The sequence below is a fragment of the Mesorhizobium sp. M0011 genome, assembly GCF_040324155.1.
Lineage (GTDB): Bacteria > Pseudomonadota > Alphaproteobacteria > Rhizobiales > Rhizobiaceae > Mesorhizobium.
Window position 1 is genome coordinate 1 of record NZ_JAMYVQ010000013.1, and the last position, 54,123, is coordinate 54,123.

The 54,123-nt window shown below is 62.8% G+C and carries 61 protein-coding genes, 1 pseudogene and 1 riboswitch (1 of these 63 only partly in view); of the genes and pseudogenes, 31 read left to right on the plus strand and 31 right to left on the minus strand.

Translation table 11 applies throughout. From position 1 onward, the window contains the following. Nucleotides 1-260 precede the first annotated feature (260 nt). Entirely contained in the window at nt 261-734 is a 474-nt protein-coding gene (locus NKK51_RS15930; protein WP_023814131.1) for a cupin domain-containing protein, read from the minus strand. 111 nt (nt 735-845) lie between these two features. Between NKK51_RS15930 and NKK51_RS15935 the strand changes: the two genes are divergently transcribed. Then, on the plus strand, nt 846-1,844 hold the full coding sequence (locus NKK51_RS15935; RefSeq protein WP_352553844.1) for a LysR family transcriptional regulator: 999 nt from the start codon (nt 846-848) through the stop codon (nt 1,842-1,844). Here NKK51_RS15935 and NKK51_RS15940 read toward each other — a convergent pair. Next, a complete protein-coding gene (locus NKK51_RS15940; RefSeq protein WP_352553846.1) occupies nt 1,829-2,587 on the minus strand; it encodes an SDR family NAD(P)-dependent oxidoreductase in 759 nt (252 codons plus the stop codon). The two genes, NKK51_RS15935 and NKK51_RS15940, sit on opposite strands and share 16 nt — an antisense overlap. A 122-nt stretch (nt 2,588-2,709) precedes the next feature. Beyond that, nucleotides 2,710-3,348 (minus strand): choline-binding transcriptional repressor BetI, encoded by a 639-nt coding sequence (betI, locus tag NKK51_RS15945; RefSeq protein WP_352553848.1) that lies wholly within the window; start codon nt 3,346-3,348, stop codon nt 2,710-2,712. A gap of 83 nt (nt 3,349-3,431) precedes the next feature. On the opposite strand from betI, the gene choX reads away from it, so the two are divergent. Beyond that, the gene (choX, locus tag NKK51_RS15950) at nt 3,432-4,370 is read left to right on the plus strand and encodes a choline ABC transporter substrate-binding protein (RefSeq protein WP_352553850.1); all 939 of its coding nucleotides are present in this window, start codon (nt 3,432-3,434) and stop codon (nt 4,368-4,370) included. Beyond that, nucleotides 4,367-5,209 (plus strand): alpha/beta fold hydrolase, encoded by an 843-nt coding sequence (locus NKK51_RS15955; protein ID WP_352553852.1) that lies wholly within the window; start codon nt 4,367-4,369, stop codon nt 5,207-5,209. The genes choX and NKK51_RS15955 overlap by 4 nt, the downstream gene beginning before the upstream one ends. Nucleotides 5,210-5,291: 82 nt before the next feature. On the opposite strand, the gene NKK51_RS15960 is transcribed toward NKK51_RS15955, so the two are convergent. After that, nucleotides 5,292-6,077, minus strand: a complete 786-nt coding sequence (locus NKK51_RS15960; RefSeq protein ID WP_352553854.1) for an NIPSNAP family protein — start codon at nt 6,075-6,077, stop codon at nt 5,292-5,294. 96 nt (nt 6,078-6,173) lie between these two features. Between NKK51_RS15960 and NKK51_RS15965 the strand changes: the two genes are divergently transcribed. Then, entirely contained in the window at nt 6,174-6,848 is a 675-nt protein-coding gene (locus NKK51_RS15965) for a TetR/AcrR family transcriptional regulator (RefSeq protein WP_352553856.1), read from the plus strand. A 259-nt stretch (nt 6,849-7,107) separates the two neighbouring features. Here the strand turns inward: NKK51_RS15965 and NKK51_RS15970 are convergent, their stop codons facing one another. Beyond that, nucleotides 7,108-7,701 carry a hypothetical protein gene (locus tag NKK51_RS15970; protein ID WP_352553858.1) on the minus strand — a complete coding sequence of 198 codons (594 nt, stop codon included), beginning with the start codon at nt 7,699-7,701 and terminating at the stop codon, nt 7,108-7,110. A gap of 109 nt (nt 7,702-7,810) precedes the next feature. Here NKK51_RS15970 and NKK51_RS15975 point away from each other — a divergent pair, with 109 nt between their 5' ends. Continuing rightward, on the plus strand, nt 7,811-8,941 hold the full coding sequence (locus NKK51_RS15975; RefSeq protein WP_352553998.1) for a metallophosphoesterase: 1,131 nt from the start codon (nt 7,811-7,813) through the stop codon (nt 8,939-8,941). 57 nt (nt 8,942-8,998) lie between these two features. Here NKK51_RS15975 and NKK51_RS15980 read toward each other — a convergent pair whose 3' ends face one another. Then, nucleotides 8,999-9,178 carry a CsbD family protein gene (locus NKK51_RS15980; protein ID WP_023814141.1) on the minus strand — a complete coding sequence of 60 codons (180 nt, stop codon included), beginning with the start codon at nt 9,176-9,178 and terminating at the stop codon, nt 8,999-9,001. A 195-nt stretch (nt 9,179-9,373) separates the two neighbouring features. Between NKK51_RS15980 and NKK51_RS15985 the strand changes: the two genes are divergently transcribed. The 7 genes from NKK51_RS15985 to NKK51_RS16015 all read left to right on the plus strand — a co-directional run bounded on the left by NKK51_RS15985 (nt 9,374) and on the right by NKK51_RS16015 (nt 12,900). Beyond that, entirely contained in the window at nt 9,374-10,027 is a 654-nt protein-coding gene (locus NKK51_RS15985; RefSeq protein WP_352553860.1) for a glutathione S-transferase family protein, read from the plus strand. Nucleotides 10,028-10,452: 425 nt separating this feature from the next. After that, complete coding sequence (locus NKK51_RS15990) at nt 10,453-10,662, plus strand: cold-shock protein (RefSeq protein ID WP_010915421.1); 210 nt, start codon at nt 10,453-10,455, stop codon at nt 10,660-10,662. A 365-nt stretch (nt 10,663-11,027) separates the two neighbouring features. After that, nucleotides 11,028-11,255, plus strand: coding sequence for a hypothetical protein (locus tag NKK51_RS15995; RefSeq protein WP_013532399.1), 228 nt, complete (start codon nt 11,028-11,030; stop codon nt 11,253-11,255). Then, complete coding sequence (locus NKK51_RS16000; RefSeq protein WP_013532398.1) at nt 11,255-11,662, plus strand: hypothetical protein; 408 nt, start codon at nt 11,255-11,257, stop codon at nt 11,660-11,662. Before NKK51_RS15995 ends, NKK51_RS16000 begins: the two co-directional genes overlap by 1 nt. A 1-nt stretch (nt 11,663) precedes the next feature. Next, nucleotides 11,664-11,831 (plus strand): hypothetical protein, encoded by a 168-nt coding sequence (locus tag NKK51_RS16005; protein WP_352553862.1) that lies wholly within the window; start codon nt 11,664-11,666, stop codon nt 11,829-11,831. A gap of 4 nt (nt 11,832-11,835) precedes the next feature. After that, a complete protein-coding gene (locus NKK51_RS16010; protein ID WP_352553863.1) occupies nt 11,836-12,207 on the plus strand; it encodes a YkgJ family cysteine cluster protein in 372 nt (123 codons plus the stop codon). Between the two features lie 81 nt (nt 12,208-12,288). Then, nucleotides 12,289-12,900, plus strand: coding sequence for a LysE family translocator (locus NKK51_RS16015; RefSeq protein ID WP_013532395.1), 612 nt, complete (start codon nt 12,289-12,291; stop codon nt 12,898-12,900). Between the two features lie 99 nt (nt 12,901-12,999). Here the strand turns inward: NKK51_RS16015 and NKK51_RS16020 are convergent, their stop codons facing one another. Together NKK51_RS16020 and NKK51_RS16025 are read right to left on the minus strand one after the other, a co-directional pair. Continuing rightward, nucleotides 13,000-13,386 carry a nuclear transport factor 2 family protein gene (locus NKK51_RS16020; protein WP_128306034.1) on the minus strand — a complete coding sequence of 129 codons (387 nt, stop codon included), beginning with the start codon at nt 13,384-13,386 and terminating at the stop codon, nt 13,000-13,002. 16 nt (nt 13,387-13,402) lie between these two features. Then, the gene (locus NKK51_RS16025; protein ID WP_352553999.1) at nt 13,403-13,810 is read right to left on the minus strand and encodes an OsmC family peroxiredoxin; all 408 of its coding nucleotides are present in this window, start codon (nt 13,808-13,810) and stop codon (nt 13,403-13,405) included. A 157-nt stretch (nt 13,811-13,967) separates the two neighbouring features. Between NKK51_RS16025 and NKK51_RS16030 the strand changes: the two genes are divergently transcribed. Next, nucleotides 13,968-14,576 (plus strand): TetR/AcrR family transcriptional regulator, encoded by a 609-nt coding sequence (locus NKK51_RS16030; protein WP_023814150.1) that lies wholly within the window; start codon nt 13,968-13,970, stop codon nt 14,574-14,576. 82 nt (nt 14,577-14,658) lie between these two features. On the opposite strand, the gene groL is transcribed toward NKK51_RS16030, so the two are convergent. The 3 genes from groL to NKK51_RS16045 form a co-directional block, all read right to left on the minus strand. Further along, nucleotides 14,659-16,314 (minus strand): chaperonin GroEL, encoded by a 1,656-nt coding sequence (gene groL / locus NKK51_RS16035; RefSeq protein ID WP_352553866.1) that lies wholly within the window; start codon nt 16,312-16,314, stop codon nt 14,659-14,661. A 62-nt stretch (nt 16,315-16,376) separates the two neighbouring features. Beyond that, nucleotides 16,377-16,673, minus strand: coding sequence for a co-chaperone GroES (groES, locus tag NKK51_RS16040; protein ID WP_006203049.1), 297 nt, complete (start codon nt 16,671-16,673; stop codon nt 16,377-16,379). 232 nt (nt 16,674-16,905) lie between these two features. Then, the gene (locus tag NKK51_RS16045) at nt 16,906-17,700 is read right to left on the minus strand and encodes a class I SAM-dependent methyltransferase (RefSeq protein WP_128304812.1); all 795 of its coding nucleotides are present in this window, start codon (nt 17,698-17,700) and stop codon (nt 16,906-16,908) included. Between the two features lie 72 nt (nt 17,701-17,772). On the opposite strand from NKK51_RS16045, the gene NKK51_RS16050 reads away from it, so the two are divergent. Next, nucleotides 17,773-18,624: an ATP-grasp domain-containing protein gene (locus NKK51_RS16050; protein ID WP_128304811.1), complete on the plus strand. Its 852-nt coding sequence runs from the start codon at nt 17,773-17,775 to the stop codon at nt 18,622-18,624. A 67-nt stretch (nt 18,625-18,691) separates the two neighbouring features. Here the strand turns inward: NKK51_RS16050 and NKK51_RS16055 are convergent, their stop codons facing one another. Then, the gene (locus NKK51_RS16055) at nt 18,692-19,318 is read right to left on the minus strand and encodes a TetR/AcrR family transcriptional regulator (protein WP_352553869.1); all 627 of its coding nucleotides are present in this window, start codon (nt 19,316-19,318) and stop codon (nt 18,692-18,694) included. Between the two features lie 123 nt (nt 19,319-19,441). Here NKK51_RS16055 and NKK51_RS16060 point away from each other — a divergent pair, with 123 nt between their 5' ends. The 3 genes from NKK51_RS16060 to NKK51_RS16070 are packed head-to-tail and all read left to right on the plus strand — an operon-like array spanning nt 19,442 to nt 23,058. Further along, nucleotides 19,442-20,629, plus strand: coding sequence for an MFS transporter (locus NKK51_RS16060; protein ID WP_352553871.1), 1,188 nt, complete (start codon nt 19,442-19,444; stop codon nt 20,627-20,629). 12 nt (nt 20,630-20,641) lie between these two features. Continuing rightward, nucleotides 20,642-21,919, plus strand: coding sequence for a D-arabinono-1,4-lactone oxidase (locus NKK51_RS16065; protein ID WP_352553873.1), 1,278 nt, complete (start codon nt 20,642-20,644; stop codon nt 21,917-21,919). Continuing rightward, entirely contained in the window at nt 21,919-23,058 is a 1,140-nt protein-coding gene (locus NKK51_RS16070) for a DSD1 family PLP-dependent enzyme (RefSeq protein WP_352553875.1), read from the plus strand. The genes NKK51_RS16065 and NKK51_RS16070 overlap by 1 nt, the downstream gene beginning before the upstream one ends. Before the next feature lie 4 nt (nt 23,059-23,062). Here the strand turns inward: NKK51_RS16070 and NKK51_RS16075 are convergent, their stop codons facing one another. Next, the gene (locus NKK51_RS16075) at nt 23,063-23,896 is read right to left on the minus strand and encodes an AraC family transcriptional regulator (protein ID WP_352553877.1); all 834 of its coding nucleotides are present in this window, start codon (nt 23,894-23,896) and stop codon (nt 23,063-23,065) included. Between the two features lie 295 nt (nt 23,897-24,191). Further along, nucleotides 24,192-24,398, plus strand: a riboswitch (cobalamin riboswitch). Nucleotides 24,399-24,560: 162 nt separating this feature from the next. Between NKK51_RS16075 and NKK51_RS16080 the strand changes: the two genes are divergently transcribed. From NKK51_RS16080 to NKK51_RS16090, 3 genes and pseudogenes are all read left to right on the plus strand, one after another. Next, nucleotides 24,561-25,349 carry an ABC transporter ATP-binding protein gene (locus NKK51_RS16080; RefSeq protein ID WP_352553879.1) on the plus strand — a complete coding sequence of 263 codons (789 nt, stop codon included), beginning with the start codon at nt 24,561-24,563 and terminating at the stop codon, nt 25,347-25,349. A gap of 45 nt (nt 25,350-25,394) precedes the next feature. Beyond that, entirely contained in the window at nt 25,395-26,342 is a 948-nt protein-coding gene (locus NKK51_RS16085; protein WP_352553880.1) for an ABC transporter substrate-binding protein, read from the plus strand. A gap of 135 nt (nt 26,343-26,477) precedes the next feature. Further along, nucleotides 26,478-27,463 (plus strand): annotated as a pseudogene (locus NKK51_RS16090) (FecCD family ABC transporter permease). A 24-nt stretch (nt 27,464-27,487) separates the two neighbouring features. Here the strand turns inward: NKK51_RS16090 and NKK51_RS16095 are convergent. The 4 genes from NKK51_RS16095 to NKK51_RS16110 form a co-directional block, all read right to left on the minus strand. After that, on the minus strand, nt 27,488-28,336 hold the full coding sequence (locus NKK51_RS16095) for a metal ABC transporter permease (protein WP_502902467.1): 849 nt from the start codon (nt 28,334-28,336) through the stop codon (nt 27,488-27,490). Further along, nucleotides 28,336-29,196: a metal ABC transporter permease gene (locus NKK51_RS16100; protein ID WP_352553882.1), complete on the minus strand. Its 861-nt coding sequence runs from the start codon at nt 29,194-29,196 to the stop codon at nt 28,336-28,338. Before NKK51_RS16100 ends, NKK51_RS16095 begins: the two co-directional genes overlap by 1 nt. Continuing rightward, complete coding sequence (locus NKK51_RS16105) at nt 29,193-30,053, minus strand: manganese/iron ABC transporter ATP-binding protein (protein WP_023813519.1); 861 nt, start codon at nt 30,051-30,053, stop codon at nt 29,193-29,195. The genes NKK51_RS16100 and NKK51_RS16105 overlap by 4 nt, the downstream gene beginning before the upstream one ends. Before the next feature lie 77 nt (nt 30,054-30,130). After that, nucleotides 30,131-31,045, minus strand: a complete 915-nt coding sequence (locus NKK51_RS16110; protein ID WP_502902468.1) for a metal ABC transporter substrate-binding protein — start codon at nt 31,043-31,045, stop codon at nt 30,131-30,133. A gap of 177 nt (nt 31,046-31,222) precedes the next feature. Between NKK51_RS16110 and NKK51_RS16115 the strand changes: the two genes are divergently transcribed. Next, entirely contained in the window at nt 31,223-31,651 is a 429-nt protein-coding gene (locus NKK51_RS16115; protein WP_023813521.1) for a Fur family transcriptional regulator, read from the plus strand. 64 nt (nt 31,652-31,715) lie between these two features. Here the strand turns inward: NKK51_RS16115 and NKK51_RS16120 are convergent, their stop codons facing one another. From NKK51_RS16120 to NKK51_RS16145, 6 genes are read right to left on the minus strand one after another with little or no spacing between them, the layout of a single operon-like run. Then, entirely contained in the window at nt 31,716-32,651 is a 936-nt protein-coding gene (locus NKK51_RS16120) for a phosphatidate cytidylyltransferase (protein WP_027163212.1), read from the minus strand. Then, complete coding sequence (locus NKK51_RS16125) at nt 32,651-33,313, minus strand: lysophospholipid acyltransferase family protein (protein ID WP_352553883.1); 663 nt, start codon at nt 33,311-33,313, stop codon at nt 32,651-32,653. The genes NKK51_RS16120 and NKK51_RS16125 overlap by 1 nt, the downstream gene beginning before the upstream one ends. Next, complete coding sequence (locus NKK51_RS16130) at nt 33,310-33,753, minus strand: hypothetical protein (protein ID WP_352553885.1); 444 nt, start codon at nt 33,751-33,753, stop codon at nt 33,310-33,312. The genes NKK51_RS16125 and NKK51_RS16130 overlap by 4 nt, the downstream gene beginning before the upstream one ends. Continuing rightward, nucleotides 33,750-35,075, minus strand: coding sequence for a phosphatase PAP2/dual specificity phosphatase family protein (locus NKK51_RS16135; RefSeq protein WP_352553887.1), 1,326 nt, complete (start codon nt 35,073-35,075; stop codon nt 33,750-33,752). The genes NKK51_RS16130 and NKK51_RS16135 overlap by 4 nt, the downstream gene beginning before the upstream one ends. A 5-nt stretch (nt 35,076-35,080) precedes the next feature. Further along, nucleotides 35,081-36,865 carry a bifunctional alpha/beta hydrolase/class I SAM-dependent methyltransferase gene (locus tag NKK51_RS16140; protein WP_502902469.1) on the minus strand — a complete coding sequence of 595 codons (1,785 nt, stop codon included), beginning with the start codon at nt 36,863-36,865 and terminating at the stop codon, nt 35,081-35,083. Nucleotides 36,866-36,916: 51 nt separating this feature from the next. After that, complete coding sequence (locus tag NKK51_RS16145) at nt 36,917-37,525, minus strand: CDP-alcohol phosphatidyltransferase family protein (RefSeq protein WP_352553891.1); 609 nt, start codon at nt 37,523-37,525, stop codon at nt 36,917-36,919. Between the two features lie 214 nt (nt 37,526-37,739). Between NKK51_RS16145 and NKK51_RS16150 the strand changes: the two genes are divergently transcribed. The 3 genes from NKK51_RS16150 (at nt 37,740) to NKK51_RS16160 (ending at nt 41,229) form a co-directional block, all read left to right on the plus strand. Next, complete coding sequence (locus NKK51_RS16150) at nt 37,740-38,219, plus strand: MarR family winged helix-turn-helix transcriptional regulator (RefSeq protein ID WP_352553893.1); 480 nt, start codon at nt 37,740-37,742, stop codon at nt 38,217-38,219. Further along, on the plus strand, nt 38,216-39,397 hold the full coding sequence (locus NKK51_RS16155; protein WP_352553895.1) for an HlyD family secretion protein: 1,182 nt from the start codon (nt 38,216-38,218) through the stop codon (nt 39,395-39,397). Before NKK51_RS16150 ends, NKK51_RS16155 begins: the two co-directional genes overlap by 4 nt. 299 nt (nt 39,398-39,696) lie before the next feature. Further along, complete coding sequence (locus NKK51_RS16160; protein ID WP_023813528.1) at nt 39,697-41,229, plus strand: DHA2 family efflux MFS transporter permease subunit; 1,533 nt, start codon at nt 39,697-39,699, stop codon at nt 41,227-41,229. 9 nt (nt 41,230-41,238) lie between these two features. Here NKK51_RS16160 and NKK51_RS16165 read toward each other — a convergent pair whose 3' ends face one another. Beyond that, nucleotides 41,239-41,748 (minus strand): CAP domain-containing protein, encoded by a 510-nt coding sequence (locus NKK51_RS16165; protein WP_127289038.1) that lies wholly within the window; start codon nt 41,746-41,748, stop codon nt 41,239-41,241. A 58-nt stretch (nt 41,749-41,806) separates the two neighbouring features. After that, a complete protein-coding gene (locus NKK51_RS16170) occupies nt 41,807-42,163 on the minus strand; it encodes a winged helix-turn-helix transcriptional regulator (protein ID WP_352442472.1) in 357 nt (118 codons plus the stop codon). A 106-nt stretch (nt 42,164-42,269) separates the two neighbouring features. Between NKK51_RS16170 and NKK51_RS16175 the strand changes: the two genes are divergently transcribed. Continuing rightward, the gene (locus NKK51_RS16175; protein ID WP_352442471.1) at nt 42,270-42,986 is read left to right on the plus strand and encodes a glutathione S-transferase family protein; all 717 of its coding nucleotides are present in this window, start codon (nt 42,270-42,272) and stop codon (nt 42,984-42,986) included. Nucleotides 42,987-43,120: 134 nt separating this feature from the next. Here NKK51_RS16175 and NKK51_RS16180 read toward each other — a convergent pair whose 3' ends face one another. Beyond that, nucleotides 43,121-44,344 carry a TadE/TadG family type IV pilus assembly protein gene (locus NKK51_RS16180; RefSeq protein WP_352553897.1) on the minus strand — a complete coding sequence of 408 codons (1,224 nt, stop codon included), beginning with the start codon at nt 44,342-44,344 and terminating at the stop codon, nt 43,121-43,123. Between the two features lie 300 nt (nt 44,345-44,644). Here NKK51_RS16180 and NKK51_RS16185 point away from each other — a divergent pair, with 300 nt between their 5' ends. Continuing rightward, on the plus strand, nt 44,645-45,469 hold the full coding sequence (locus tag NKK51_RS16185) for a DUF2189 domain-containing protein (protein ID WP_023813533.1): 825 nt from the start codon (nt 44,645-44,647) through the stop codon (nt 45,467-45,469). A 48-nt stretch (nt 45,470-45,517) separates the two neighbouring features. Here the strand turns inward: NKK51_RS16185 and NKK51_RS16190 are convergent, their stop codons facing one another. Continuing rightward, on the minus strand, nt 45,518-46,267 hold the full coding sequence (locus tag NKK51_RS16190; protein ID WP_023813534.1) for a CTP synthase C-terminal region-related (seleno)protein: 750 nt from the start codon (nt 46,265-46,267) through the stop codon (nt 45,518-45,520). 81 nt (nt 46,268-46,348) lie between these two features. Between NKK51_RS16190 and NKK51_RS16195 the strand changes: the two genes are divergently transcribed. Next, entirely contained in the window at nt 46,349-47,218 is an 870-nt protein-coding gene (locus tag NKK51_RS16195) for a LysR family transcriptional regulator (protein WP_352553899.1), read from the plus strand. A 39-nt stretch (nt 47,219-47,257) separates the two neighbouring features. Here NKK51_RS16195 and NKK51_RS16200 read toward each other — a convergent pair whose 3' ends face one another. Further along, nucleotides 47,258-47,890, minus strand: a complete 633-nt coding sequence (locus NKK51_RS16200) for a LysE family translocator (protein WP_128304791.1) — start codon at nt 47,888-47,890, stop codon at nt 47,258-47,260. Nucleotides 47,891-48,021: 131 nt separating this feature from the next. Continuing rightward, nucleotides 48,022-50,007 (minus strand): TadE/TadG family type IV pilus assembly protein, encoded by a 1,986-nt coding sequence (locus NKK51_RS16205; RefSeq protein WP_352553901.1) that lies wholly within the window; start codon nt 50,005-50,007, stop codon nt 48,022-48,024. Between the two features lie 229 nt (nt 50,008-50,236). On the opposite strand from NKK51_RS16205, the gene NKK51_RS16210 reads away from it, so the two are divergent. Together NKK51_RS16210 and NKK51_RS16215 are read left to right on the plus strand one after the other, a co-directional pair. After that, entirely contained in the window at nt 50,237-51,097 is an 861-nt protein-coding gene (locus NKK51_RS16210; RefSeq protein ID WP_352553903.1) for a TIGR01459 family HAD-type hydrolase, read from the plus strand. Between the two features lie 6 nt (nt 51,098-51,103). Beyond that, nucleotides 51,104-52,084: a bifunctional riboflavin kinase/FAD synthetase gene (locus tag NKK51_RS16215; RefSeq protein ID WP_128304789.1), complete on the plus strand. Its 981-nt coding sequence runs from the start codon at nt 51,104-51,106 to the stop codon at nt 52,082-52,084. A gap of 18 nt (nt 52,085-52,102) precedes the next feature. On the opposite strand, the gene NKK51_RS16220 is transcribed toward NKK51_RS16215, so the two are convergent. Next, a complete protein-coding gene (locus NKK51_RS16220) occupies nt 52,103-52,657 on the minus strand; it encodes an HdeD family acid-resistance protein (RefSeq protein ID WP_127322683.1) in 555 nt (184 codons plus the stop codon). Between the two features lie 194 nt (nt 52,658-52,851). On the opposite strand from NKK51_RS16220, the gene NKK51_RS16225 reads away from it, so the two are divergent. Then, entirely contained in the window at nt 52,852-53,658 is an 807-nt protein-coding gene (locus NKK51_RS16225) for a MipA/OmpV family protein (protein ID WP_127408602.1), read from the plus strand. Here NKK51_RS16225 and NKK51_RS16230 read toward each other — a convergent pair. Next, nucleotides 53,648-53,905: a hypothetical protein gene (locus NKK51_RS16230; RefSeq protein ID WP_127257956.1), complete on the minus strand. Its 258-nt coding sequence runs from the start codon at nt 53,903-53,905 to the stop codon at nt 53,648-53,650. The genes NKK51_RS16225 and NKK51_RS16230 overlap by 11 nt on opposite strands. 43 nt (nt 53,906-53,948) lie before the next feature. Between NKK51_RS16230 and ileS the strand changes: the two genes are divergently transcribed. Then, a protein-coding gene (gene ileS / locus NKK51_RS16235) for an isoleucine--tRNA ligase (RefSeq protein WP_352553905.1) crosses the window boundary here: on the plus strand, nt 53,949-54,123 show its 5' end (the start). It continues 2,789 nt past the right edge of the window; the window shows 175 of its 2,964 coding nt (coding positions 1-175); the start codon lies at nt 53,949-53,951; its stop codon lies beyond the right edge, outside the window.

Below are 54,123 nucleotides of genomic sequence, written 5' to 3' on the forward strand. Positions count from 1 at the left end.
CAGAGCCTCCACAAAACTGAACTGACCGCTCGGCTTCGTCGTCATCGCAAGATCCCTGTTTCAAAAACAGGGAATCACATCCACACAATTTTGCAACAGGCCCCTTGTGGGAGAAGGTGGATCGGCGCGCAGCGCCGAGACGGTTGAGGGGTGGGTGACGGAGTGCCGTTGGCGCCAAGCTGGAACACCCCTCATCCGACCTCTTCGCGGCCACCTTCTCCCACAAGGGGAGAAGGGAAAGAATGCGCGGTTTCGGCCTCTCACCCTAGCGGCGGACCGACAATGTCGATGCCGTTTTCTGCGCAGAGCTGCACCAGTGCCGCGATGATTTCCGGTGTTGGTTGCATCTGCGGCGGCACCTCCGGCTGTTCGGCGGGACGGCTCGCCTGACGCAGCATCGTCTCGAAATCCGAACCGCGCGTGATGGTGAGCGTACGCGCGCCTTCGCGCGATTCGACCCGGTAGGTGTGCGGCAGGCCTTTCGGCGCAATGACGGTTTCGCCGGCTTCAGCAATGCGTTCGTGGCCGTCGATCTGAAAGCGCAGTCTCCCGTCCAGGATGTGAAACACTTCGTCCTCCCTGCGATGCACATGCAGGGGCGGGGAGTCGCCATAGGGCATGCGATGCTCGACGACGCAGGTGCCGTCCTCTCCTGCCGCCGACGAGACGTGGATCGCGACAAGCGTGTTGTTGAACCAGAAGAGTTCCTTGCCTGTGATCGTGCCGGGGGTCATTGTCATGGCCGTCTGATCCTCCTGTTGCCTGTGCCTGCTGGGCCGATGACGATCTAGCCAGGGATATGCCGACAACGGAAATCGAATGATCGTATGGGGCGAATTGATGCGATGAATTTGAACGCGCTCGACCTCAATCTCATCAGGGTGTTCGACGCCCTTCTGCGGGAGAGAAGCGTTACGCGTGCCGGCGAGCAGATCGGCCTCAGCCAGCCTGCCGTCAGCGCTGCGCTCAATCGCTTGCGGCATCTCCTCAACGACCAGCTGTTCGTGCGACGGGGCAATGACATGATGCCGACGCCACGCGCCGAGAGCATGGCCGAGCCGTTAAGCGTGGCGCTTCGTGAAATCGAACGCGTCTTCCACTCGGCCAAGGCGTTCGATCCGGTGGAACTGGAGCGAACCTTCACGTTCATGGGTGCGGATTTCTTTTCCATGATGCTGATGCCAACTTTAGCGGCGCGCATCGCGGGTGCCGCGCCGCGCGCGTCGCTAAGGTTTCTCGACAGCGCGCGCGGCGACGTCTCGCGGCTGCTCCAGGACGATGAAATCGACGTAGCGCTCGAGCGTCCGCTGGAGGTCTCCGACTGGGTCTCAAGCACGCCTCTGTTCCATTCACCATTCGCCATCATCGCCGCGAGCGACAACGCTGCGATCAGGCAGGCGGGGATCATGGAAGGCGAGCTTCTACCGATCGACCTCTTCTGCGAACTGCCCCATATTCTTCGTTCTATCGATGGCTCGATGTCGGGGTCCACCGACGAGGCGCTCCGCAAGATCGGACGAACGCGCCGTGTAAGCCTGACCCTGCCGCACTTTCAGGCTGTCGCATTGGCAGTGGCAAACGGAAACCACCTCGCGGCAGTTCCCAGGCAGTTCGCGGTTTGGGCGGCCAAGACCCTGCCGCTCGTCATCTTTGAACCGCCACTTCCCATTGCTGTTCCGGAAATCAGGATGTACTGGCACGCGCGCCACGACGACGAGCCACCCCATCGCTGGGTTCGCGATCAGGTCCTGGAGGCGGTAGGCGCACTCGGATTCGTAGAAAGCGGCGCCGCGGAAAATGCCGGCGCCTGGTCTGGCGACCGGACGGATCACCCCGCGGTATAGCCACCGTCGACGGAGAAGATGCCACCGCTGGTCCAGGCGGCCTCTTCGCTGGCCAGATAAACCGCGATACCGGCCAGATCGTCAGGGCGGCCGATTCTGCCGAGCGGATAGCTGCGCTCGACATAGGCTTTCAGCTCGGCCTTTGCCTCGGCCGGCAAATTGTCGACGGTCTTGCGCCGCATGGCGGTGTCGACCGTGCCGGGCGCGATGGCGTTGACGCGGATGCCGCGCGGGCCGAGTTCGAAGGCCAGCGATTTGGTCAGCGAGTTCAACGCGCCCTTCGACAGGGAATAGAGGCTCGACGGCCGCTTCGGGATCATCTTGTTGGCGAAGTAGGACGAGATGTTGATCACCGATGCGCCGGCAGCCAGATGCGGCAGCAGGCCCTGGGTGAGGAAGAACACCGCCGTCACATTGAGCGCGAAGGATTGCTGGAACTGCGCCTCGCTGACGGTTTCGAACGGCACCAGGAAAGCCACTCCGGCATTGTTGACGAGGATATCAAGCGGCCTGCCGGATTTTTTCACCTGCTCGACGACGGCCGCGATGCCGGCCGATGTGGCAAGATCGGCCGACAGCGTCTCGATAGTGCCGCCGAGTTGCTCGCGGGCAGCGTCGAGCTTCTTGGTGTCGCGGCCGACGATCAGGACGTCCGCACCCTCGCGCAAAAAGGCTTCTGCGATTGCCAGGCCGATACCGTCCGATCCACCGGTGACCAGCGCGCGCTTGTTGTGAAGTCTCATGGGATGCTCCGAGATTTATGCGTCGTCGAGAGCGCCGTACATTGGCGGCCAAGGTCAAGCCGTCAGCCTATCCCACGGTATGAACTTCGACCGTTGCCATCCGGCAGGCCAGCCGAGTTGGTTTAAGCCCCGGCGGTCGCAAGCTTCCCCAAAGTCAACCGACCCGCGACATAATTCTTGACCTGGCGGACCGCCTGTTCCCGCGACACGCTGCCCGGCTGCAGGCCGAGCCGCAGCCAAAGCCCGTCGATCAGCGCGGTGACACCAAGCGCGATGTCGTCGGCATCCGCCGGCGAGGCGAGGCCGCGCAGGCCCGACAACAGGTTCGAGCGCATGCGCGCATGGATCACCCGCTGGATACGGGCCATCTTCTCGTCGCGCGGCACCTCGGCGCAGAGCGACAGCCAGGCATGGCACAGAGGCGGCTGGAACAGATGCTCCTCGAAATTGCCCTCGATCACCGCATCCATGCGCTCCATCGGCGTACGCGCCCGGCGAAGCCGCGCGATCACCGCCTGGCACAGGACGGCATTGGCCTCGCGCATCGCGTGCTCGAACAATTCCTGCTTGTTGCGGAAATAGTGCAGCACGATGCCCTTGGAGGCACCTGCCTGGACGGCCACTTTTTCCAGGGTCGCACCGGCAATGCCTTCGCGCTCCAGCACCGCGAAGGCCGCCTGCCGCAGCTCCTTGCGGCGGATATCACTGAGACGCTTGAGTTTCACGGGATCGGTCCATGCATCGCGAATCCACGTTGACATTTTCGTCCGATCAGATCAACAATTGACCAGTGGGACAATAAAAAGACCGATTGGTCAATTTGATGACAATGAGGAGAACCGAAATGTTCCGCATCCTTGCAAATGGCGTCTGTCTTGCCGCGCTGATATTGGCCTCGAATGCGGCCCAGGCGGCCGATGCCGAGCAGTGCAGGGCCGTGCGCATGGCCGAGCCCGGCTGGAACGACCTTGCCTTCACCACTGCAACAGCCAATGTCCTGCTGCAGGCGCTCGGCTATCAGCCGCAAAGCCAGGTTCTTGGCATCAACGTCATCTACGAGGGCATGAAAAACAACGATCTCGACCTGTTCCTGGGCTACTGGGATCCGGCCATGGTCACCTATTACGAGCCCTACAAGAAGGACGGCTCGGTCGAGAATGTGCGCGTCAATCTCGTAGGCGCCAAATACACATTCGCCGTGCCGACCTATGTCTGGGAGGCCGGCGTCAAGGACATCTCCGACCTGCACAAGTTCGCCGACAAGTTCGGCAAGAAAATGTACGGCATCGAGCCCGGCTCCAACCAGTTGATGATGGACGCCGTCGCCGATCCCGCCTTTGGCCTGGACGGCTGGCAGGTGGTCGAGTCCAGCGAAGCCGGCATGCTGTCGGAGGTCGGCTACGAGATCAAGGAAAAGCAGTTCATCGTCTTTCAGGGCTGGGCGCCGCATCCGATGAACACGATGTACGACTTCAAATATCTGACCGGCGGCGACAAGTTCTTCGGCCCGAATTTCGGTGCCGCGACGGTGACGACGCAGGTGCGCAAGGGCTATCTCGAGCAGTGCCCGAACGTCGCGCAATTCCTCGGGAATCTCATCTTCGACATCGATTTCGAAAATGTCGGCATGGGCTATCTGATCAATGACGGCATGAAGCCGGAGGACGGTGCGCTGAAGGCAATCACGGCCAACAAGAGCCGCCTCGACGCCTGGCTCGCCGGCGTCACCACTTTTGACGGCAAGCCGGGCCTCGCCGCAGTCAAGGAAAAGCTCGGCCTGTGAGAGCGGCCGCGCTCGATGACTTGCCGAAGCAGGCTGTGGTGGCGGAGCAGGGCGCCTGGGCCGGCCGCAAGCAGTTCGTCACTGTCGGCGATCTCGACATCGCCTATGTCGAGATATCGGGCGCCGAGCCGGCACTTCTATTGGTGCACGGCTTCACCGACACCAGCCGCAGTTTTTCGCTTCTGGCGCCATATCTGGCCGGCCGCCGTCTGATCATGCCGGATCTGCGCGGCCACGGCGCCTCGCAGGCTGGCAAGAACTGCGGCATCGCCGATCTTGCCGATGATATCGCCGGGCTGATCCAGAGTTTACAACTCGACCGACCGGTCGTCGTCGGCCATTCGCTGGGCGCCATGGTGGCTGTCGCTTTGGCTGCGGGGCACAAGGAGTTGATCGGCGGGCTGGTGGTCCTGGCCGGCACGTTGAAGCCCGATTTCGCGCCGGGTCATCCGCTGGTGGTGAGCGTCGAGGCCCTGCGAGATCCGATATCGCCGACCGATCCGTTCTATGCCTGGTGGCATGCCTGTCGTCCCGACGTGCCCGCAGCCTTTCTCACCGGCTTGGCGCAAGAGGCCTCGGCGATGCCGATCCCGCGCTGGCGCGCGATTCTCGAGGAAATCCGCCGCGCCGACCTGACCGATGCTGCGCGGGCCGTGCAGGCCCGGACGCTGATCATCGCCGGCGCGTGCGACCCGCTGTTCGGCGAGGCGCACCAGCAGGCGTTGCAATCCGCTCTTGCAGAAGCCGTCTTCGTTCGGGCCGAGAGCTGTGGCCACAACCCGCATTGGGAAGATCCAGGCCTCGTCGCCAAGGCCATCATCGAGGCGTTTGAAGTCTGATGCATGTCGCCCAAAAGTGCCCCCGGTTTTGGGAGAACGACATGCACAAAAAAGGCCTATTCCTAAAGCGCGTCGACGCGCTTTAGGAATAGCGCCCGACCAGCGATTGCGATGTCGGCGACAGCCGCAAGGTCTCCGTTGGTTTGGTCAGGCCGAGCTGCGCGGCCTGCCAAAAATCCTGCCATGCCGGAGAGGCGGCGAGGGCGGCCTTGTGTCGGGCATGCGCCTCGGTGCTGGCAAAACCCATGACGCTGATGAAGACGTTTTCTTCAGCCCGTACCGGCAGGCGCGGAAAACTGTTTTCGGCATGCTCCGAAACGAAAGCGGCGAGCAGGCGCGCGTCGGCCGTCATCAGGCACGCCGTCTCAGTCTCGAAGCGAGTGGCGAAATCAGCCTCTGTGCCGGGCTGCAAGTGATGAATCTCGATGACAACGATGCCGGTCAGCGGTTTGTTTTGAATGGACTTTTCGTCATCGGCCAGGCTTGGCCGCTGCTTGCCCGCGAGGTCGAAGCCGGCGCCCGGCCACGCCGGCTTGAGCAGCAGCACATCGTCGGAATCGATCATCGTTGCGTTGGCCGCATCACTGTGCGCCGCCCAGACCGGCCCGCCATAAAAAGCGGCGAGAGCATTTTTCCGCGCATCCATGCCGTCGAAGCCGCGCATCCAGACGAACATGTCAGGCCGATCGAGGTCCCGGAACTGGCCGATGATGGTCATGCCGGCGTCCTCCTGGCCCTCGATCAGCCTGCTGTCGAAGATGTCGATGAGCGTGTCGCGCCGGCCGGGCTTCAGTGTGTATTGCCGAAGCTCGACGACAGGCGAGGCGAGCGCTGAGGGTTTCGTCGCGACGTTCTGGGGCAGGTTCATCCGGCATTCTCCAAAACAGGGTGATCATCCTGTTTTGTAAAACAGACCGGTTGTCCTGTTTTGTCAACATGCTAAAGTTCGGCAATGTCAGCAGAGATGACCGTCCAGCCAAAACCGCGCCCGGGAAAACGCATCAACGACCCTGAAGGCATGCGCAAGAAAGTGCTCGATGTCGCCGAGGACGCGTTCCAGGCGCGCGGCTATCACGCCTCCAGCATCGGCGATCTGATGGCGGCGGCTGATGTCAGCGGCGGAGCGCTGCATCACCATTTCCCGACCAAGAAGGCGCTGGCGCTGGCTGTGATCGACGAGCGTGTGGCGGCAGCAGTCGAAGAGACATGGATCGCGCCGGTGCTGGCGGCGGCGTCAGTGCGCGAGGGCGTGCGCTCGGTGTTCGAGGCCGTGGCGGCGGAACTGGAGCAGCAGGGGTTCGTGCGCGGCTGCCCGCTCAACAATCTGGCGCACGAACTGTCGCTTGCCGATCCCGATTTCCGCCTTGCCCTTGCCGGTATCTTTGGCGGGTGGCGGCAGGCGATTGCCGACAAGGTGCGTGCCGACCAGCAGGCGGGCAAGGACGAGGGCACGGACCCCGAACGCTTCGCCGCGCTGACGGTCGCCGCCTATTCCGGGGCGATGTCGATGGCCAAGACGGCGCAGGATGCCGGTGTGCTGCGGGATTGCCTGGCGGGGCTGGAGCGCAGCGCGCCGTCGCAGGGCCGCTTGGTTGCCAGGCGACGCAACAGGATACTGCCACGGCCGAGAATTATTTGATGTCGGCGGGACAGCACCCCCCTCTGGCCTGCCGGCCATCTCCCCCGCAAGGAGGGAGATCTGCAGCATCGGCGCTCGCTCGTACCTTCACCGGTGGAGATTGGCGAAAGCCGGTGTGACAGCCAATCTCCCCCCTTGCGGGGGAAATGTCCGGGAGGACAGAGGGGGGTGTGCAGGATCGCGACGCAGCCACTTCTCTCGACCTTGCGGCTTCGCTCTGGCTGACACGAGGGGGAAGCGAAGAAGCCTGGGCTCTTACCTACTCCGCCAGCGGCTTGATCGTCTCGTAGCCGTTGACGGATTCCGAACTGGTGCCTTCATCGTAGCGCCGCGCGAGCGCGGCTTGCAGATCGGGAGCATAGAGGGCGGTGAATGAATCCAGCGTCTCGCCGGCGCCGTTCTTGAAGGTCTCCTTGACCGCCAGGACATTGTATTTGCAATCGCCCAGACGGAATGTCTCCTTGCCCTTGACGACCAGGCTCAGCGTCTTGGTGCCCTTCGGCGGCTTGTTCGGCGACAGCTCGACGAACTCTATCGCGGCCTTTGCCCCCGCCTTCAGCGGGAACAGCTTTCGCAGATCGGAAAACGGGATCATCGCCTGGCGGCCGGTGTCGCTGTCGCGAAACACCTCGATCAGGCCGGCGAACAGATATTGGGTCTGGGGCGATTGCGATTCGTAGGTGTTGGCAACCGACATCATCCCGCCGGCCACGGGCCGAAATTCGCTCTGGATGCCGGGTCTCGCCAGAACGAAACCCTTCCTGGCGGACTTGGCATCGACGCAAGCGGCGGCATGCGCGGTGCTCGCGCACAACATCGCGGCCAGGATCATCCAGATAGGTGCGGCTTTCATTTTTCCTCCTCCTCCGCTTGCGCAGCGAGACATGCCAGACCCGTGGCGTCATGTCGATGATGGCGCAGAGGCGCTGGACGACCGGCTGCTGTCCATGCTGAATCAGCAGATGATGAATCGCCGTTCGACTGGATCGCTTTCCCGACGCAACTTCCTGGTACAGGCTGCAGGATTTGCCGCGGCCGGCGCCTTGCCGCGGCCGGCCTTAGGCCAGACCGGGCAACGCGTCCAGTCGATCGACGCCACCTTCCTGTTCATCGCCGATGTCCATGCCTGCCGCATGGCGAGCGGCTTGAGCCCCAACTGCCTGCAAGAAGGCAAGACCGACGCCGCGCTGCTGCGCAACGTGGCGGTGCTGAATGCGCTTGGCGACAAGGACTGGCCGGCCGAGATCAATGGCGTCGCCACCGGCCTGCGTTCGGCCGGCAAGATAGGCGCGCCGCTCGGCCTTGTCGTCGGCGGCGACATCACCGACGATGGCGGCGGCCAGATCACCCAGCCGAGCGAGGGCACCCAACTGCTCCAGTTCAGCCAGCGCTACAGCCAAGGCGTCGGTCCGGATCGCGTGCACATGCCGGTTTATGTCGGGCTCGGCAACCATGATCTCGACCAGAACGGGCCGCCGCACCATGTCGACTGGTACCGGCGCGAACTGCGCGACTATGTCGAGGTCAACCATCGCGCCGGCGTGTTCTTCAAGCCGCCAGTGCCGGCCACCGACTATGATGTCGACACCGACTGCTACTCCTGGGACTGGGGCGGCCTGCATCTGATCCAGACGCATCGTTTCGCCGGCGATACCAGCCACGGTGCCGAGAGCAGCCTGCCATGGCTGAAGCAGGACCTGGCGACCTATGCGGCGGACGGCCGCCCGGTCGTCCTGTTCCAGCATTATGGCTGGGACACTTTCTCGGTGGAACGCTGGGATGCCGCCAGGAGCCACTTTGATGATGACGGCACCGGTGCGCCGCATTGGTGGAGCGAGGCCGACCGGCAGGCGCTGCTGGCGGCGCTCAAGGGCTACAATGTCGTCGGCATTTTCCATGGCCACCAGCACGAAACGCCGCTGATCTATCGCAGGGACGGGATCGACCTGTTCAAGCCGAAGGCTGCCTATATGGGCGGTTTCGCCCTGGCCAGGGTGACCAGCAACGGCATGGACGTGGTGCTGGGCGAGGCGATCGGCGATAATGGCGAGGTCGTGTTCACCAATGCTTTCAGCAAGGGCTGGAGCACCTGAAAAAGGCGGCCTTCGCGACCGCCTTTCCCTCGATAACAACGCGTTCCTCGATGCGGATCAGAGCGCCTTCCTGACCTTGTCCTTGACGTCGCCATAGGCCTTCTGCACCTTGCCGGCGATCCTGTCGGCCGTGCCTTCGGCCTGGGTCTGCCGGTTGCCGGTTGCCTTGCCGGCGGCTTCCTTGACCGAGCCCTTGACCTGCTTGGCCACGCCCGCGACCTGATCCTTGTTCACCATTTTTGCGCATCTCCCGGGATTTTGAATTCGAAGGAATTCATTGCGGTAGCTAACGAGCCGATGTCGGTTAGGTTCCAGGCGTCGCCCGGACGGCAGATCAGGTCGCGCGGCCGCCGCCTGGGGCAAGGTCGGTGGGCTAGGCTGTGAACACGCGCCGACGATGGGAATTGGGTGGCCAAGCGTGCGGGGAGAAAAATGGCAGAATTTGCGCTCTATATCGGCAACAAGTGTTTCTCCTCATGGTCGCTGCGGCCATGGGTGGCGATGAGGCATCTGGAGATCCCGTTCGAGGAAGGTTTCGTACGGCTGCGCACGCCTGAAACTTTTGCCAATCTGGCAAAAGTGTCGCCGACCGGTCAGGTGCCGGTGCTGAATCACAACGGCAAGATCGTCTGGGAAACCCTTGCCATCCTTGAATATCTCGCCGACCTGTTTCCCGAGAAAAAGCTCTGGCCCGCCGATATCGACGCCCGTGCGCTGGCGCGTTCGGCCGCGGCCGAGATGCATTCCGGCTTTCGCGAGGTTCGCTATGGCTGGCCGATGAATTTGCGTCGGCCGAAGGGCCACAAGCCGCTTGACGCCGAGGGCGAGGCGCAACGCGCCCGCATCGAGGCGCTGTGGCGCGAGTGCCGGGAAAAATACGGCAAGGGCGGCCCGTTCCTGTTCGGCCATTTCACTGCGGCCGACGCCATGTATGCGCCTGTCGTCACCCGTTTCGACACCTATGGCGGCACGCTGGCGCAGGATACGCGCGCCTATGTCGATGCCGTGCTGGCAACGCCGGCGATGCGCCACTGGTATGCCGAGGCGGCCAGGGAGACGTGGCCGGAACCCGGCCCGGACGAATAGGATGCAAAAGAAAACGCCCCTCGCACCTTTTATCGTGCGGGGGGCGTCTTTGCCATCAACTGTTATTCGATTGCTCTCATGAACTGCTGATGACACCGAATAAATGCGCGTCTGCGCAGATGGTTCCTGGATGCCGGAAAACTTTTTTCAAGTTGGCGCAAGCGCGCTGTTTGGGGTCCGATTTGCCGTCATGTCAGGTGTTTTGGCCAGGTGGTTTGGGAGAATTCCGCAGCTGTGGCTTTATGCAAATTTGACAGCGCCCCAAAAGAAGCCTATAAGCAAATCGTCGATATTTGTTTGACTGACTTTTGTTATCCGCGCTTTCGAGCGCGCCTTTGACGAACTTCCCACATCAAAAATCGGGACAAACGACGTTGTGCATCCGCATGGCGTCGAACGAATATTTGCCATGGAAAGGGTTCGTCATGAGCACCGGCACAGTTAAATGGTTCAACGCCACCAAAGGTTTTGGTTTTATTCAGCCTGACGACGGCTCGGCCGACGTTTTTGTCCACATCTCGGCCGTAGAGCGCGCCGGCATGCGCGACATCGTCGAGGGCCAGAAGCTCGGCTACGAGATGGTCCGCGACAACAAGTCGGGCAAGATGTCCGCCGACCAGTTGAAGGCGGCCTGAAAAACGAATTCAGCTCTCCCGGTGACCACGGATGTACTGGCACCGGTGAGTGGCGAATTCGGGCGCATGGCCGCGGAGACCTGAGTTTCCACGGCATACCATGTGCATAAGCAGGGCGTTCCCGTGCACCCCCGGTGCATCCTTTTGGATGTCGTCTGGTTGCGCGACGCTCTCATGGAAGGTCAGGCGGTGCCTGGCCTTTTTCATTTTGCGCGCCTTGCCGCCGAAAGTGCGCTGCGTGCCGGCCTGGACGTGCTAAGGGACGCTCCAGCAATTTGAATTCGCCGCGCGTATTGCTTTGTGCGTGATCCTGACCGAAGACCCGGTCTCGCTCCATCGGCACAGGCTCCTGACAGGAGAAAGATTTGACCACCAGTTCAAAGACAACCGTCGATCAGGCCGTGTCCCTGTTCAGCAAGACGCAAACCCAGTCGATGTCGCTCAACCGCATCAATTCCGAGCGCGACGCCGTCAGCGAGGCACGCGAAGCCAAGACCGCGCGTCTGCGCGAATTGCGCCTGGAGAAGGAGGCCGACGAGATGGCCGCCGCCGCCGCGCTAGCCGCTTTGCCGAAGCGGGCCGGAAGACGCTGATGGCCACCAAACGCGTACCGCCAACACCGATCGCCGCCGACGCAACCATTGCCGACATGGTCGAAGGCCTCGACAAGCCGGTCGAATTCGTCCGGCGTGTGCTGGAGAAGCTCGAACGCTGCAAGCGTGCCCACGGCGATGCCCAGGTGCGCGTCGGCGTGCGCGGCCGCGCCGAATGCCCGAACTACCTGATCGAATATGTCCGCGAAGATGCCAAGACCCATGAGCGGGTGACTTATCAGGACGCCGCCTACAGCGGCAGCACGCATCGCGAGCTGGCGGCCCATCACATCGAGGCGGTGAAAAACTGGTCGCCCGAGGAAATGAACATCACGGCCGTTTCGGCGCTGATCGGCCGCCTGCGCAATCCGCGTGCCCCATCATCGCGCTTCGCCGACGAGGACTGACATGGCCATAAAATTCTCCTCCAAGGATCAGCCGGCAGCCTCGGGTGCCGCGGCAAAACCGGCCAAGCCGGCTGTCGCGCCGAAGGCCGGCGACGCCACCGATGCCGCGACCGATCTGTTCAAGTCGCCGGCGGATTCGCCGAAGGGCAAGACGGCTAAGAAGAAATAGCGCCTTGCCGCAAGACGCCGATCGCAACCCCGCCGCGCCAGGGCTGTCCGCCCTGGTGGCCGCCGCAAGCGTTTTGTCGTCGCAACAGGGCACCTTCGATTGCCAAAGCTGCGGTGCCTGCTGTTCCTATTCGGCCGAGTGGCCGCGCTTTTCCACCGAGGATGACGCACAGCTCGACCGTATCCCGGAAAAATATGTCGCATCAGACCTGTCGGGCATGCGCTGCGAGGGCGTGCGCTGTTCGGCGCTGTCCGGCGAGATCGGCAAGTCGACCGCTTGCGGCATCTACGACGTCCGGCCGGACGTCTGTCGCGCCTGCATGCCCGGCGACGAGGAGTGTCTGATGGCACGCCGAGCGCTCGGATTGCCGGTGTAGCCAATCTCCGATCGCCTCCGCTTGTGCGCCGACCCGCAGCCCGATACGTTCCTGGCCGGGTCGGGTGCCGGAGGAACCATCGTGAGCATCGAATTTCTGTTGACGTCGCTGATCGTCGTGGCTTCGCCCGGCACCGGCGTTCTCTACACGCTGAGCGCCGGCCTTTCGCGCGGCGCGCGGGCCAGCGTCATCGCCGCCTTCGGCTGCACGCTCGGCATCATCCCACACATGGCCGCCGCCATCACCGGCCTTGCGGCGCTGCTGCACACCAGCGCCCTCGCTTTCGAGACGCTGAAATATCTCGGCGTCGCCTACCTGCTCTACATGGCCTGGAACACGCTGAAGGAGAAGGGCGGCCTCAGCGTCGAGCAGGATGTGACGCCGCGTTCGGCCGGCAAGGTGATTGCCACCGGTATCCTCGTCAACGTGCTCAATCCGAAACTGTCGATCTTCTTCTTCGCCTTCCTGCCGCAATTCGTCAGCACCACCGAGCCCAATGCGCTGTCGAAGATGCTGGAACTGAGTTCCGTCTTCATGCTTTTGACCTTCGTGGTTTTCGTCGGCTACGGCATCTTCGCCGCCTCGATCCGCAGCCACGTCGTCTCGCGGCCAATGGTGTTGACCTGGATGCGCCGGACCTTCGCCGGCGCCTTCGTCATGCTCGGCGCGAAGCTGGCGCTGGCCGATCGGTAGCGCCACGGGGAGCGGTTCAGTCTCGCTGATCCGCTCCTCTTTGTTGCGCTATTCCGGGCGAAAAGCCGTTATGCGCTTTCGGGGAATTGCTCGGGCACGCTACCCCTTCACATAGCCCATCGCTTCGACGATCCGCCCGCCGGCCACGCGCATGAGGTTGACGCCGCGCAGCGAATTGCCGTCGGTCATGAAATAGCGCCAGCGGATCGTTGCCCGGTCGCCGGCAACGAAGGTTTCCTCGATATCGAAGCGCGTGCCGGCCTGGGTTGCTATCGCCGCCCAAAGCCCGACGCACGCCGCTTGACCGGCATAACGGGCGCCGTCCGGCGCTGGCACGGTGTTCTCGATCACGCAATCCTCAGCCACCAGCTCGGCGAGTGCCGAAGGATCATGGCGTTGGAATACGTCGTTGTAGCGCCGCATGATCTCGGCCGTCTGCTGGGACAGGTCGTACGCGGCTGCGTCCATGACAAGCTCCTGTGTCATCTTCTTTCTCCTGGCTTCATTGGCCTTTGGTGGCTTCGACGAGTGTTGCCTTGAGGGTGATCTGGGACACGCCGGCAAGGGCCCGCGAGACGAGGCAGCCCGCCTTGGCGGACTGTGCAAGGCGCTCGAATTCATCTTCGGCAAGTCCCGCGACCTCTGCCTCGGTTTCGAGTTCGATGCGGGTGATCGTCGGACCGGCAGCGGTTGCGCCAAGATGCACCTTGGCGACGGTGCTGATGCTTGTCGGAACATGATTGGCGTTGCCCAGTATGGCGCTCAGCGCCATCGAGAAGCAGCCTGCATGCGCTGCGGCGATCAGTTCCTCCGGATTGGTGCCCGGACCGTTCTCGAAACGCGACGGGAAGGAATAGGCGCCTTCGAAGACGCCGCTGCCGAGCCGCAACCGTCCCGAACCTTCCTTCAGCGTCCCCTGTCATTTGGCCGAGGCTTCACGAATTGTCATTGTCGTTCTCCCTTCGCATGGCATTCCTCAGGAATATATAGACTGATCTACATATTATGTAGACCGATTGTCATATTCTGCGCAAGGCCTATAGTGATTCCTGCTGACAGAGGTTGACATGGCCAACGACACCCGCACCCGCATACTCGAGACGACTGGGCTGCTGCTCAGGCAGCGCGGCTATCACGGCACCTCGCTCAACGACATATTGAGCGCCAGCGGCGCACCGCGGGGCTCGCTCTATTTTCATTTTCCCGGCGGCAAGGACCAACTGGTCATCGAGGTGACGCGCGCTAGCGTTGCCGACGTGACGGAGAGGCTGGGCGAAGCGCTGGCTGCCGAAAAGGATCCGGCGGTGGCCGTCCATCATATCTACCAGTCGGTGGGGCGCATGCTGGAAGACAACCAGTTTTCGCTCGGCTGTCCGGTCGCGCCTGTCGTGCTGGACTCGCCCACCGACGTGCCGGAACTGGCGGAGTTGTGCCGCTCGGCCTTCGAACAGTGGATAGGCCTGCTGCGGGACGCCTTCGTCAGGGCAGGGGTGCCCGAGCGCCGCGCGCATGCATTGGCACTGCTGGTCGAATCGTCGCTGGAAGGACTGATGGTGATCGCCCGCGCCACCCGCGACCGCGCCCCGGTACAGGCCGTGGCCGATGAGGTGGCGGCGCTGATCGAAGCCGCGGTGCTTGCCGGCGAGGTAAAGCAACGCGCGGATGCCGCCGTCTGAGAGGCCACAACGACCGCTGCGCAAAACAAAAAGGGCGGCATCTCTGCCGCCCTTTCCGTATCTGAAGGCTGATAGGGCTGGATTAGAAATCCATACCGCCCATACCGCCCATACCGCCGCCCATGCCGCCAGGCATGCCGCCGCCGCCAGCCGACTCCTTCTTCGGAGCCTCCGCGATCATGGCTTCGGTGGTGACCAGCAGGCCGGCGACCGAGGCCGCGTCCTGGAGAGCGGTGCGGACGACCTTGACCGGATCGACGATACCCATGGCGATCATGTCGCCATATTCGCCGGTCTGGGCGTTGTAGCCGAAGGTCAAGCCCTTGTTCTCAAGGATCTTGCCGGCAACGATCGATGCTTCCGCACCGGCGTTGGCCGCGATCTGGCGGGCCGGAGCCTGCAGCGCACGACGAACGATGTTGATGCCGGCGGCCTGGTCGGCGTTGACGCCGGTGGCCTTGATGTTGGCCGAAGCGCGCAGCAGGGCTACGCCACCACCAGCAACGATGCCTTCTTCGACGGCCGCGCGGGTCGCGTTGAGGGCGTCATCGACGCGGTCCTTCTTTTCCTTGACTTCGACTTCCGTCGCACCGCCGACGCGGATCACCGCAACGCCGCCGGCGAGCTTCGCCAGACGTTCCTGCAGCTTCTCCTTGTCGTAGTCCGAAGTGGTCTCTTCGATCTGCTGCTTGATCTGGGCGACGCGGCCCTGGATCTCGGCCTTCTTGCCGGCGCCGTCGACGATGGTGGTGTTCTCCTTGGAGATCGACACCTTCTTGGCGCGGCCGAGCATGTTGAGGCCGACGTTCTCGAGCTTGATGCCGAGGTCTTCCGAGATGACCTGGCCACCGGTGAGGATGGCGATGTCTTCCAGCATGGCCTTGCGGCGATCACCGAAGCCCGGCGCCTTGACGGCGGCGATCTTCAGGCCGCCACGCAGCTTGTTGACGACCAGCGTGGCCAGAGCCTCGCCTTCGACGTCTTCCGAGATGATGAGCAGCGGCTTCGAGGTCTGCACGACGGCTTCGAGAACCGGCAGCATGGCCTGGAGGTTGGACAGCTTCTTCTCGTGCAGGAGGATGTAGACGTCCTCGAGCTCGGCAACCATCTTGTCGGCGTTGGTGACGAAGTAGGGCGAGAGGTAGCCGCGGTCGAACTGCATGCCTTCGACGACTTCGAGTTCGGTCTCGGCGGTCTTGGCTTCTTCAACCGTGATGACGCCTTCGTTGCCGACCTTCTGCATCGCTTCCGCGATCATCTTGCCGACCGACTCGTCGCCATTGGCCGAGATCGTGCCGACCTGGGCGACTTCCTCGGAGGTCTTGATCTTCTTGGCAGCCTTGCCGAGCGCCGCGACGACTTCGACGACGGCCAGATCGATGCCGCGCTTCAGGTCCATCGGGTTCATGCCGGCGGCAACGGCCTTGTGGCCTTCCTGGACGATCGACTGTGCCAGAACGGTTGCGGTCGTGGTGCCGTCGCCGGCGATGTCGTTGGTCTTGGAAGCAACTTCGCGGACCATCTGCGCGCCCATGTTCTCGAACTTGTCTTCAAGCTCGATTTCCTTGGCGACGGTGACGCCGTCCTTGGTGATGCGCGGGGCGCCGAACGACTTGTCGATGACGACGTTGCGGCCCTTGGGGCCGAGCGTGACCTTCACCGCGTCGGCGAGGATGTTGACGCCGCGCAGCATGCGCTCGCGGGCATCACGGGAGAATTTTACGTCTTTGGCAGCCATTTTTAGCTCCTGGCAGGGGCTTTGATCGAGCCCGGGAATTCAGTTGACGGAAAGGCCTGATATCAGCCGATGATGCCCATGATGTCGGATTCCTTCATGATCAGAAGGTCTTCGCCATTGAGCTTGACTTCGGTGCCCGACCACTTGCCGAACAGGATGCGGTCGCCGGCCTTGACGTCCAGCGGGACCAGCTTGCCAGCTTCGTCACGAGCGCCGGAGCCGACGGCGATGATCTCGCCTTCCTGCGGCTTTTCCTTTGCCGTGTCGGGGATGATGATCCCGCCAGCGGTCTTGGATTCGGATTCGACCCGGCGAACGACCACGCGGTCATGAAGCGGGCGGAACTTCGACTTTGCCATTTTTTCTTCCTCGATGAGAACGGTGAGAAACAGTTCCTCCATCCGGCGGCGCCGGACATGTGGTTAGCACTCACCAAAGGCGAGTGCTAACGTGGCGCTGAAATAGGCTGGCGGCTTTTGAGAGTCAAGGTGCGCGAAGGCCGCGATGCGAGCGAAATTTTTCTCATGCTGCCGCACGATTTAACAAAGCCTGGGTTGCGCCTGCCCCGGCTCGAGTGCCGTCCTGCTATCTTCAGTGTCTTGGCGCCCGCAGCACCAACAGCGGGCATCGCTCGGCGAGCCCATAGCTCCCGGTCAAAGCGATGCGAACATCACCAAAGAACGCTTCCGCCTCGCTCGCCAATGCAGTCGCCGGCGCGAAGGTGTAGATGGCCGGCGAGTTCCGATAGACATCGATGGTGCCGATGGTGGGCAGGTCCCAGCCCGTGCGAGCCGAAAGCTCTTTGCGGTCAGGAAACAGTGCATCGAACCTTTCCGCGATCATCCTGACCGGAATGGCATGGTCGGGCGCATCGCCCGTCGCGGTCATTGCGACGCGCCATTTGAGTTCGTGGAAGGTCGAGACACCGCCCGACAGTGCAAGCGCCCGCACCGCCGCCGGATCGTCCGGTGTTTCGGGACCGGCAAAGAGACGCAGTCCCGCTCGGCCGCCGGTGCGCAGTACGCCGGCGATCGCCGCAAACAGCGCCCGGCGCGCGGTTGAAAGGCCGAGCGCCGACAGGCAGCCATCGCCGATCACCGCATCTATGCTTGCGTCCGACACCGGCAAGTCGAGCCAGTCGCCGTTGATTGCCTTTCGCAACGCGGTGTCGCCTGGCCAGATACCGGCGATCATGTCGGAGGATTCGTCGACGGCCATCATCGTCGTCCCGAGCCCGGCGAGTTCCGGCGTCACGCCGAGCAGAATGACGTGCGCCTTCGAAAGGTCGAGCTCACGCTCATAGGCCTCAACCGCTTCCGCTGGCGGCCGCAACGGTGGCCCGAGCAACTGCCAGTGCCCTCGAATGGCATTCCAATGGTCGGTCATCCACACCCCCAAGCCGGCATTGTATTTGCAGGCATAATGGAGGACGCTAATGAAGCCAAGCTCGGGGGGCGCATGACACGCATCGCGGTTATTACGCATGAGTTCGACAGGTTCGAACGCCGGCGTGGCCTGCTGTTTCGCCGCCGGAGCTCCTATATGCTTTTCGGTTTGCTGGAGGAACTGAAGCGACGCGGTCATTCCGTCCGCATAATCCCCGGAACGTCGGCAAAGCCGGAGGCCGACATCGCGGTGCTGCACGTCGATGCGACTGTGACGCCCCCCGAATATGTCGAATACGCACGCGCTTTTCCCTTCTGCCTGAACATCGGAGCCGCCGACATCTCCAAGCGACGCGTCAGTGGCGCGGTGATCGGCAAGGAGGACGACTGGCAAGGACCGGTCATCGTCAAGAGCAATCTCAACAATCTCGGGATGCGGGAGCAAGCGCTCAACCGGCGATCGCTGCGAGCCGGGAAGCCGAAGCCGTTTCCCGGCGTCGAGCTCATCGAGGGTTATCGCGTCTATGCATCCCTTTCGGATGTTGCGCCGGAGGTCTTCGACCGCAGCGATCTCGTCGTCGAAAAATTCATTCCCGAGCCGGAGGCGGACGGCTTTGGAGCCCGCTTCTGGATATTCTGCGGCGAGCGCGAGCGCTGCACCCGCCATGTCTCGCCGCAGAGCCTCGTCAAGGGAGACGACACGATCCGCCGTGAGCCGGTTCCGGTTCCCGACGAGCTTCGCACGTTGCGGCGCCGGCTTGGCTTTGACTACGGAAAGTTCGATTTCGTCATGCATGAGGGCAGGGCGGTGCTGCTTGATGCCAACAAGACGCCCGGTGGCGCCCGCAATCTTTCTGCGTTTCTCGCTGCCGGCAATGCCAATCTTGCCGAAGGCTTCGAAGCCCTAGTCCGCCAGGTCGCATAGCGGGCGTTCTGATGCTTGCGATGCCCGACACCTCTCATTCGCGGCAGCTTGCTGACGATCGCCACGGCTACAAAAACAGCCGCAGCTGGGTGTGAATGATAGACCGGTAATCCTCGATGGTCTGGCGGCTTTCCGGTTCGCCCTCGGCGAGCGCCAGGCGCACCACGCCGCCGGCGAGCTGGAAGATCAGCAGAACCATGCGTTCGAACTGCTCGCGCCTCTCGGGCTCGAGCAAGGCGATGACGTGGTCGCAGAACATTTTGGCTTGGTACCGGGTTTCCGCGATGTCGAGGTTCTTGAGCGCCTTGTCGGCCTGGATGGCGTTCTGCAGATCCTGGATGGCCGGATCGCCGGCGACACGGTTGAGATAATCATCGAGCAGCCGGTCAGCGGCCACGATCACATCCTTCGCCTCGTGGATTTCGGCGATGATCGTCGTCAGCCGTGCCCGGCTGACCTCTGAAAACCGCTCATAGAGCATCGCCAGGATCGCCGATTTGTTGGGAAAATAGTGGTAGACGGTGGCGATCGGCCCGCCCGCCAGCATGCCGACCTCCTTCATGGTGACGGCGTCGATACCCTTTTCCCCGATCAGCCGCATGGTCGTCGACAGGATCGCGTCGATGCGCTCGCGGCTGCGTTCCTGCTTGGGCCTGCGCCTCGGCTCGGTCGCCATTCTTTTCAATTCGGTCATGCACCGATCTTTCGCACGGTTTTCAAATTCCGGTTGACAAGAAATATGATCAAGTATCAGTTTCTGAAATACTGACAGGTTGTCAGCTTTTTTGCCGCACGGCAAGGACGTTGGGAGGCGCCTTTGGCTTCGACAGATACCGGCCATGCAGGCAGCGGCGACTGGCTGGTCGGCAATCCGACCGGCCGGCAGCTGGCGTCTGCCCTGTGGATCGGTTCGGTCGGCCTGCTCATTCTAGGCCTGCAGCCGGTGCTGCTTGGCGCCCTTTACACCGAGGGTCATGTCAGCGGCGATGAACTGGCGCTGGTCGCCACCGCCGAGATGATCGCCATTGCCATCGGTTCGGCTGTCGTGGCGATGCTGCTCTCGGCGCACAACATGCGCTGGAAAAGTGCCGTCCTTCTGCTGCTGCTGGCGCTGGCCAATGTGTGGACGGCCTATGCCGCAACCGCCAACACGCTGATCGCGGCCCGCGCCCTGGCCGGGCTCGCCGAGGGCGGTCTGGTCGCCATCGCCACCGAACTGATCGCCCGCTCGCGGCGCGCCGAGCGCATCGGCGGCTATTTCGTCACCATGCAGACGCTGGCGCAATGCGCGCTTGCCCTGCTGCTGGCGCTTTATGTCATTCCGGCCGCCGGGTCGGCGGGCGGCTTCATCGTTCTTGCCGTCGTCTGCGTCGTGTCGCTGGCGGTCGCCTTCACCGTACCCGGTGACTATGCCGACCTGCCCAAGGAAGAGAATTTGGCCAATGTGCTGACTGTTCCCTCGATGACCGCGCTGTTGTCGGTCTTCTGCTACTTCATGTTCTTCGGCGCGGTCTGGGCTTTTCTGGAGCCGCTTGGCGCGCAATACGGCATCGATGGCCGCACCGTTGGCCTGATCGTCTCGGCCAGCCTCGCGGTGCAGGTCCTGGGGGCGATGACGGCGACCGCGTTCGAGGCGCGCATCGATTATCGCCTTGCCATCGCGGCGATCGGCGTCGTCGCGCTTGTCAGTTCCCTGGTTCTTGCCAGTAGCCCCGGCCTGACGACGTTCTGGGTCGCTGCCCTGGCCATGGGCTTTATCCTGCTGTTCATCGTGCCCTACCAGATCCGTCTGGCGATCACCGCCGACGAGACACGCACCGCCGTGCTGCTGGTGCCGGCAGCCCAACTTTTCGGCCTGGCAATCGGACCCATCGCGGCGTCGCTGCTCATTGATGGCAAGGATTTCCGGCCGGTGCCGGAATTCGCCGCCGCCAGTGCGGTGGCCAGCGTGGCGCTGCTCGGTCTCTTCGTCCTTGTGTCACGTCGCCGTCGTGCGGTTGCCTGAGCGGGGAGTGGGATGTCAAACATTTGGAGCAACTGGTCGGGCTTTGTAAGTGCCGAGCCCAAGCTGATCGCCAGCCCCGGCGATGCCGGTGAGCTCGGTGATCTCGTCCGGACCGCGCCTGGCCCGGTGCGCGTCGCCGGCGCCGGTCATTCCTTCACGCCGCTGGTGAAATCGCAGGGCACGATCCTGTCCCTGGAGAGACTGGAAGGGCTGGTCTCGCACGACGCGCAAAAACATCAGGCGCGGGTGCGGGCAGGAACCCGGCTCGGCGCGCTGATGGGCATCCTGCAAGGTATTGGCCAGGGCCTGCCCAACATGGGCGATATCGACCGCCAGGCGATCGGCGGCGCGCTGGGCACAGCCACGCACGGCTCGGGACCGACGCTCGGCGCCTATCACACGCAACTGGAGACGGTGCAGATCGTCGACGGGCTTGGCAAGCTCCGCGACTTCAAGCGGGCAGGGGATCAGGACATGATCCATGCCATCGGTGTCGCGCTCGGCGCTTTCGGCGTGCTCACCGAAGTGACGCTGAACAACATCGCGACCTACCGGTTGCGCCGCCGCAAATGGGTGCTGCCGATCACCGAGATGCTGCGCGATTTCGAGGCAATGATGGCCGCGCATCGCTCGGCCGAATTCTACTATATTCCGTTTTCCGGCTATGCGCAGTTCATCGCCAGCGATTTCAGCGACGCCGCACCCACCACACGGCCGCCGGAAGAGGACGAGGCGGGTTTGAGGACACTGCGCAGGCTGCGCACCTCACTTGCCTGGCTGCCATCGCTGCGTGGCCGTCTGATCCTGGGCGCCATCGCCAAATTGCCGGCCGAGGACTACGTGCAGGACTGGCTCAACGTCTATGCCAGCGACCGGCAGACCAAGTTCAACGAGATGGAATATCATTTGCCGTTCGAGGAAGGGCCGAAGGCGCTGGCCGAGATCATCGAGCTGACCGAGAAGCGTTTTCCCGAGGTCTATTTCCCGATGGAGGTGCGCTCGGTCGCGCCGGACCAGTTCTGGCTTTCGCCATTCTACAACAGGCTGACCTGCTCCATCGCCATCCACCATGATGCAGCGAACGATCCGTTGCCGTTCATGCGGGCGGCAGAGCCGATCTTCCGCAGATATGGCGGCCGGCCGCATTGGGGCAAGATGCACAGCCTGAAAGCGGCGGATCTGAAAAAGCTCTACCCGCGCTGGGACGATGCCATGGCGGTGCGCCGCGACGTCGATCCGCAAAACCGCTTCGTCACGCCCTATATGGCCGGCCTGTTCGGCATCGAATGATGAGCACCTATTTTTCCACCCTGTCCGATGCGCTGAAGGAAGCCGGCATCTTCCAGCCCTGCCTGCTGCTCGATCGCGACCGGCTGGACGGCAACATTGCCCTGGTAAAGGAGAGACTGGATCCCGGCCTGGCCGTGCGGCTGGTCGACAAATCGCTCGCCTGCCTGCCGCTGCTTGCGCATATCGGCAAGGCGCTCGGCAGTGAGCGCTTCATGACCTTCCATCCGCCGATCAGCGAGGCGGTGCTGAAGGCGTTTCCGGATGCCGATCTGCTGTATGGCAAGCCGATGCCTGTCGATGCGGCAAGGGCTGTGCTTTCGAGGGGCGTGGTCGACTGGTCGCGTGTCTGCTGGCTGATCGACAGCGAGGAGAGACTGGCGGAATATGGCGCCCTCGCTGGCGAACTCGGCATCGGCCTGCGCATCGCTTTCGAGATCGATGTCGGGCTGCATCGCGGCGGGTTCGCCAATCCTGAGGCCTTGTCGAAGGCGTTGAGCGCGTTGCCGGCCCGGCTGCATTGCGAAGGCGTCATGGCCTACGAGGCGCATGCGCCGCTCATTCCCGGCCTTTTCGGCGGACCGGCAAAGGCATTGGCCAAGGCGTCGGCGGAGGCCTCGGCGTTCGTCGCCTGTCTCGGCGCCGACCAGCGCCGTATCCTGAACATCGGCGGCAGCAAGACCGCGCTGCTTCATCATGGCGGCATGGCCAACGAGGTCTCGATGGGCTCGGCCTTCGTGCTGCCCAGTGATTTCGATACGCCAGGCCTCGACGGCTTCCAGCCGGCGGCCTTCATCGCCACGCCGATCTTGAAAATGGTCGAGCCGATGCTGCCTGGCCCGCCGGCCGTCACCCGCCTGCTGCAGGCGCTCGGCCGCTTCCCGCGCAAGGGCTGCTATCTCTATGGCGGCAAGTGGATGGCCGAGCCCGTCTTCCCCGAAGGCATGAAGGCGAACGGGCTGCTCGGCCTGTCCTCCAACCAGCAATTCATGGGCTTGCCCGCCGACGCGACCGCAAAGCCCGGCGACTACGCGTTTCTAAGGCCGACGCAGAGCGAAGCCGTGCTGCAGCAGTTCGGGTCGATCGCTGTGTTTTCCGGCGGCGGGATAGTCGATCGCTGGCCGGCGCTGCCGATGGCCTGACCGACTACGCCTTCACCGGTATCCAGATCTCCAGCCCGCCATTGCCGCTGCGTGGGTCGAACTCAGGGCCGTAGCGTTCGAATTCCGGCGCATCCGATATCTCGTGGCCGGAAGCCGGCAGCCATTTGTTCCAGATCGTATTGACCGTGCGGCGGATGGTCGAGATGTGTTCGCGGTGGGCAAAGACCGCATATTTCTGCGCCGGCACCCGCACCCGGCTGAATTCCTTGGGCAGGTCGGAAAAATCAGACACTTCGACGCCGGCGATGTAGTCGAAATTGCCGGCATCGTCGCCGTTGACGCAGACGCCATAGGCGACGTCGCCGGCCTCGCCCGGAATGTTGCCGATATAGGGGCCGAAGCGCTGCCATTGCATCGGAATGGCGGCGCTGGTTTCGCAGCTGTAGCGTTCGCCGAGGCCGGCGATCAGGAACGGCCGGCTGGTCTCGAAACGCGGTGGTTCGAGATTGGTGAGGAAGGACTGGTCCATCAGGATCGGCTCCACGAGGTCGAGCTTGTCGAGTGTGCCTTGCGCGCGCACCAGTTCCGGCGTGGTGCCGAACTGATCGCGGAAGGCACGGGTGAACGCCTCATGCGAGTTGTAGCCGGCGTCGAGCGCGACGGAGAGAATGTCGGGCGCCCCGCCGGCCAGCTTGCGCGCCGCCTCGGTGAGCCGGCGTGAGCGCATGTAGCCCATCACCGAGCGGCCCGTGGCAGCGCCGAAAGCCCGCGTCACATGAAAACGCGACACGCCGCTGCTTTGCGCGATATCGTCAAGCGAGATCGCCTCCGGCAGATGACTTTCGACGAACCACAGCGCTTTCTCGGTCGGGTTCATTTTGCTCCTCGCATTGGCCAGATCATCCTGCCGTTTCCTGGCGCGGCCAGTTTGATCGAAATTGCGCATCCCGCGCAATCGAACCGATCCCGTCACAGTCGCACACCGATATGGCACAGCGGTCGAGCGCCCCTTGCCGCCGACGAGCCAAATTCGGCAGGCTTCGCTTGACAGCGCCAGGCGGCATCCTCTAAATGCGTAATGTTATTACATATCGAGAGCGTGAAATGCATGTTTCCCCTAGCCGGCCCACCACTCCGTCCGAGAAATCCATTGCGAAGCGATTGGGGGAAATCTACGCTGAAGCGGTGATGGTCCCCGAGTCGAAAGGCGAGGGGTGAAAAGGGAACACGGTGAGATCCCCAGGGGTCGAGGCCGTGGCTGCCCCCGCAACTGTAAGCGGCGAGCAAAATCCGTGAATGCCACTGGCCGGCAAGGCTGGGAAGGCAGGATGGCGCAACGACCCGCGAGCCAGGAGACCTGCCATCACTGAGTTGACCGGACGGGGTGTGCCGGGAGGAAACGCGAATCCCGGTCTTGTCGGCCGCTTCGCCAGCTTCCTTCCGTCGCCAGTTTTGGAAAGTGACGGAAAGTTGGACGGGTCTATCGATCATCGCATCATCGTGTGCACGCTTTGCCATCCCGGCAATCTGGCGGGCAGCCGATGACCGTAGCGCTTCTCGAAGCACATGACCTCTGCGCCATGGCCAATGGGCGGGATCTGGTCCAGGCGGTCAGCTTCTCGGTGGCCGCTGGCGATCGCCTAGCCATCATCGGTCCCAACGGCGCGGGCAAGACGACGCTGCTGCGCATGCTGTCGGGCATGCTGCGGCCGAGCTCCGGCGAGGTGAACCTCGGCGGGCGCCGGCTGGACGGGATTTCCGCCGCCGAGCGGGCGCTGCATATCGCCGTTGTCGGCCAGGCCGACCAGCCCGATCCGCGGCTGGCGGTGATCGACTATGTCGAGCTGGGCCGGGTCCCGCACGCTCGGCTACGGCGCAGGAGCGAGGAGCGTGACATTGTCGTCGATGCGCTGCGCCGGACCGGCCTGCTGCCGCTGCTTGGCCGCACCATCGGCTCGCTGTCGGGCGGCGAGCGCCAGCGCGCCCAACTGGCCCGCGCCATCGCCCAGCAGCCAAAGATCCTGTTCCTCGACGAGCCGACCAACCATCTCGACCCGCGCGCCCGCGGCGAACTGCTCGACCTCGTGGCAGGCTTCGAGATGACGGTGATCGCGGTGCTGCACGATCTGGCGCTGGTGGCACCGTTCGCCACCAGGGTGGCGGTGATGAACCATGCCCGTCTGCAAGCGCTCGCCGCACCGCGCGAAGCGCTGACCCAAAAGCTGATTCGCGAAATTTTCGGCATCGATGTGCTGCGTCTGCGCCATCCGACCGAAGACCGCGAACTGACGGTGTTCGATGTTCCGAACCGTGCCGCGCCGCCATCCTGATTGAAGCCGTCCCATATCGATCATCCCGTCCACAGGAGCAAACCCTTGAAACGCCTTGCTTTTTCGCTTGCCTTCTCGCTGCTGGCCTCGACAGCCCTGGCCTTCCCGGTAACTGTCGACAGCTGCGGCAAGCCGCTGACCTTCGATGCGCCGCCGAAGCGCGTCGTCATCCAGGATCTCAACATGGCCGAGATGGCTTTCGCGCTGAAACTGCAGCCGTCGATCGTCGGCCTGACCGGCATCACCGGATGGTACAAGGTGGGTCCTGAGTTCAAGGCCGAGCAGGGTTCGATCCCGGAACTGGCGCCGAAATATCCGACGCTCGAAAACCTCGTCGCGGTCGAGCCCGATTTTTTCTTCGCCGGCTGGTATTATGGCATGAAGCCGGGTGGTGAAGTGACGCCCGACACGCTTGCTCCGCACGGCATCAAGACGCTGGTGCTGACGGAAAGCTGCGTCCATCTCGACAAGAGCCGCCCTGCCGCCTCGATGGACCTGCTCTATGGCGATGTCGAGAAACTGGGCAAGATCTTCGGCAAGGAGGCCGAAGCTGAGAAGCTTGTCTCCGGCTGGAAGACGCGGCTCGCCGACATCACCGCCAAGGTCGGCGACGCCAAGGGAACGCGGGTCTTCCTCTATGATTCCGGCGAGGACAAGCCGTTCACCGCAGGCAAATTCGCCATCCCCAGCGCCATGATATCAGCCGCCGGCGGCGACAACATCATGGCCGACATGGACACCAGCTGGGGCAATACGGACTGGGAAACGGTGGCGTCGCGCAATCCGCAATTCCTCATCCTGCTCGATTACCAGGATGGCGGTGGCTACAGGAAACTGCTCGATTTCCTGAAGGCGCATCCGGCGATGAAGGAGACGGACGCGGTCAAGAACGAGCGCTTCGTCGCCCTGCGCTATGCCGAACTGACGCCGGGCCCGGCCAACATCGAAGCGATCGACAAGATCGCCAAGGCCATGCATCCGGAAGCGTTTTGATGCCTGTGGCCCAAAAGTGCGCAGCGGTTTTGGGGCAACGACATGCATGAACAAAAGATCCTGGAAGTGCGTCGCACGCGTCCTGACAGACACGACGCATTTCCAGGCTTGCGCCATACGGCATTTGCACTGGCCATGCTGGCGGGGGCGGCGGCGCTCGCCGCTCTCGCTCTGCTGTCGATCGCCTACGGCTCGACGCTGATCCCGCTGACCGATGTTGTTGCCGCGCTTGGCCGCGCAGTCGGCTTCAGCGGGCACGACGTGGCCGGGCCGGTCGGCAAGATCGTGGTCGACCTGCGGCTGCCGCGCACGATCCTGGCCATCTGCGTCGGGGCCGGTCTCGGCGTCGTCGGTGCGCTGCTGCAGACGGTGACCCGCAACGACCTTGCCGACCCGTTCCTGTTCGGCCTGTCGTCGGGCGCCGCCGCGGGTGCGGTTTCCGTCATCACCGTCTTCGGCGACAGTTTCGGCATCTGGACATTGCCGGTCGCGGCCTTCACCGGCGGCATATTGGCTGCCGGCGTAGTGCTGCTGCTGGTTGCGCGGGTGAGGGGGCAAGGCCCGGAGCGGCTGATCCTTGCCGGCCTTGCCGTGTCCTTCATGTTCACCGCCTTGACCAACTATCTTGTCTTTGCCGGCGATCAGCGCGCCGCCCACTCCGTGCTGTTCTGGCCATGGGCGGCCTTGGCCTGGCGCGCTGGGATAATATCTGGCTGGGCGCGCTGGGAGCAGGCACCATTCTGGCTTACGCGCTGTGGAACCACCGCCGGCTCGATGCTTTCCTGGCCGGCGAAAACGCCGCCGAAAGCCTGGGCGTGCCGGTGGCGCGGATGCGAAGGATGACCTTTCTCGTCGCCGCCTTCTCGACGGCGATCCTGGTCTCGGTCGCCGGCGTCATCGGCTTCGTCGGGCTGATGATCCCGCATCTGTCGCGGCCGCTGGCGGGCCCCTTGCACCTGCGCCTGGTTGCCAGCTGCGCCGTCTTCGGCGCCGTGCTGTTGCTGGCCAGCGATCTTCTGGCCCGAACGCTGCTGCCGCCGCAGGAACTGCCGATCGGCATCATCACCAGCTCGGTCGGCGCGTTCTTCGTCGTCACCATGCTGATCCGCAACCGGCTTTGAGTGCGGCCTGGGTCAGGGCCGCGATTACTCTCCCGAAATGCCCAGTTGCACCCGTTGCTTTGGGCGCTTCGACTGGAACAGGGCAAGCAAAAAAACGCCGGCCTGAACGACGACGATCGTCGGGCCGGTGGCTGCGTCGATGTGATAGCTGAGAATCGTTCCCACGACGCTCGACCCGATGGCGGCCGCGGCGGCAATGGCGAGCATGCGCTCAAAGCTCTTCGTCAAAAGAAAGCCGATCGCTCCCGGCGCGATCAGCATGGCGATGACAAGGATGATCCCGACAGCCTTCAGCGAGGCCACGATGGTCAACGCGAGCAGCGTCAGCAGCCCGAAATGCAGCAGGTTGACCGGCAGGCCGATCGCGCGCGCATGGGCCGGATCGAAACAATAAAGCAGCAGATCCTTGCGTTTTGCCAGAACGATGAGGATCGCCGGCACGACGATGACCGCCGCCTCGATCACGTAGCGCCACTGGACGCCGAGCATGTTGCCGAACAGGATATGATTGAGATGCTGGTCGGTCTCGACTTTGACGAACAGCACCAGGCCAAACGCGAACATGCCTGAGAAGACGATGCCCATGACTGCGTCCTCCTTGATCCGGCTGTGCTGCTTGAGGTAGCCCGTCGCCAGCGCGCAGCCAAGTCCTGCCACGAAGGCGCCGAAGGCAAGCGGGATCCCGGCGATATAGGCGAGCACGATACCCGGAAGCACGGCATGCGAAACGGCGTCGCCCATCAGCGACCAGCCCTTCAGGACGAGATAGCAGGACAACACTGCGCAAATGGCGCCGACCAGAACGGCGACGGCGAGACCGCGACGCATGAATTCGTGGCTGAGCGGTTCGGCGATCCAGGACCAGATCGTCATCATGACGCGACCTGCGATGCGGCACGTGCCGCCCGGCGTGCGGCGAGCCGCCCATGTTTGGGTGCGAAGACGAAGGCAATCAGAAAGACCACGGTCTGCAGCACCACGATCAGTCCGCCAGTCGCGCCATCGAGAAAGAAGCTGAGATAGGCGCCAACCGCGCTCGTCGCCGCGCCGATCGCCATCGCGAGCAGGATCATGACGCCGAACCGATCGGTAAGCAGATAGGCGGTGGCGCCAGGCGTTACCACCATCGCGATCACGAGGATCGCGCCGACGGTCTGGAGCGCGGCGACGATGCAGGCGCTGAGCAGCACGAAGAACAGGACCCGCAACCGCCACGGATTCAGGCCGACGCCGCGCGCATGGTTCTCGTCGAAGAACACCAGCATCATATCCTTCCATCGAAGCCCCAATACAACCAGCGAAACCGCTGCGATGAGGATGACCTGGGTTACATCCTCGTCGGAGATTGCGAGGATGTTGCCGAGTACGATGGACTGGATGTTTACGGAGGTCGGACTGATCGACGCAATCAGCAGCCCGCCAGCGAACAGCGTTGTAAAGACAAGGCCGATCACGGCGTCCTCGCGAAGTTGCGTCACGCGCCGCACCAAGGTGATGCCGAGTGCGGCGATGAGGCCGGAGGCGAATGCGCCGGCGGCATAGGGAAGGGCCAGCATGTAGGCGGCCGCAACGCCCGGCACCACCGAGTGGGCAAGCGCGTCGCCCATCAGGGCCCAGCCCTTTAGTATGAGATAGCAGGACAGGAACGCGCAGACCATGCCGACCAGGGCGCTGACCCAGATGGCCTTGGCCATGTAGTTGTAGGTGAAGGGTTCCAGCAGGATGTCGATCACGGGGCTGGCGATCCGCTGTCGGGCTTCATCATCTTCTCTTGATCCCGCTCGCCGTAAAGCACCAGAGGACGCTCGTCATCGGTCAGCACGGTCAGGTGGCGAGCGTCGGGGTCGTCATGAAGATCGGCGCCGCCGAGGCGCAGATGCCTCAGCACGCCGCCAAAAGCTTTCGCAAGATTGGCTTGCGTAAACGTTGTCTCTGTTGGTCCGAAGGCCAGCACCGTCTTGTTGAAGATGACGACATGGTCGCAGAAATTGACGATGCTGCCGAGATTGTGCGTCGACACCAACATCAGCTTGCCGTCGTCGCGCATCGACCGAAGGAGATCGATGATCGCTGCTTCGGTCTGCACGTCGACGCCGGTGAACGGCTCGTCGAGCAGGATGATTTCGCCGCCCTGCGCCAGAGCGCGCGCCAGGAACACACGCTTCTTCTGGCCGCCGCTCAGTTCGCCGATCTGGCGCTTGCGAAAATCGGTCATGCCGACCCGTTCCAGTGCCGCGTCGACCGCCATGCGATCGGCTCTGCCTGGGATACGCAGAAAATTCATGTGGCCGTAGCGGCCCATCATGACGACATCTTCCACCAGCACCGGAAAGTTCCAGTCGACATCCTCGCTCTGCGGCACATACGCGACTAGGCCGCGCTTCAGCGCTGCGTGGACGGGCAATCCGGCGATAAGCACTGTTCCGGTCGACGGCGTCAGGAAGCCCATCAGCGCCTTGAACAGCGTCGATTTGCCGGAGCCGTTGACGCCGACCAGCGCGCAGATGGTGGAGGCGCCGAGCCTGAAAGAGGCGGAGTGTACGGCCGTGACCCCGCTTGAATAGCTGACGGTGACGTCGTCCACGTCGATGGAGGCAACGACCCGGCCGCTACCGGTCGATGTTCGATCATGGCTGTTGTCCGGAGCGAGCGCGGTGCGAACCCCGGTCACCCGCCGAACCCCTGGACGATCGTCTCGACGGTGGTTTCGAGAGGCTTCAGATAGGTCGGAACCGGGCCGTCTTCCTCGCTCAGCGAATCGACGTAGAGAACGCCTCCATAGGTGGCTCCGGTTTCGCGCGCGACTTGCTTGGCCGCCTTGTCGGAAATGGTGCTTTCGCTGAACACCACCGGAATCTTGTTCTCGCGCACCAGGTCGATCAGCTTGCGCGCCTGTTGCGGGGTGCCTTGCTGGTCGGCGTTGATCGGCCACAGATAGGCTTCGCGCAGATCGAAGTCGCGTGCCAGGTAGCTGAAAGCGCCTTCGCTTGTAACCAGCCAGCGTTGGTCCGTTGGGATCGCCGACAGGCGCTTGCGCATGGGCTCGTCGATTGCCTTGATCTTTTCCGAATAGGCGGCGGCATTGGCGGCATAGACCGGGGCGTTTGCCGGATCCGCCTTGGACAGCGCCTTGCGGATGTTCTCGACATAGATGAGGGCGTTCTTCGGCGACATCCACGCATGCGGATTGGGCTTGCCTTCGTAAGGTCCCTCCTTGATCCCCATCGGCTCTATGCCCTCCGTGACGACGGCACTCGGCACGTTCTTCACGTTGTCGAAGAATTTCTCGAACCAGCGTTCGAGGTTCATGCCGTTCCAGAGCACGAGGTCGGCCGATTGCGCCCTCACCACGTCGAGCGGCGTCGGCTGATAATCGTGGATTTCAGCGCCGGGCTTGGTCACCGACTCTACGATTGCCGCGGTCCCGGCCACGTTTTGCGCGATATCCTGGATGATCGTGAACGTCGTCACGACGCGCAGAACCTTCCCTGCCGAAGGCTGAGTCTCCTGTGCCATGACCGGAACGAGGCTCGCCATCGTCGCAAAACCGATGGCCACAAGGCCGCCAAGCGCCCGCAGCATCGTCCTGCGGGTTGGGGAAGCAGAAACAGTCATCGGATGCCTTTCGACTGGAGTTGATCGTCGCCCATGCGCTGCTCACGTCATGCTAATGCAAGTGATTTGCATCTGATATTGCAGTTGCAACTGATTTGCAAGTAGCTAATTGCAGTCGCGTGGCAACGCGGCTAAGTATGACGGATGAAAGCGGACAACGACCTTTTCGAGCGATTCCGGAGCAATTTGAAAGCCGCCGGTGTCCGGATGACTGAACAACGCAAGGTGATCTTGCGGCTGCTGGCGGATGCGCATGACCATCCGGACGCGAACGAATTGTATTCTCGTGCCCACCAGATCGACGGCAGCATTTCCTTGTCGACCGTCTACCGGACGTTGCGGCTCCTGGAGGAGAAAGGCGCCATCCAGCGTCATGCCTTCGACGAGGGCCGCGCCCGGTTCGAAAACGCGGACCGTGAACATCACGACCATCTCATCGACCTCGACACCGGTCAGGTGATCGAGTTCCGTTCCGACAAAATCGAGAAACTGCAGGCCGAGATAGCGTCGGAGCTTGGCTTCGAGATCGTCCGCCACAAGCTGGAACTGTATGTCAGGAAACGCGCTAAATAGCGTGGTTTCTGGTCGTCACCATGCTCATCCGCAACCGCTTTGGGCGCGGCAACAGATCGCCGGATCACACGGTCCAGAAATAGCGCACGATGTGGAAGAACACCGGGGCGGCGAAGACCAGGCTGTCGGTGCGGTCCATCATGCCGCCATGGCCTTCGATGAGATGGCCCCAGTCCTTGACGCCCTGATCGCGCTTGATGGCCGAGGCGACCAGCCCGCCGAGAAATCCCATCGAGCAGGCGACGAAGGCCACGGCTGCTGCCTGCAGCGGCGAGAAGGGTGTCACGAACGATAGCAGCGCGCCGAGCAGGCTCGCCGACACCAGTCCGCCGATCAAGCCTTCCCAGGTTTTCGACGGCGAGACGTTCGGCGAAAAACGGTGTTTTCCAAACAGCTTGCCGAAGATGTACTGCAGCACGTCGCTGCCTTGCACGACGATGATCAGGAAGGCGATCAGCAGCAGGGTGCGGCCTTCGAAGCCCGGCACGTCGAGTGTCAGCAGGGCAGGGACGTGGCTGACGCAATAGACCGAGATCATCACCGCCCATTGCTGCGCGGCGATCCGCTCGAGGAAGCGTTCGGTGTCGCCATGCAGCGCCGTGATGGCCGGCATCAGCAGGAAGCAATAGACCGGAATGAAGATGACGAAGAGACCGTACCAGGCGGTCCACACCAGCCAGTACTGAAACGGGATGATGATGCCGAACATGCCGAGCAGCACCCAATGGTCGCTGCGGCGCGTATGCGTCAGCGTCACGAATTCGCGCAGCGCGGCGAAGGAGATCAGCGCGAACAGGATGGTCATCCCGTAACGCCCGAAGAAAAAGGCGACCGTCATCAGCGCCACCATCACCCACCAGGCGTTGATGCGCTGGGTGAGATTGACCAGCGTCGAACTGAGCGGCTTGGGCGCCCGCGCCGAAAGTATGGTGGCGACGATGCTGGCGGTGGTCAAAACCGCCAGCAGGCCGATGATCAGGATGGAGATCTCGTGGCGCATCAATCGTCTCGCTCGGGACGCGGGTTGAGCGCCAGAAGCGCGGCGTGGGCGCGTTCGAGGAAGGCGCGGCGTTCTTCGCCCGGACCGATCGCCACCGGCGGGCCGAAGACGACGCGGCACAGCAGCGGCACCGGCAGGAATTGGCCTTTGGGCAGCACGCGCGACATGTTCTCGATCCAGCACGGGATCAGCTCGACCTCAGGCCGCGCCGTCGACAGATTGTAGAGCCCGGAGCGGAATGCCAGCAGCGGCTCTTCGGTCATGTTGCGTGTGCCTTCGGGAAACAGGATCAGCGAGTGCCCCTGGTCGAGAACCGACAGCATGATCTCGATCGGATTTTCCTCAGGTCTCGTCCACTGCCGGTTGATGAGCACCGACGACAGCATATCCTGCGCGATGAAGCGGCGCAGCCGCGACTTCCCCCAATATTCGCCTGCGGCAACAGCATGGGTGATCGCGCGCTCCCTTTCGCTGAGGCAGGCCGACAAAAGGATGAAGTCGCCATGGCTGGTGTGGTTGGCGAAATAGATGCGCTGGCGGTCGGAGGGCAGGCTGCCGTTCCAGATCGGCCGCACCCCGGTTACCATCCGGGCCAGCGCCGACAGGCCGACGGAGGTTACAGTCTGCAGCAAGGTGAAGGTCTTGAGCGAAAGCCTGTTCATCGCGGCGCCCAAAACCCTGCCGCCAGAAGTGCTGCGGCAAACAGAGCCAGGGCGGCACGCTGCTTGAACAGCAGACGACGCGTGCCGGCCATGCGGTCATCAAGCGAACGTGTCGCGGACGGGGCCGTTTTCAGGCGCATGCGCGCCAGCATGTCGTCCACTGCGGCACCGCCGGAAGCTTCGTCGTCATGGCTGGCCATGATCCGGAACAGCAGCGCGTCAAACGCCAGCAGTGTCGACAGCATCAGCACCGCCACCGCGCTCGCGGCGGTGATCGACAAAGCAATGGCCGCGGGCAAGTTTTCGAAAGCGCCGCGCGTCGAGGCAGCCAGCGGCGCAAGGACATTCGCGGCCACCACGATTGCAGCCGGCCACGCTGCCTGCCGCATCAGCATGCCGGCGAAGCGGTCGGTGCGGTCCTGATAGGCATTGCCGGTCATGACGCTACCGGATCCGTGGCTTCTGCAAGATGAACCGGCCGGCCGAGGGCCGCGAGCATCTCGCGGGCAAGCGCCGGCGTCCTGGCCCTGCCGGTCACCACCAGCCATTCGGCGACGACGCCGGCGCTGCGCTGGAAGCCGAGCGCGCAGCACACCAGCACGGTGCCGTCGCGGCGCGCACTCTCCAGCGCGCTGGCCGCCTGTTGCCGTATCGCCACTGGCGGCGGCAACAGGTCGATCATAGGAAAGCTGATCCAGCGGCAATCGGCTGCCGCCGGTCTTTCGAGTTCGGCGGCAAGGTCGATGACCGTGCCGAAGCCGTTGGCCTCGCGTGTAGTGGGAAAGCGTCCGAGAAAGACGCCATCGGCAATCGCCACCTGGGGAGCAAGTTTGCGCGTCCAGGCCCATATGTTTGCCCTGGCGCCGAGACGGTAAGGCAAGAGCAGGACACGGCTTGCGAGCGTGATGCTGCCATCGGCGGATTTCTGGAACACTTTTTCGCCTGCCCCTGCATAGGCGAGGGCGACGATGGCCAGCGCCAGCGCCGGCCAAAGCAGGAACAGCGCGACAGGGCAAACGAATGCACCGAGCGCGACGCCCGCCAGCGCGAGCACGGCGCCCAGCGCATAGAACCGCGCCAGCCGCCGCGCTTGCACATCGCTGGTTAGCCGGAAGCCTGAAAACGGCAACGCGCCGCTGCGCGGAAACAGCCACAACGCAAAGAATCCGAGCAGCGCGCCGGTCGGGATGTCGATGAAATGATGCTGCCAGGTCGTCAGCACCGAGGCGCCGATCAGGAAGCACCAGCCGTGCCAGAGCGCCAGGAGAAAACCGCCGAGCCGACGGCGCCAATGATCCCAGATGATCACCAGAAGGGCGATGTGCAGCGAGGGCGCCTGGTTGAACGGCTTGTCGAAACCGCCGAGCACGGCAAACAGGAAGCCGGGCAGGCCGGTCGTCGCCGGCCGCACGAATGTCGCGGTCAGCGGGAACAGGATGAAGCAGGCAACGGCGACGACTTGCGCGGTGAGATAACGCCCGGCCAGGCGGTCGACCCCTTGCCTGTTGTCGTTGAGCAGCAGCGACAGGCCGTAGAACAGGTTGATCGACCAGTAGGGCACGATGGTCCAGGCGACGAACGGGATGCTGTGTTCCCAGGAGAACACGATGCTGCCGACATCGTCGCGCCGCGACGCCAGCCAGTTGGCGAAGCCGTAGCTGAGATAGAAGAACGGTGCCAGCAAGGCCAGCCACAGGGCTGCCCTGACGACCACCCGTCCATAAGGCTCGGCGCGCGCGGTGGATGCAGGCGATGAGACCATGCTGTTCAGCGGCGCCGCGCGACCGAGACGGTGAAGATGCCCCATTGGTCGATGCGCTGGTCGAGCTTTTCGAAACCGGCGGCTTCGACGAGCTGGTCCATCTCGCCTTGCGTGCGACGCCGCATGACCCAGGCCTCGCCGCCGCGATGCGAGGTCAGGCTGCGTGCGATCATCTCGAGCTGCGGGTGCCAGGGCTGGTTGGTGTAGAGCAAAAGGCTTCCCGGCTGCATGGCGCGGGCGAGCCCACCGAGCGAGCGGGCGATCATCGCATTGTCCGAGAACAGCTCGTAAAGGCCGGAAACGATGGCGAGGTCGGGCGCTGGATCGGCGCCGGCGAGCATGTCGGCATCGAAAGCGTCCGCACGCTGGAACGAGACATCAGCCGGCAATTGCCGCTCAGCGATCAGCTTGCGGCCAAGCTGGACGTTGAGGTCGGAATAATCCTGCAGGCGAACGCTCGCTGGCTGGTCGGGGCTCTTCGCGATGGCATCGAGAACATAGCGGCCATGGCCGGCGGCGATGTCGAGAATGTGCGCCGGCCGACCAGCGGCCTTGAGCGTCGCCAGGCAAGAGCCGATGAGCTCTTCGAGATGCAGCTTGCGCTGGCGGATGCCGCGCCAGCCGATGGCTTCCAGGAAAATGCGGTCGACGACGCGGCCAAGAGGTGTAAGACCCCGCGCGTCGTTCTCGTAGACGTAATCCAGCGTCGAGCCGGAATCGAAGCCGGTGGCGATGCCGGTCTTCATGCCCTGCGAGACCCAGGCGCCCATGCGGATGGAGGCACGGCTGAATGCCCAATAGAGACCTTTGGGCGACAACAGATCGAGCGGCGAGGCAAGCCTGTCGGCCTCGTCGCGGGTGTAGCCCGCAATATCCGCCTGCTTCAGGTCGACCGGCGCGTCCGGTGCCGCGAACTGCCTGGCCAGGAACGGCCGGATCAGCTCGAGGGCTTGCGCCCGGTCGCGTTCGCCCAGCGTGTCGTGAAAGAAGCCCGGCAGCACATGGCGTTCCTTGGCGCGGCTGCCGAGATTGACGAAGAACTCGTGCTGCGGGCCGTGGCGCACCACCCAGTCGCTGCCCGAAAGCAGAAGCTGGGTCGGCACGCGGATGGCGCGGGCGTCAGCGACGATGCGTGCGGCATGCTGGTAGAGTTCGACCAGGATGTTGGAAGCGATCGGCCGCGTGATCAGCGGATCGCTCTCGAAGGAGGCGATGCGCACGGGATCATGGGTCAGGAATTTCGCCTTGACGTAGGAATTGACGAAAAAGCGGCCCTTGATCTTCTGCCAGAGCGCGATGCCCTCCTTGGCGAAGGGTACGTAGAGTTTCACCGAGAAGGCCGGTGAAGCCAGCACCATGGCGCGCAGCTTGGGCGCATAGTCATGCACCCAGGCGGCGGCAAGCACGGCGCCGAAGGATTGCGCGATCAGCGCGATATCCCCAGTGGCGAAGCCATCCCTGGCGGCAATCTCGCGCATGAAGCAGTCGATGTCGCGCACCAGCGCCGAGAAGGACGGGGCATAGCCGCGCTCGCCGGACGAACGGCCATTGCCGCGGGCATCCCAGGCATAGAAGGCGTGGTCCGGCATCTGCAATTCGTCGACGAGATGGGCCATGCGGCCGCCATGCTCGTGGCCGCGATGGAACAGCACCACCGCGCCTTTGGCATCGGCCGAAGCCGCAGGCCAGAATCGGTAGAAGATCTCCGCCCCGTCATGGCTGCGGAAGACCCGCTCCTGCGCTTGCCGCGCAAGGCTTTGCGTGGCCGCGGCGGCGATCGGTTCGTGCATCATGGTCTTTTCCCTCTGGCGGCCCAATGGCGGCATGGCGAGCCTCGATGCTCAGCTGGCGCTGCCAATAAGGCCAGCGCGTATCCGGTTTATGGCGGTCAGCAGCGAAAGCGTTGCCATGGCCGGAAACACAAACGGTGCTATCGATGCCGGCCAGAGCCCGGCGGCGCACAGCACGGCGACCACACCGAGCGCCAGCGCTCTGTCGCTCTTGCCGAATGGCCCGGCATAGTTGCGTCCGATCTTGGCGGCAATGCCGAGCACGCCGGCGAATTCGGTCAACACGGCCGATATCGCGAAGGCGATGACGCCCCATGCGCCAAACTCCGGAAAGACGGCAAAAGGCAGTATCAGCGCGAGGTCCGAAACGACGTCGCACAACTCGTTCAGATACATGCCGAGCGTCGACGCCTGCCCATGTTCCCGCGCCAGCATGCCATCCACGGCATTCAGCGCCATGCGCACGAACATCACCGCGGGGATCAGCAACAGCAGCCAGCGCCATTCGTGCCAGATCGCAATGGCCGCGCCGGCGGTTATCGACATCACGGCCGCCAGGATGGTTATGCTGTTTGCGGTGACCCCGATTGCCGCCAGCCGATTGACCAGCGGCCGCAGTCGACCCTGGAAGGCCGGCTTGAGAGCGTAGAGCGTCGGCATTTTCGTGATCCCCCGATCCTGACCAACGGCTGTACATCAATATGTCAGACCCGACCAGCATGACGTGGCGGAGCGGCGAAGCCGGCTGGCATGGCGACAGGCGATCACCAATCGGTAACCATGCCATGCATCGCATGACTGTCGTGCATATCTGCCGGCTTCTTATGCAACGCGGCATCTTGAATAGTGAGCACGCTTATTATATATCCCGCTCATGGTTTCCGATGGCATCGACAGATTGGGCTTCTTGATTCATGACGTGCAGCGCCTGATGCGCAAGCGCTTCGAGGCGAGGGCCAGTGGCTTGGGGCTTTCTTCGGCGCAATGGCGGCTTCTGGTCCGCGTTGCCAAGGAAGACGGCGTCGCGCAGGCACGGCTGGCCGAACTTCTCGAAATCGAGCCGATCAGCGTTTCGCGCCTGGTCGACCGCATGGAGGAGGGAGGCTGGATCGAGCGTCGTGCCGCCGCCGCCGATCGTCGCGTCCGCATGATCTTCCTGACGCCCAAGGCAAGCGATGCCTACGCCGTGATCAAGAGCATTGCCGGAGAAGTCTATGAGGAATCGCTGGTCGGCGTGAAGCCGGAAGCCCGTCGCGTCCTCGTCGAAGGGCTCGAGGCGATGGTCCGCAACCTGACCGACGACGAGACGCCGTCCATTGAAAAAGTGAAGAATACAGAAGGCGCAGCAGCATGAACGCGGTGGCCAAGATAGACAAGAACACGACCGAACTGGAGATGGAAGCGCAGGCGCAGCCGGCCGCGGCCCCGTTGGCGGTTGCTCCCCCAGTGCAGCCGGCCTCGGCGCCGGTGAAGAAAAATCGCCGGCTGGGCCGCCTTCTGCTGATGGTTGCGCTGCCCGCGGCACTCGCTGTCGGGGGCGGCTACGTCTGGGTCACCGGCGGCCGCTACCAAGAGACCGAGAACGCCAACCTGCAGCAGGCCAAGGTGTCGATCGCTTCCGACACGGCAGGCCGCATCGTCAAGGTCGACATCTTCGATAACCAGCTGGTCAAGCAGGGTGACGAGCTCTTTGCCATCGACCCCGAGCCATACCGGATCGCGCTGGCGCAGGCCGACGCGGCGGTGGCGGGCGCGCGTCTCAATGTCGAGCAGCTGCGCGCGGCCTATGGCCAGTCGATGGCTCAGCAGAAGTCCGATGCCAGCCAGGTCGTCTTCGCCCAGTCTCAGTTCGACCGCGCCGCCGATCTTGCCCAGAAGGGCATCAACGCCAAATCGTCGCTGGACGAGGCCAAGAACGATCTCGACAAGGCCAAGCAGCAGCTGGCCGTTGCCGAGCAAGGCATCATCAGCGCCAAGGCAGCCCTTGGCGGCAATCCCGATATCGAGACCGACAAGCACCCGACCGTGATGGCCGCGCTCGCCGCGCGCGACAAGGCGGCCTACGACCTGGCGCAGACCACGGTCAAGGCGCCGGCGGACGGCATCGTCAGCCAGGCCTCGTCGTTCAAGGTCGGCCAGTATGTCGGTTCCGGCACGCCGCTGTTTTCACTGGTCGAGACCGGCGACACCTGGATCGATGCCAATTTCAAGGAAACGCAGCTCACCCACATGAAGCCCGGCCAGAAGGCCGAGATCGTGGTCGACACCTATCCAGGGCGCACCTTCGAAGCGACGGTCAAGGCGATCGGCGCCGGCACGGGAGCCGAGTTCTCGCTGCTGCCAGCCCAGAATGCCACCGGCAACTGGGTCAAGGTCACGCAGCGCATCCCGGTTCGTCTCGAATTGACCGATGCGGACGCCAAGATGGCGTTGCGCACCGGCATGAGCGCCACCGTTACCGTCGACACCGGCGTGGCGCGTGGCCTGCCTTCGATCTTCGGTCACGCCACGGCTGGCGAGGCCGCGCAGTAACGTCAGAATGCCGCAGGACCAGCGGCGGAGGTGAATAGCAGGATTGGTCTGATGGGAGGAGCTGGAGGATCAGCGTTTGGGCGCGCCGCGTAGCGGCCTGGCCGAAATCTGAAATCTCCGACGCGGACCCGTCGGTCCTCATGTTTCCGGGCGGCAGGCATCCTCATCAGAGACTTTCAGTCGATGTAACCCCCACATCGACAATCGCGTCCCACCGCGACGAGGGTCTCTCAACGGAAGGCGTTGCCGCCCGGAAACCCCTTGTACACGTTTTTGTTACCTGCTGGAAGTTTCATGCCATGAGCACGCCCGAACCCTTCAAAGAAGTGCCGCATCGCGGCCTGATCACGGTCGCGCTCATGCTGGCGACGATCATGCAGGCGCTCGACACGACGATCGCCAACGTCGCGCTGCCGACCATGACCGGCGATCTCGGCGCCTCACCCGACAACATCAACTGGGTGCTGACCTCCTACATCGTTGCCGCCGCCATCATGACGCCGGTCACCGGCTGGCTGGCCGATCGCTTCGGCCGCAAGGAACTGTTCCTGGGGGCGGTTGTCGGTTTCACCGTGTTTTCGATGCTGTGCGGTATCGCCTGGAGCCTGGAGAGCATAGTGTTCTTCCGGCTGATGCAAGGCGTGTTCGGCGCCGCCATCGTGCCACTGTCGCAAACCTTCCTGCTCGACATCAACCCCAGGGAGCGCCACGGCCAGGCAATGGCCATCTGGGGCGCTGGCATCATGCTGGGGCCAATCCTGGGTCCGACGCTCGGCGGCTGGCTGACCGAAAATTTCAACTGGCGCTGGGTGTTCTTCATCAACCTGCCGGTCGGCATCATCGCCTTCCTCGGTATGGCCGCCTATCTTCCGGCGGTTGCCCGGCGAGTGCGCAGCTTCGATTTCTTCGGCTTCGCCATGTTATCGCTCGGTGTCGGTGCGCTGCAGTTGCTGCTTGACCGCGGCGGCGAGGTCGACTGGTTTTCCTCGGTCGAGATCTGGATCGAGCTTGCTCTTTCGATCACCGGATTCTGGGTGTTCATCATCCACACGCTGACGGCGGAACGTCCTTTCATCGATCCCAAGATCTTCCTCGACCGCAATTTCGTGACCGGGCTGGCATTCATCTTCGTCATGGGCGTGCTGATCCTGGCCTCGATGTCGCTGCTGCCGCCGATGCTGTCGACCATCTTCGGCTATCCGACCGTCACCATCGGTGTCGTGTTGGGGCCGCGCGGTGTCGGCACCATGATTTCGATGCTTGTCGTCGGGCGGCTCATGAGCAGGATCGACGCCAGGATTCTTGTCGTCATCGGCTTTCTGCTCACGGCGCAATCGCTCTACACCATGTCCAGCTTCACGCCACAGATGGACAATTGGCTGATCCTCAGCTCCGGCGTCATCCAGGGCCTGGGGATGGGAATGGTGTTCGTGCCGCTGTCGACCGTCGCCTTCGCCACGCTTGACGTGCGCTTCCGCACCGATGCCACGGCTTTGTTCAGCCTGGTGCGCAATCTTGGCTCATCCATCGGCGTGTCGGTCGTGACGGTTCTGATGGTGCGCAACACGCAGGTCAACCACACCGAGCTTTCGGCCTTCATCAACCCATTCAATCCGAATCTGTGGGCGGTCTCTCCAGCCGCCGCGAGCGGCGATCCCATGGCGCTCTCACAGGTCGATCGCATGGTCAATCTCCAGGCGATGATGATCTCCTACGTCAACGACTTCAAAATGCTCATGGTGATGACGCTGCTTGCCATTCCGTTTGTTTTCCTGCTGCGCAAGCCGAAGCAGGCGCCTGCCGGCGGCGCGCCGGCAGCGCATATGGACTAGCTTTCCATCCTATTTCCCGAGCACCAGGCTCCAGTAACGGAGCTTGCTGTCGCCGCCGTCGCGCACATAGGCAAGGCCGAAGCGGGTGAAGCGCGGGTCGAGCATGTTGCGGCGATGGCCGGGCGAATGCACCCAGATGTCGAACAGCTTCTCAAGATCGAAACGGCCCTCGGCGATGTTCTCCGCCGCGGCACCGGAAATTCGATTGTCCCTGACGCGCGAGGCGAAATCCTTGCCCCAGCCGGTGGTGTGGCTCATGCGGCGGCGCTGCGCCATGTAGCCGGCCTGCTGCAGGGCGGCCTGTTCGAGCTGCCGGTCGGGGACAAGCGGCGCGAGCCCGGCCGAGGCGCGGATACTGGCCAGCGTGCCGGTGGCGGAGGAGGAGACCCCGGCGCCTTCGCCGGTCGGCAGCGAAACGGTACTGCAGGCGGCGAGCCCGGCAAGGGCGGCGAGGCCGGTCAACACCATGCGCCTGTTCAGATTCGGCATCGGGTGGGTTTCGATTTTCGCTATGGTCATGCCCCTGAGATAACGTCGATCATGGCTTTTGCCGGGCAGGCGGCGAAAATCGAAGATGTTAGGCGGCAGTATCGAGATCTGCGTCCGAGGAACCGCGCATCCGGTCGTCTTCCGTATGCACCCACCACGAGCCCAGCGCGTCGATGAGCGGTACAAGCTTGCGGCCAGGCGCCGTGAGGTCATAGTCGACCCGCAGCGGATAGCCCGAGCGGGCCGTTCGCCTCACGATACCGGCGTCCTCGAGCTTGCGCAGTTCCAGAGCCAGAATGCGGTGCGACACGGTGGGGTTGTCGCGTCTCAGGTCACTGAACCGCTTGGTCCCGTCCTTCAGATAATAGAGCAGCAGCGTGGGCCAGCGGCCGCTGAGCACGCGCATGGTCTCTTCGATCGGGCAGCGTGAGACGACGTCTTTCATGGGCGGATCCTGGTTACAGAATTGTGCGTAATTTACATGGGACGACCAGCGTTTAGGGTCAAGTTTCGCTGCGCGGCGTGATCTCCTCAATCACGGAAGAAAACAAATGGAACCTATCCTGCTTTATGGCTTCCCGGCGGGAAGCTCGATGGGGCTCGTCGCTGCCTTCGAACGCGTCGGGCAACCCTATCGCCTGTGCCGCGTCGACATGCTCACTGAGATGAAAAACGATGCCTATGCCAGCATCAACGACCGTCAGGAAACGCCGGTGCTGATCACCGACGAAGGCCGGGTGCTCACCGAGACAATGGCCATCGCCGCATGGCTCGAAGCCCGCGACACACAGCGTCGCATCAGCTTCGAACCGCGCACGCCGCAAGCCGACCGCATGCACCAGTTGATGGCCTTCGTGAACACCGGTTTCACCGCCGCCTTCAGCCCGCTCTGGGTGGCATTGGAAATGGCGGCGGATGAACCCGCGCTGAAGGCGACCTTGCGGGAGTTCGGCCGCAAGGCCGTTGCGGAACGTCATGATCGGCTCGAGGCGATGATCGCCGGTACGGATTTCCTGGTCGGCGACGGGCTGACTCTTGCCGATACCACGCTGATCGGCGTGGCACGCTGGGCGGAATTTCACCAGGCGATCGACGGCGCTGCCTATCCCAAGCTGGCCGGATTGCGCCTTCGCATCGAAGCCGATCCGGCCGTGCGTTATGCCCTGGCTGTCGAGGATGGCGAACAACCCGCCGGTTCTGGCGCCTGCCTTGGCCACGTCCCCCTGACTGAGGTGATCGATCGCTTCGCTGCACCGGCGCAATCGTAGCGATACCCCATTTTCAACCAGGATGTGCCTTTGTGAGAGGCACTGATCTGCCGGAGTGCGGTCGCCGCACTCCGGCATTGTTAAACGCGACCGCCATTTTTCTCAACGCGACCGCTTGGGCCGCCTGTCGTTTCTCATTTCACCAGAGTGATCATCCGATCGGCATACATTGTGCGATTTCCAAGCGCCGCCGCGCAGTCCGACTTGACGGACGAGTTTCCGGTCATCTGTATCGTATTGCCGACAAGCCTGAGACAGTTGCCCTGGGCGCTCATATCAGAGTTGCCGGCGTAGGAAATGGGCGCGTCCGGCGCGTAGATAAAACCGCTGATCACGGAATTTGCGCCGCCATTCAATGTCAGAGCAGACGTGTTGCCGTGATCCTGAAAAATGGTGATACCGGCATAAGGGCCGCTGGTGGGCGGGGAAAGGTTCACCTTCTCATTGGCATTTATGTAGATCTGAGCGCTTTCCATGAGGAATATGGTCACGCCCTGGCCAGTCAGGCTGCCGTTTCCCCCTGGCTTTATGGTGGTGCCGCGCATGATGTAGACGCCCGGATTAAGCGTGATGTTTCCCGACAATGTCTTGTCGCAATAAGTGCCTGGCGACAGCGTGTAGGTTTTGCCGTTCGGGACCGGCAAACACAATGTGTAAGGGGGAGGAACGACGTCGGCCAGCGGATCAAAGGATGCGTACCGATGTTCGTGCGGCGTTCCGCAGGCGAGACTGGCGCTGGGTGGCAACAGCCCGCTGGTGCCGCCGACAGTTGAGACACAGCCCGCTGAAACCAGGGCGGAGCCGCCCCTGTTCACGGAATCGGGGGCGTCCGAGTTCGCCGCGATCACACAATTGTCCATCGAGACGTTGGTCGAGCCCTGCAGGTTCACGGCGGCGGACGCATGCGGATCGAGCGCCAGCACGCAGACCTGCGCGCCAGGCTTTATCTTGACCGAGGCCGAGCGGTAGGCCTGCCAGGGGGCCGAGGCGCTGATGAAGCTTGGGCGGCTTATGCTGGACGACAGCGAGATAAAGTAGGCGCTTGGGCTGCCGCTTGCCGTTGCCGCGAAAGCGGAGACGCTGCCCAGATATTCCTGCTGGTCGGCCACGCTCATATTGGCGGCGAAGAATTGCAGCCCAAGCTGCTGGACATCGCCGGCCGCCATATCGGGAGAGAACTTCGTGCCGATGGCGAGCCCCGCCGCGTCAAGCGAGTTCTGTAGTTGCGAGGCGTCATGGCTCGTGCCGATCAGATCAACGGCGCCGGCCAAACCAATCATTATCGGCAGCATCCCGATGGCGGTCGTTATGGCAAAGTTGCCACGCTCGGAAGACCAGAAGCCTTTCAATGCGAACATAGTTCCTCGCCGAACTTCGTAAAGCTCAGGTGATACGCCAAAGATCCCTACGAGCAATTTAAGTAAATGCTAAAATTCGTAAATGCTAAAATGCAGCACAATGATTGGTCAAAATGAATGACCGCCAAGGTACGCCATATGAGAGGCCATACGGAGAGTTGAACACTACGAGGAGTTGCTCCCCAGGCAATTGACGCGGCGACAATCGCCGCCAACTCTGCTATCGTGCCTCTCGTTCTTGAAGTGGCAGCTCTGGCGGCCATCCTGGCGGTGACCGCCCCGACACACGGGAGGAAGGTTATGGCCGGCTTTCATGTCATGGCGGACGCACGTGGAATGCATGTGCAGCCAACGGTGCGCCGCATCACCACGTCGGACCTTTGGGATGCGCTGCGCCTCGGCGTCGAGGATTTCTGGGCAAAACCTTCGCACTATGTGTTCCTGTGCTTGATCTATCCCATCGTCGGCCTGATCCTGACGCAGTGGACGTCCGGGGCCAACGCCATCCAGCTCATCTATCCCCTGATGTCGGGTTTCGCGCTGGTCGGGCCCTTTGCGGCGCTCGGCCTTTACGAGATCAGCCGCCGGCGCGAACTCGGCATGAACACCTCCTGGCGGCACGCGTTTGATGTGCGGCGCTCGTCCGCGGTTCCGTCGATCGCCGTCATCGGCATCATGCTGGTGGCGCTGTTCCTGTTATGGCTCTACACCGCGCAATCGATCTACACCGGCCTGTTCGGCGACCAGCCGCCGGCCTCGATCGGTGGCTTCATCCGCGACGTGCTGACCACCAGCAAGGGCTGGACGCTGATCCTTGCCGGCAATGCCGCGGGCTTTGTCTTTGCCGTAATCGTGCTCGCCACCACCGTGGTTGCCTTCCCGCTGCTGCTCGACCGTGACGTCGGCGCCGTTTCGGCGATCGAGACCTCGGCCCGGGCGGTAATGGCCAACCCGCTGCAGATGGCGCTGTGGGGCTTGCTGGTCGCCGTGCTTCTGGTGATCGGTTCCATCCCGCTGTTTGCCGGGCTAGCCGTCGTCATGCCGGTGCTCGGCCATGCCACCTGGCATCTCTACCGCAAGGTGGTCGAGCCCGAGCGGGCGCAGCAGACAAGGCGGCCGATGTAGGGTGCGCTGTCGCTAACTTCTTGCAATCACTCAACGACGATAGGCCGTTCAGCGATTGAGCTGGGAAACATCACCGCCCCAAAACGCGGCGCGCGGTCTTGACCGGGCGCTTTCCAGGAAGGCGACAATGATTGGATGCGGGTGCTGCTTTGTCGACGTCAGCTGCGGCACGAAGAGCGTGGCAAGGTAGAATGGGTGGGATGGCAGCAGGAGGACGCGAGCCTCGCCATTCGAATCCCTGCCGACAATGTGAAAGCCGCCGGCGTCCAGTTCTTTCTGGTAGGCTGGATTGATGCCGAAGTTGCAATAGTAGCGCTCTTTCGTGTTCGTTTGTCCATAAATCCGCGCTGCCCGGCTCCCTCGCGTCAGAAATACGTCCATGGTTTGCCCAACGAGTGAACAGGTCAGCTGTGTGACGAACAGGGTGGAAGCATAGGGATCGTATTCCGCATGCTCGGCGTCCTGGAAACCCAGCACGTTGCGGGCATATTCGACGACCATATGCTGGCAACCGCCGCAGGTTCCCAAAGCAGGAATTTCGTTTTCCCTGGCATGCCGGATGGCATTCAGAGCGCCATTCATGCTCCTGTACGGGCTGCCTGGAGCGATCCAGATCGCATCAAAAGGTGCCAGCTTGTCGCTGACCCCGGTGATCAGTTCTTCGGTCGAAATCCACTGGTGTTCGTACTGGATACCGAGCGTGGACCCGGCATGATCCAGCGCTTCGTCCATCTTGGCGTGTGGTTCGAAAGATGGCGTGTATTCACCGATCAGCGCCAATGCGAGTCGTTGTGTCATGAGAGCTCCTATGAATTGAAGTGAGCTTCCAGATGCGTTATCGGAGATGCATAAGTAAAATGCATTCGGATGATATCTATCATGACTATCACTAATATCACTCTCGGTCAGCTGCGGGTCCTGACCATGATTGTCGAAGACGCGAGCTTTTCGACGGCCGCTACGCGGATCGGCATGACGCAGTCGGGCGCAAGCCAGGCGATGAGAAGCCTTGAAGGCGTTCTTGGAGTGAAGCTTCTGGTTCGCGGCAAGAACGGGGTGTTTCCGACGGAAATTGGACAAGCAGTGCTTCAGGATGCGCGAGAGGCCGTTCTGGCCATCGAGCGAATCCAGCAAAGGAGCGCCGCAGCTTCAGGCGCTCAGACCGGGCGGTTGCGCATTGGAAGCGTGGCAAGCGCGGTAGAGCGTTTGCTGCCGCAAATACTTGCCCGCTTCCAGCGGCTTTTCCCCGGCGTCGAACTGGTTTTGCTGGAAGGAACCGATCATGAGGTTCTGGAATGGGTTGAAACAGCAGTCGTTGACGTCGGCCTGACCTCCGAACAATCAGCCGAAACTGTCGGGGATGTAGTCCTGGAGGATGATTTCGTCTTTCTTGCTGCTTGCGACCACCCGCTAGCAGCGACGGCGCGCGTCAAATTGTGCGACCTGGCCGACGAGAATTTCATCATGTCGGGCTCTGGTTGCGAGCCGGTCATCCGTCAGCTCTTCGCATCCGTGAACATCTCGCCTAAGGTTGTCCTTACGGTTCGCGATACGGCTGCCCTGGTGGAAATGGTGTCGCAGGGGATCGGTGTGACACTGATGCCTGAGCTTTCCACTCCGGAAGGAGACGCTCGCGTGTGTCGAATTCCCATTGTTCCTTGTGTTCAGAGGCGGCTGCTCGTTGTCAGTCTGGCAAGGGCCAATCGTTCGCCAGCCGCGGAGAAATTCGTGCAGCTGCTGGCGCCCTGACGTTTCTAGCTCAGCTCGCGATCATCGTCCAAGGCGAATTCAGCGCTGCGCCTCTGTCGCCATCTTCAGCGCAAGTGCCGCCAGCACGGTGCCCATCATCCAGCGCTGGATGACCAGCCACAAAGGCCGTCCGGCGAGAAAGGTGGCGATCGAGCCGGCCGTCACCGCGATGACGGCATTGACGCTGAGACTGATCGAGATCTGCGTCGCGCCGAGCACCAGAAGCTGCGACAGGACGTGGCCTTTGCCGGGGCTGATGAACTGCGGCAACAGCGACAGATAGAGCACGGCCACCTTCGGATTGAGCAGATTGGTCATCAGGCCCATGGCAAACAGTTTGCGCGGCCGGTCCCTCGGCAGGTCGCGCACCTGGAACGGCGAGCGTCCGCCCGGCTTCACCGCCTGCCAGGCCAGCCACAGCAGATAAAGCACACCGGCAAAGCGCAGCGCGTCATAGGCGTAGGGCACGGCGAGCAGCAGCGCGGTGATGCCGAATGCCGCCGCCAGCACATAGAAGACAAAGCCGAGTGCCACGCCGCCAAGCGAGATGAGCCCCGCCTTCGGCCCCTGCGACAGGGAACGCGAGATCAGATAGATCATGTTGGGGCCAGGCGTCAGCACCATGCCGAGGCAGACCAGCGCGAAGGCGAGATGATTGGCTGTTTCGGGCATCTGTTCTTCCCCAGCGCGCCGCGAATGGACGCGCGATCCGGCAGGCGGCCAACATGTGCCTGTCCCGGCAGGCGCGCGCAAGTGCATGGCGGCGCCAGCCGTTGTTCCAGCTAGCCGCCGGTGCCTACGGATCAGCCGACGATGCGCAGGTTCGACAGTTCGTTGCCGATTTCCTTGAAATCGTTCGACAAGCTGGCGCCGGTGGCGTTCCAGAACAGTTTTGCCGGCTTGCTCGCGTCCGTCGGATCCTTGCGGAAGCGCGAGTTCGACGAGCAGGATTTCAGCGCCTCGATCGCCTGCTGGTCGGCGATTTTAGTCGTCGACAGATCGAGCGCTACCGTCATCACCATGATGTTGGCCGCCTTGGCGTTGTTGCAAAGCGTCGCCATCTGCTCGTTGAGCGCGTTGGTGTAATTGCCGTTCGAATAATCGAATTGGCCAATGGTGCTCGATGTGCCCATGAACAGGCGGCCCACCGACGTGCCGTTGTAGCCGGGTTTGAGATAGCCGAAGGACGCGTAGGTCGACTTCGAATCGGCGGGGTCGGAATAGCCGAGCGAGGAAGGCGTGTAGTAGGTGTTGGCGCCGTCGGTCAGCACGATCACGACCTTGTCGTTGCCCCTCTCGGTTTCCGGGCGTCCTTGCGTGAAGGGCTCGCCGCTCGAAACCACGCGCCATCCCCAGGCCATGCCTTCGGGAACATTGGTGCCGCCATCGGGCTTCATCAGGTCGATCGCGGCCTTGATCGCCGTGAGCCCAGTGGCAACGCTGACATCGGTCAGCGGCGTGATCGGGTTGGTGGAGCAGCTGTAGTTCGGCCCGTTGCCGGCGGCCAGCGCCGGCGCATTGATCGGCCGCGGCTGGAAATATTTGGCCATGTTGCGCAACCGGGATTGGCCGGTGCTGCTTGTCGGGTCGTCATTCCACCAGCTGTTCACGGCGCCGTAGGTCGTCGGCGTGGCCTCATCGGGATCTTGGGTGAGCCTCCAATGATTGCCGGGTTCGTCGGGGGCGAACATCGGCACGAACATCGTCGCCGGATCGCCAACCCCTATGCCGGTGTTCGCCGAGCCGCCTGACGGCGCCGCGTCGTTGACATTGTAGGGATAGGGCCGGGCCTCGACGCAGCCCTGCCAACTGGCGAATGGACCATAGGAATCGATGTAGTCGTATTCGTCATGGCTTCGTTTGCAGGTGTTGTTCGAGTTGTATTCGTCGCAAACCACGCGCTTGCTGTTGGTGACACGCTCATGGTTGGTGACGACCTTCATGTCTCGGTAGAGCGAAAACCGGGTCAGCATCTGGCCTTCGTCGGTACCCCATCCGGTGCCGCGCTTGTACCAGATACCGTTGATCTGCTGGGCGTATTTGTCGACCGCGTTCAGCGTCGACCAGTCGAAATTCTCGTTCGATACCGGCGACAGTCCTTCGGTGTCCATCCAGGGCGCGTTACCGTTGCCGGGTCCGACATTGACCGAGGCGGCAAACGGCACGAGGCCGAACTGCACCGGCCTGTCGACCTGCTTGATCATCGCCGCCTGCTGGGCCAGCGTGTCGACCAGCTGTTTGGCCGCGGTCTTGAGAAGGTCGATCCGCGTTTGCCCCGAGCCCGTTCCGGTCTTGGTCATCGACCCGGAATTGTCGAGCACCAGGGCGACTTCAAGAGTGTTCTTCAGCCGCACTTCCGAGGTGACGTTGAAGCTGATCCTCTGGTTGGCGTCGGTTTCGGATTTGCCGACGAGCTGACCGAAAACCGGATAGAAATAGGGCTTGTAGTCAAGCCGCGCGCCCATCTTGAGCAAGCCCCCGCCGGCGGTGTTGCTTGGCATGGTGACGCTGAGCGTCGTGTTGGCGGGGTTGATCTTGTTGAGGTTGGCATTGAAGAAATCGAGCGCATAGGCTCTCAACTGGTCGTCGGTAGCACCTTCCGTCAGCCGGCGCGCCGTGGCGAAGTTTGCGGCATCGAGCGCATTCGAAACCGCCTGTTTTTCGCGGCTCATCTCGGTGAAGTCGACGGCTATCGCCAGGGCGCCCATGAGCGGAACCATCGCGACGACGGTCATAAGAGCATAGTTGCCGCGTTGGTCGCGGCAGAACTGACGCCAAAGTCCATGCATGTCTTGCAGCGGCCCCCGCCGGCGGATTCTCGATCGATGCCAGCTTTCCACAAAACGCTGAAGGCCGTGTTTGGGAAATCGCTCGATTGCCGGGGCAGCGTTTCACCAACCGCTAACCAATCGTGCCTGGCGAAAGCTGGTGACAGGCCGGGGCGGTTCGGCTAATCCGAACCGGCTGCGGCGAACCGTCGGTCGCAGCGACGCAACGATCATGACTGAAGGAAACGGCATGGCGGATTCGCCTGAAATCATCGGCTCGCTCGAAGACGTGTCGAAGGCCTATTCGGCAATCCTGTGCGACGTCTGGGGCGTGGTGCACAATGGTGAAACGCATTTCCCGGTGGCGGCCTCGGCATTGGCAAGGGCTCGAGAGGCGAAAATCCCCGTCGTCCTGATCACCAATTCGCCGCGCAGAAGTGCCGATGTCGTGGCGCAGATGAACGCGATCGGTGTTCCACCGTCAGCCTACGACCGGGTGGTTACCTCAGGCGACGTGACGCGGGATCTGATCGCCGAAGGGCCGCGCAAGATTTTCCATATCGGCGCCGACCGGGACTTCACCCTCTATGAAGGTCTCGATGTCAAGCTTGTCGAGGAGTTCGAGGCGTCCGGCGTCGTCTGCACCGGCCTGTTCGACGATGAGGTCGAGAAGCCCGAGGATTACACCGAGCTCCTGCGGCGGCTGCGCGCCAGGAACCTGCCTTTCATCTGCGCAAATCCCGACATCGTGGTCGAGCGCGGCGAACGCATGATCTGGTGTGCCGGCGCGCTGGCGCGTGACTATGCCCAGCTTGGCGGCCGCACATTGATCGCTGGAAAACCATACGCGCCGATCTACAATCTCGCGATGAAGGAGGTCGCCGAGATTCTTGGCCAGCCGGTCGAGCGCGGCCAGGTGCTGGCCATCGGCGACGGCATGATGACCGATGTGAAGGGCGCCGCCGACAATGGCTTCGATGTTCTTTATGTCTCCGGCGGAATCCATGCCCGCGACTATGGCGATACCCTGTACCCGGACCCGGCAAGACTGGCGGCGTTCCTGGAAAAGCATGGCTATGGTCCGGTGGCCGTCATTCCCAGACTTCGGTAGGTGACGATGGCAGCCTTCCAACGCATCCTGGCAACTGCGCCGCTTCCCGCCGACCTGCGCGGCGGCGTGGTGGCGATCGGCAATTTCGATGGCGTCCATCGCGGCCATCAGGCGGTGCTCGAGCGGGCCTCTGCCGAGGCCGGACGGCGTGGAGTGCCGGCCCTGGTGCTGACATTCGAACCGCATCCGCGCAAGATCTTCAGGCCTGATATCCCGTTGTTCGTGCTGACGCCGCCGCCGATGAAGGCGCGGCTCCTGTCGCTGCTGGGCTTCGCCGCCCTCGTCGAGCAGCCGTTCACGCGCGACTTCGCCTCGCTGTCGGCGGAAGCGTTCGTGACGGATGTGCTGGAAAGAAATCTTGGCATTACCCACGCCGTGACCGGGTTCGATTTCCATTTCGGCAAGGATCGTCAAGGCGGCCCGGCCTACCTGATGGCGGCCGGCCAGCGTCACGGCTTCGGCGTCACGCTCGTCGACGCCTTCCGGGACGAGGGCGCCGAGGTGGTGTCGTCCAGCCGCATCCGCGGATTGCTGGGCGAGGGCGAGGTGGCTGAAGCCGCCGGTCTGCTCGGCTACCGCTTCACCGTCGAAAGCGAGGTGGTCGGGGGACAGCAGCTTGGCCGCACCCTTGGCTTTCCAACCGCGAATATGAGGCTGTCGGCTGAAGCCGCACTCAAAGAAGGAATCTATGCCGTCCGCTTCCGCCGCGCCGACGGCACGCTTCACGACGGCGTCGCCAGCTTCGGCCGTCGGCCGACGGTCGACGACAATGGCGCGCCGCTGCTTGAAACCTTCGTCTTCGACTTCTCCGAAGACCTCTATGGCGAGGTCTGTCAGGTTTCCTTCTTCAGTTTCCTGCGCCCGGAGGTGAAGTTCGAAGGGCTCGACGCGCTGGTCGCGCAGATGAAGCGCGATGAAGCCGAGGCACGCGCCCTGCTTGCCGGCGTCAAGCCGCTCTCCGATCTCGACGCGGCCATGGCTTTTTGAGTATAGTCGTGATCCCGGCTACTTTTTCAGCGCGAGACCGACGGCGATGAAGGTCCAGCCCTGGAAGATCAGGTCGATCGCAAGGAACAGACCGAGCACCCACAGGCTGTTGACCGGCCAGCCCATGGCGATGATCAGACCTGCAAGGGCGCTGATGACACCGGCGGCGACGATCCAGCCCCAGCCGCGTTCCGGCCGATGGCTGTAGCCGACCCAGGCCCTGAGCACCCCTGACGCGACCAGCGCGATCGCAAGCAGGAACGTCAGCACCGCCGAGGCCAGCAACGGATTGCCGAAAGCGAAGAAGCCGGCAACGGCGTACAGCAGTCCGCTGAGCAGCCAGTAGAAGAAGCGACTCCAGGTCTTGACGCCGAACGCGTGCACGATCTCGATGATACCCGCCATCAGCATCAGCCATCCCACGACGTAGACGGAAGCCACCGTGGCGACGAACAGATTGGCGAAGGCAATGCCGCCGAAGATGAGTAGCAGCACACCGAGCGCGACAAACCATCCCCATTTTGTCCGTGTCTGTTCGATCCCGATTTTCAAGGCGTCGCCATGCAGGGTCATTGTCGCGATCTCCATCGAGGGCTGCGGAATACTGCGCATGGAAGGTAATCCGGGCGCCAGCCAACGTCCAGTCGATGACCGGCAGCCGGATCGCGGCAAAGCGCGAGCGTATGTCTCGGGTTTAAATCAAATTTTACCAAACGGCCGTCAAAGCTGTCATCGGCAATCATATGCGTTGTGTTAGTGGAGTGGCCATGAGTTCGGTAGGAAGAATCTCTCTTGTGTTGGCCGCTGCGGTGCTGGGTGGGACGGGCGCTGCCAATGCGGGCGAGGGCAGCTGGCTGTCCGGCGACTGGTATCTGACCGTTGGCGCCACCGGCATGGTCGCGCCGAATTTCGAGGGCGGCAAGAAGTACCTGCTCAGCGCCTCGCCGATCATTTCACTGGGCAAGGCCGGACCGGCGGCACGCTTTGTCTCGCGCAACGACAACATCTCGCTGGCGCTGGTCGACGATGGCGGTGTCCGCGCCGGCCTGACCGGCAAGTTCCTGTTTTCCCGCGACGATGACAACGCCGATGAGCTGAAGGGCCTCGATCCGGTGCGCTGGGGCGGCGAAGTCGGCGGCTTCTTCGAATTCTATCCGACGGACTGGCTGCGCGCCCGCGCCGAGCTGCGCCACGGCATTCGCGCCCACAACGGCTTTGTCGCCGACATTGCCGCCGACGCCTTCTACGATGTGACGCCAACCGTCAGGATTTCGGGAGGACCGCGTGTTTCCTTCGCCTCAGGCAACTATTTCGACGCCTATTATGGCGTCAACGCGCAGGAAGCGGTGGCCTCCGGCTTGAGCGAATATCATCCCGGTGGCGGGCTGAAGTCGACCGGCCTCGGCGGCGCTATCACCTGGAAGGTGACCGAGCCGATGACTGCCAGCCTGTTTGGCGAATATTCGCGCCTGATGGGACCGGCGGCCGATTCCAGCCTGGTCAAGGAGCGTGGCGACCGCAACCAGTTTATGATTGGCGTGTCGACCACCTACCGCTTCGATTTCACGATGTAGGTGAATCGAACGAGAGACGCTTTATTCCTGCGTCTATCTCCGCTAAAAGCCCACCAATGACGAGCTTTTCGCGCCTTCGCGTGCTGACGATACGAATTACCGGCCCGGTGTTCCGGGCGGCCTGAGGGTCGCCGGAACCGCCGGGAATTCTGCGCGCGGCCTCTCGCGCTTTTTCCAGATCATCAGGCATGTCGCCCAAAAGTGGCCCCGGTTTTGGGAAAACGACATGCGCAAAAGTATAGTTCAACGCCCGAGCTCTTTTGCCGCCGGGCAATGCACATGGCAGACCAATGACCGATACAACTGAAACGATCGACTATTCCAAGACGCTTTACCTGCCGCGGACGGATTTCCCGATGCGTGCCGGCTTGCCGGAGAAGGAGCCGCTGCTGGTCAAGCGCTGGCAGGACATGGATCTCTACCGCAAGCTGCGCGAGAGCGCTGCCGGCCGCACGAAATACGTGC

Excerpts from the sequence above, each read along its gene's own strand:
- NKK51_RS15930 (WP_023814131.1), bottom strand. The coding sequence starts at position 734 with ATGACCCCCGGCACGATCACAGGCAAGGAACTCTTCTGGTTCAACAAC.
- NKK51_RS15935 (WP_352553844.1), top strand. The coding sequence starts at position 846 with ATGAATTTGAACGCGCTCGACCTCAATCTCATCAGGGTGTTCGACGCC.
- NKK51_RS15940 (WP_352553846.1), bottom strand. The coding sequence starts at position 2,587 with ATGAGACTTCACAACAAGCGCGCGCTGGTCACCGGTGGATCGGACGGT.
- betI (WP_352553848.1), bottom strand. The coding sequence starts at position 3,348 with ATGTCAACGTGGATTCGCGATGCATGGACCGATCCCGTGAAACTCAAG.
- choX (WP_352553850.1), top strand. The coding sequence starts at position 3,432 with ATGTTCCGCATCCTTGCAAATGGCGTCTGTCTTGCCGCGCTGATATTG.
- NKK51_RS15960 (WP_352553854.1), bottom strand. The coding sequence starts at position 6,077 with ATGAACCTGCCCCAGAACGTCGCGACGAAACCCTCAGCGCTCGCCTCG.
- NKK51_RS15965 (WP_352553856.1), top strand. The coding sequence starts at position 6,174 with ATGACCGTCCAGCCAAAACCGCGCCCGGGAAAACGCATCAACGACCCT.
- NKK51_RS15970 (WP_352553858.1), bottom strand. The coding sequence starts at position 7,701 with ATGAAAGCCGCACCTATCTGGATGATCCTGGCCGCGATGTTGTGCGCG.
- NKK51_RS15975 (WP_352553998.1), top strand. The coding sequence starts at position 7,811 with ATGATGAATCGCCGTTCGACTGGATCGCTTTCCCGACGCAACTTCCTG.
- NKK51_RS15980 (WP_023814141.1), bottom strand. The coding sequence starts at position 9,178 with ATGGTGAACAAGGATCAGGTCGCGGGCGTGGCCAAGCAGGTCAAGGGC.
- NKK51_RS15985 (WP_352553860.1), top strand. The coding sequence starts at position 9,374 with ATGGCAGAATTTGCGCTCTATATCGGCAACAAGTGTTTCTCCTCATGG.
- NKK51_RS15990 (WP_010915421.1), top strand. The coding sequence starts at position 10,453 with ATGAGCACCGGCACAGTTAAATGGTTCAACGCCACCAAAGGTTTTGGT.
- NKK51_RS16000 (WP_013532398.1), top strand. The coding sequence starts at position 11,255 with ATGGCCACCAAACGCGTACCGCCAACACCGATCGCCGCCGACGCAACC.
- NKK51_RS16005 (WP_352553862.1), top strand. The coding sequence starts at position 11,664 with ATGGCCATAAAATTCTCCTCCAAGGATCAGCCGGCAGCCTCGGGTGCC.
- NKK51_RS16020 (WP_128306034.1), bottom strand. The coding sequence starts at position 13,386 with ATGACACAGGAGCTTGTCATGGACGCAGCCGCGTACGACCTGTCCCAG.
- NKK51_RS16030 (WP_023814150.1), top strand. The coding sequence starts at position 13,968 with ATGGCCAACGACACCCGCACCCGCATACTCGAGACGACTGGGCTGCTG.
- groL (WP_352553866.1), bottom strand. The coding sequence starts at position 16,314 with ATGGCTGCCAAAGACGTAAAATTCTCCCGTGATGCCCGCGAGCGCATG.
- groES (WP_006203049.1), bottom strand. The coding sequence starts at position 16,673 with ATGGCAAAGTCGAAGTTCCGCCCGCTTCATGACCGCGTGGTCGTTCGC.
- NKK51_RS16045 (WP_128304812.1), bottom strand. The coding sequence starts at position 17,700 with ATGACCGACCATTGGAATGCCATTCGAGGGCACTGGCAGTTGCTCGGG.
- NKK51_RS16050 (WP_128304811.1), top strand. The coding sequence starts at position 17,773 with ATGACACGCATCGCGGTTATTACGCATGAGTTCGACAGGTTCGAACGC.
- NKK51_RS16055 (WP_352553869.1), bottom strand. The coding sequence starts at position 19,318 with ATGACCGAATTGAAAAGAATGGCGACCGAGCCGAGGCGCAGGCCCAAG.
- NKK51_RS16065 (WP_352553873.1), top strand. The coding sequence starts at position 20,642 with ATGTCAAACATTTGGAGCAACTGGTCGGGCTTTGTAAGTGCCGAGCCC.
- NKK51_RS16070 (WP_352553875.1), top strand. The coding sequence starts at position 21,919 with ATGAGCACCTATTTTTCCACCCTGTCCGATGCGCTGAAGGAAGCCGGC.
- NKK51_RS16075 (WP_352553877.1), bottom strand. The coding sequence starts at position 23,896 with ATGAACCCGACCGAGAAAGCGCTGTGGTTCGTCGAAAGTCATCTGCCG.
- NKK51_RS16080 (WP_352553879.1), top strand. The coding sequence starts at position 24,561 with ATGACCGTAGCGCTTCTCGAAGCACATGACCTCTGCGCCATGGCCAAT.
- NKK51_RS16095 (WP_502902467.1), bottom strand. The coding sequence starts at position 28,336 with ATGACGATCTGGTCCTGGATCGCCGAACCGCTCAGCCACGAATTCATG.
- NKK51_RS16110 (WP_502902468.1), bottom strand. The coding sequence starts at position 31,045 with ATGCTGCGGGCGCTTGGCGGCCTTGTGGCCATCGGTTTTGCGACGATG.
- NKK51_RS16115 (WP_023813521.1), top strand. The coding sequence starts at position 31,223 with ATGAAAGCGGACAACGACCTTTTCGAGCGATTCCGGAGCAATTTGAAA.
- NKK51_RS16120 (WP_027163212.1), bottom strand. The coding sequence starts at position 32,651 with ATGCGCCACGAGATCTCCATCCTGATCATCGGCCTGCTGGCGGTTTTG.
- NKK51_RS16125 (WP_352553883.1), bottom strand. The coding sequence starts at position 33,313 with ATGAACAGGCTTTCGCTCAAGACCTTCACCTTGCTGCAGACTGTAACC.
- NKK51_RS16130 (WP_352553885.1), bottom strand. The coding sequence starts at position 33,753 with ATGACCGGCAATGCCTATCAGGACCGCACCGACCGCTTCGCCGGCATG.
- NKK51_RS16135 (WP_352553887.1), bottom strand. The coding sequence starts at position 35,075 with ATGGTCTCATCGCCTGCATCCACCGCGCGCGCCGAGCCTTATGGACGG.
- NKK51_RS16140 (WP_502902469.1), bottom strand. The coding sequence starts at position 36,865 with ATGCACGAACCGATCGCCGCCGCGGCCACGCAAAGCCTTGCGCGGCAA.
- NKK51_RS16145 (WP_352553891.1), bottom strand. The coding sequence starts at position 37,525 with ATGCCGACGCTCTACGCTCTCAAGCCGGCCTTCCAGGGTCGACTGCGG.
- NKK51_RS16150 (WP_352553893.1), top strand. The coding sequence starts at position 37,740 with ATGGTTTCCGATGGCATCGACAGATTGGGCTTCTTGATTCATGACGTG.
- NKK51_RS16155 (WP_352553895.1), top strand. The coding sequence starts at position 38,216 with ATGAACGCGGTGGCCAAGATAGACAAGAACACGACCGAACTGGAGATG.
- NKK51_RS16160 (WP_023813528.1), top strand. The coding sequence starts at position 39,697 with ATGAGCACGCCCGAACCCTTCAAAGAAGTGCCGCATCGCGGCCTGATC.
- NKK51_RS16165 (WP_127289038.1), bottom strand. The coding sequence starts at position 41,748 with ATGACCATAGCGAAAATCGAAACCCACCCGATGCCGAATCTGAACAGG.
- NKK51_RS16170 (WP_352442472.1), bottom strand. The coding sequence starts at position 42,163 with ATGAAAGACGTCGTCTCACGCTGCCCGATCGAAGAGACCATGCGCGTG.
- NKK51_RS16175 (WP_352442471.1), top strand. The coding sequence starts at position 42,270 with ATGGAACCTATCCTGCTTTATGGCTTCCCGGCGGGAAGCTCGATGGGG.
- NKK51_RS16180 (WP_352553897.1), bottom strand. The coding sequence starts at position 44,344 with ATGTTCGCATTGAAAGGCTTCTGGTCTTCCGAGCGTGGCAACTTTGCC.
- NKK51_RS16185 (WP_023813533.1), top strand. The coding sequence starts at position 44,645 with ATGGCCGGCTTTCATGTCATGGCGGACGCACGTGGAATGCATGTGCAG.
- NKK51_RS16190 (WP_023813534.1), bottom strand. The coding sequence starts at position 46,267 with ATGACACAACGACTCGCATTGGCGCTGATCGGTGAATACACGCCATCT.
- NKK51_RS16195 (WP_352553899.1), top strand. The coding sequence starts at position 46,349 with ATGACTATCACTAATATCACTCTCGGTCAGCTGCGGGTCCTGACCATG.
- NKK51_RS16200 (WP_128304791.1), bottom strand. The coding sequence starts at position 47,890 with ATGCCCGAAACAGCCAATCATCTCGCCTTCGCGCTGGTCTGCCTCGGC.
- NKK51_RS16205 (WP_352553901.1), bottom strand. The coding sequence starts at position 50,007 with ATGCATGGACTTTGGCGTCAGTTCTGCCGCGACCAACGCGGCAACTAT.
- NKK51_RS16210 (WP_352553903.1), top strand. The coding sequence starts at position 50,237 with ATGGCGGATTCGCCTGAAATCATCGGCTCGCTCGAAGACGTGTCGAAG.
- NKK51_RS16215 (WP_128304789.1), top strand. The coding sequence starts at position 51,104 with ATGGCAGCCTTCCAACGCATCCTGGCAACTGCGCCGCTTCCCGCCGAC.
- NKK51_RS16220 (WP_127322683.1), bottom strand. The coding sequence starts at position 52,657 with ATGACCCTGCATGGCGACGCCTTGAAAATCGGGATCGAACAGACACGG.
- NKK51_RS16225 (WP_127408602.1), top strand. The coding sequence starts at position 52,852 with ATGAGTTCGGTAGGAAGAATCTCTCTTGTGTTGGCCGCTGCGGTGCTG.